The following is a 57,671-nucleotide window of genomic DNA, read 5'->3' on the forward strand; positions in this document are numbered from 1 at the left end:
TACGCCATTATCGTACGATTTTTTGATGGCATTTAGCACATCATCTGTTTTTTCGCCAACTGCATTAACCATCACATCGTAAGCCTGTTTTACGCGCTCCCAACGGTTATCTCTATCCATTGCATAATAACGGCCAATTAAAGTGGCAATTTTGGTGTTTGTGTTTTCAATGTGTCGCTGTAAATCGCTAATAAATCCAAACCCCGAATTAGGATCGGTGTCTCTTCCATCTAAAAAACCGTGGATGAAAACACGTGCTACATTTGCTTCTTGCGCGGCATCACATAAAGCCTTTAAATGCTCGATATGTGCATGTACGCCACCGTTAGAAACTAAGCCAATAAAATGAACAGCCTTGTTATTTTTCTTTGCATAATCGAATGCATCTGTTAGCACTGGTAAATGATGCAGTTCGTGATCTGCAATAGATTTATTTATTCGTCCTAGCTCTTGGTAAACCACTCTACCGGCGCCTAAATTCATGTGGCCTACTTCTGAGTTGCCCATTTGGCCGGCAGGTAATCCAACAGCTTCACCAGAAGCTTCTAATTTCGAGTTTGGATATTTTTCTATCAGTGAATCGAAAAAGGGTGTGTTTGCAGCAAAGGCCGCGTCAGAATTATCATGTTTTCCATAACCCCATCCATCAAGAATAATTAGCGCAACTTTTTTATCTTTTATCATTATTTTGTATCGATATTATTTGTACTTTTTTTAAAACATTTTTATAACAAATGTTGTTTTCCTTTTTTTTAACAACACAAATATAAATTTTTAAAGCGTATTGAAATAACTATTACTTATTTTGATATGCTAATGGCATAATTTTAGCTATTGTTGGGTATATCCTATACCAAATGATTCGTAGCTTATTTATTTTTTTAGTCGCATTTATTCCAATATCTCATTTGAGTGCTCCTCAGACTGATATAGTGGACGATTTATCTACTTTTTTCAAGGCAGGAGATTCTAAAAATATAGCTAAAAACTTTTCAACAACGATTGAGTTAGTGATCGGTGATGAGGAAGATGTATATTCTAAGCTACAGGGAGAACAGATACTTAAAGATTTTTTTGCAAAGTTTCCCCCTACAAAATCAACCATTTCTCATAAAATAAATACTAATCCAAATTACCGTTTTGGCGTAATTATCCTAAATACGGCTAAGGATGTTTTTCGCGTTTCTGTAACGATGAAGAAGATTAATAATTCTTTTTTAATTACCGAGTTGAGGATAGAGCAGGTGAAAAATTAAGTTTGAAAATCAAAATATTTTTCTAAATTGACATGCCTAGAATATTTCTTATTTTTGCACCTTAATTATTTGTTTTGGATAAAAAAATTGTACACGATTTTATAAAAAATGCCTTATCAGAAGATGTTGGCGACGGAGACCACACCTCATTATCGACTATACCGAAAAACGCACAGGGAAAAGCCAAGTTAATTATTAAAGAAGATGGTATTTTAGCTGGTGTAGAATTGGGCGTTGAAATTTTTAAAATTTTAGATCCCAGTTTGAAAGTTGATGTGCTTTTGCAAGATGCATCAGTAGTAAAAGTTGGCGATATTGCTTTAACAGTTTCTGGAAGCACCCATTCTATCCTTTTAGCCGAACGCTTAGTGCTTAATTGCATGCAACGAATGAGCGGTATAGCCACAAAGACACACCACATTGTGGAAATGTTGAAAGATACCAAAGCCAAACTTTTAGATACGAGAAAAACAACTCCAGGCTTACGCTATTTAGAAAAATGGGCGGTTAGGATTGGTGGCGGTGTAAATCATAGAATTGGTTTATACGATATGATTTTAATTAAAGATAATCATGTAGATTATGCCGGAGGCATTTCGAATGCGATTAATGCAGCTAAGAAATACCTTTCGGATCAAAATAAATCGCTACAAATTGAAGTAGAAGTTAGAAATCTGGATGAACTTAATCAAGTAATTTCTACAGGAAGTGTAGATCGGATTATGCTCGATAATTTTGATTTTGAAACACTTAGAAAAGCAGTTAGCCTTATTGATGGTAGATATATTACAGAAGCATCTGGTGGAATAACAGAAGAAAATGTAGTAGAATATGCTGATTGTGGCGTGGATTTTATTTCGATGGGTGCACTAACGCACTCCGTAAAAAGCTTAGATATGAGTTTAAAAGCATTTTAAGTAACATGCTTGTAAAATTAAAGGCTTATTTTTTGTAATATTGTAGGCTATGATTACGGTTTATTCACTCGGTGCGGTTATACTTGCATATCTTTTTGGTTCAATTCCTACGGCGGTTTGGCTAGGCCAAGCATTTTATGGCGTTGATGTTCGTGAATACGGGAGTGGCAATGCTGGCGCAACCAATACTTTTAGGGTATTAGGAAAAAAAGCGGGTATTGCGGTAATGTCTATCGATATTGCTAAAGGTTACACCGCCACAAAGTTGGCTTACTTAATAGGCATGTCGGTTACTGGTCCCATCCATTCTGCACAATTTGTAAATTACGAGCTGGCATTGGGCGTAACTGCGGTTATGGGTCATTTGTTCCCGATTTTTGCTGGTTTTAGGGGCGGTAAAGGTGTGGCTACGCTTTTTGGGATGATTTTAGCAGTTCACTTCCAGGCAGCTATGCTTTGTGTACTTGTTTTTGTGGTTGTATTGTTAATTACTAAATACGTGTCTTTAAGCTCGATTTGTGCGGGTTTTACTTTTCCATTAAGTATAGTTTTTCTCTTTCAAGTAAGCATAAAATCAGAAGTTTTATATGGAATGGTGGTGTGCGTATTAATTTTAGTTACGCATCAAAAAAACCTCGAAAGGTTATTAAAAGGCAAAGAATCTAAAGTTTATCTGTTTAAAAGGAAAACAATTTCACCGAATTAAACTTTATTAATTGTGAAAATCTTTTATGATCTCATTTTTTTACTAAATTAAATTGATATGAAAAAAATATTAGCGTTAGCATTTGTTAGTTCATTATTGCTATTCAACTCTTGTTCAACTGTGCCTTTAACAGGTAGAAGTAGATTAAACTTAGTGAGTAACGATCAAGTTTTGCCGATGGCTTTCCAAGCATATAGCGAGTTTTTGACTGAGAATAAATCGACAGTATTGCCTGCTTCTAATGCACAGGCATTAAGAGTTAAAACCGTTGGTAGCAAATTAATTACTGCCGTAAAGCAATATATGAATGCGAACAATTATGGCGATTTGATAAAAGATTACAAGTGGGAAGTTAACGTGGTACAAAATAAAGAACAAAACGCTTGGTGTATGCCGGGTGGAAAAATTGTTGTTTACACCGGTATTTTAGCAGTTACGAAAGATGATGCTGGTTTGGCTACCGTAATGGGCCATGAGATTGCACACGCCATTGCTGGGCACTCTGCAGAACAAATGTCGCAAGAAATGTTGTCTCAAGGTATAGGCGCGGTTGGTGGAGTTGCTTTATCAAAAAACCCACAAGCGCAAGGCATTTTTAATACACTATATGGTGTAGGTGCTCCGGTTGCTATGTTGAAATATTCTCGCGATAAAGAATTAGAAGCCGATAGATTGGGTTTGATTTTTATGGCGATGGCTGGCTACAATCCACAAAGTGCTGTTAATTTTTGGCAGAGAATGTCAGCATCCTCTCAAGGCAATCAAAAACCGCCTGAGTTTTTAAGCACGCACCCAAGCGATGCATCACGTATTGCCCAAATTCAAAGGTATTTACCAGAAGCACAACAGTTTTACAAAAAATAATTTTTTTAGTTATGAGTGTTGAGATATGAGTGATGAGTCCTGTTAAAGGCATCATTTTTACTGAGTGTTGAGATATGAGGCATGAGTGATGCTAAAGGCATCACTTTTTTTTGATAATCAAAACAAAATTTTTAGTGGTTCGTTTTCTCATAACTCATAACTCATAACTCATAACTCATAACTCATAACTCATAACTATCCCAAACTCATAACTCAAATTTCACTTTCCAATACGCTCAAAATTGCGCTTGCCTTAAGCAAACACTCCTCATATTCTTTCTCAGCATCGCTATGGTAGGTAATTGCGCCACCAACCTGAAAAGATAGATAGTTATTTTGCTTATTATAAAGAATACTTCTAATCACTACGTTAAAATCGAAATCTCCATTGGGATTAATGCAACCGAATGAACCAGAGTAAATACCACGTTTTGTCACTTCAAATTCTTCAATCAGTTCCATGGCTTTTATTTTGGGCGCACCTGTCATAGATCCCATTGGGAACGTATTCTTAATTGCATCAATGAAATGAATCTCGGGATTTAGGTCGCAACTTATGGTTGATATCAATTGATGGACTTGTGGAAATGAGTAAACTCCAAACAGCTCATCAACTTTTACAGACCCTTTTAAAGCCGATTTTGTTAAATCGTGGCGAACCAGGTCAACGATCATCACATTCTCCGTTTGCTCTTTAAGATCATTTTTTAATGCATATTTTATTTTATGATCTTGTATAGGGTCAATATTTCGTCGTGCAGTTCCTTTTATGGGTTGAGAAATTAATTTATTTCCACGCTTACATAAAAACCGCTCCGGCGTAGCCGATAAAATATATTGATCGTTCAACTTAAAATAGCCACCAAAAGGAGTAGGGGAAAGCATGTTTAAAGCCTCGAAAGTTTCAATAGGATTTATAAATGCATTCTCGGCAAAAAACTCTTGACAAAAATTTATTTCGTAAATATCGCCACGGATGATGTGTTTTTTTAAATGCTCAACTTTATCTAAATATTGATCTTTTGTTAATCGAGGTTTTATATCCAAGCCACTTTTCGCTTTTCGTTTGTCGTTTTTTCCGATCTTGCTGGCAGGCAGTACTGCTCCATTCTTAGCAGGAAGAAAGGCTCGATCGATGTCGTTTATTTCATCTAACACATCTTTATCTCCAACCAGCACCTCTATTTTCCCGTCTTTAACGGCAATTAAATATGCTGGAATAAAAAAATACAAATCTGGAAAATTCAATTTATCCAAGTTATCGGAATGAAGATCTTCAATTTCATTTTTAAGATCGTAGCTAAAAAAACCGAATAACCATTGCTTATTTTCTTTTTGAAAAGTTTTTAGTTTCTCGAAAGCGTCACCATAATTTGATTTCAGTTCAGCGTTAACGCCAGTTGCAACAATAAAATCGTAAGCCGAATATTGATCTTTGTAGTGATTGGAATCTAAAAAGCAACAAACATCGAACTGATTAGCCCAATGCAATAATTTTTGTTTAAAAATGGAAGGTTGATCTGAGTTTTTCAATTATAGCAAAGTTAATCAAACTCAGTGTAATCCAAGACTAGAAAATTTCGATTTTAGGCCAGTAATTAAATAAAAAAATCCGTAAAATGTCCTAAAGCATTTGCCGAATACGGTAAGGATAAGGCTTTTTTTAAACAAACTTTAGGCGCTAGGATTTTTAGAAAATATTACTATTTCTTATTAGTTCTTTTACCTGATTTTTAAAATCAGCTACATTTAATTGTAGATATTTATTCCCTTTAACTAAAATGGTTATTCCAAATTTTTTAGTTACTTTAAGATTACCGTCATTTCCATCAATTCCATCAGCACCATTTTCGCCATTTTTTCCACCGATACCGCCCTGTCCGCCAGCACCACCTTTCCCTCCAGTTCCACCTGAACCACCATTTCCTCCATTGCCACCTTGCCCTCCAATACCCGCAGTGCCACCTTTGCCACCAAGACCGCCTTTACCACCAAGACCGCCTTTACCACCGTTCTCCCCAGAAATCCCATCTTTTCCATCTGCACCATTAATACCATCTTGCCCATTACCTGCAGTTTTATGATGAAGGCTAATTGTATCAGGCTGAAAATTTTTGCAGATAAAAACAGTTTTATCATTTCGCTTAATGTTTTCGTTCAAAGAATTAAATGTATTCTTTAACTTCAAAATTTTAGTTGCATTATTCGAGAATACTTTAATGGCCGATTTCGAATGTAATTTGGCATTTTCATTCGAAATAATTGAATCACAAATAATAATTACTGCATATTTATTTCCTTTTGGGTTAACGATTTCAATATCATCATTTACGACTAAAATTTTCGTTCTAATGATTGAAAAGGTTTGTCTCTCATGTCCACTTTGCCCCCAAATTGTTTTTTCTACCTCGTATTTGTTATTTAAGATTGAAGAAACCAACTCATTCTTGGTTGTCTGGCCTTGGGCGTGAAAATTTAAGAGTATAAATAAGAAAACGATAATTTTTTGCATTTAATTTGGAGTTTATTTTTGAAATTTTGCTTATGAACGAAAAGTACAATTGATAATTCTGCTCTTACTAAACTTATAATAATAAAAAAAGTAGTTATAATTTTTATTTAATATTGATATTGAGTTAGTTGCTATTTTGTTTGTTGATTTAAGCCACAAATTATCATTAATGTAACCTATGACATTTTCGATCGCAATAATTGAGCCGTTCTTGTTATCGTGTAATTGAAAATCAACTTTAGTTTAGAAATATTTTAATATTTAGGTTGAGGCTTTGGTTCGTAATTTAAACAAATGCTTCAATTGATTTTTGAATCCAGTAGGTTTATGCTGATCAAGTAGAGAAAAATTTTAATAATTAAGCAACAAATCAAATTAATTTTGTTTCTCATTTAGAAATTCTTTGCGAAGAATAGCATTTTTTTTGCTTAACAAGCATTTATTCATGTGTTTAATCTTGTTTGATTTTCGGTATTTCTAGTTAGAAGTCAGATGAGTTATTTTAGCAAGTGGATTACGCTATTGTATCTGGACGGACTGGAAGAAACCCGAACGTAAACGGAAAAACCTGATACGTTTAGGAGTGGATGCCGACCACGCCTATGCATGGAGTAGAACCAGAAAGGGAGGTTGGCGCATAGCGCAGAGCCCAATTTTGACAACTACGATAACAATCAAACGGTTAAAGCAGAAAAGCTACATTCCAATGCTAGAGATTTACACAAAACTCAACCCATCAGTTTACGAACCGCCGTATACGAGACCCGTACGTACGGTGGTGTGAGAGGCGCACTCTGTCAGGTTTCTGGCAGAGCCGTCTACTCGATTAGCGGTAGTTTTTATTTGTAAATTATTAATCGGCTTTTGTCAAATTTACAATAATGTCCATTTTTCCATATTTCAAAGTAACTTTTCAGAAAGTCCTGTTCAGGTTTATCTACAAAACTTGGATATTGTAAATAGTATGATAAATAATAATCACAATTTATTGAATAATACGCTTCACTTAATACACTATTTAACTTTTCCTCGTTTTCGTTTTCTATTCCCCAATCTGAAATAGCATCATATATATACGAATTTAGATAATCGTCTTCTAATTCGATTTCTTTTTCAACGACATTTATTTCATTTACATTATTTAGTAATTCTTCCAATTCATTATCGTCAATGAATTTTGCGAATAATTTTAAATTTTCGATATGCTGATGTCCTAATTCTTCTAATAATGCAATATTTTCACTAGCATTTGGGCAAAAATAGCCTGGTGAAACACCTTCTTCAAATTGTTTTAAAGTCTTTTCTTTCGTAACTTCATAAACATCTAAAATTCTTTTTAATAATTGTTCGCTATTTTCTAAAGGCTGAAATACTTTTTCAACATTTTTACCCTCGGGCATAAAACATTGAAAATACGCATAAAAAAGTTCAGAAAAATCTTCTTCTCCGATTTCAATATCTAAATCTTCTACTAAACTTGCTAAATATTCTGAATATTTCTTTTTGTCCATTTGTTATCTTAATTATTTCATTTTAAGTTCGTTCCGTAAAATTACCGCTAACGTTTTGAAAATTTGTTCAGAAATGGTATTGCTTGCAGAACCAATGTCGCACCGCACTGAACTAAATAATTAACGAAAAACCTGAGTTGAACCACCGTCAGCCATTTTTGAACAAATTTGCTGTTAGCGGTAGGTGTTGTTTGTCAGCTACTTAAAGTATGCTCACAATAACGTGATGTTTTTTCGTTACGGCTTTTTTATAAAATTCTAGAATTTCAGTTAATGTTTGTTTGAATTCTCCAATTAATTGTTCCTTGCTGTCCTGCTCAATTCCCTTTGGATATACTTTGTTTTTTTTCAACATTTTGGGGTCGAAATTACTTGCAAGTTTGTCAAACTCAATTTTTTCAATTGCAGTTATTATTTCTGTCAATTCTTCATTTTCTGTGCAGGTAATAAAGTCAGCATCATCATCGTCAATGTTGAAGTTGTGTATACCAACAATAGCCTCGCTTAATTTGTCGCCCTCAATAGGTTCAGATGCAGAAACTCCTGTCAAAAAGCAATGAAGTGCATCCCAAACTTTGTCAATGTCCATACATTCAAACTTTCCGCTTTCTTCTATTTCAAAAAGTTTGTTAGTCAAGTCTTCGTTATTTAAGTCCATAAGAGAATTTAAAGTCTCTTCATCAACCATAAGATATTCAGCAATCATTCCCATAATTAATATTTATTTTATAAAGTTGTTGTTCGTGTATGAAGGCCGGTCTGTACACTTAACGCTAACTTATATATATGTGCAATGAATCCGCACAAATGCAGCTTTATTAGTATGTATATGTGCAACTTCATAGCTTATAATATTTTTTTGAAGTTAATTATTTTATTTTCAAATCAACACAATAATTTCTGGCAAATAAACACTTATTCCTTACCCAAAACAAAAAAAAGCAACCCAAATAAATGGATTGCTTTTATGATAATGTTAAAGATCTCTCCCTGCCTACCGGCAGGCAGGCACAAGGTCGAGATGACGATTAATACAACGCTAAAGTTTGTGCTCTATCTGGTCCAACGGAAAGAAATTTAATCTTCACTTCCAATTCTTTTTCTAAAAACGCGATGTAATCATTCAGTTTAGCAGGAATTTGATCAACAGACGTAATTTTTGTCACATCTGTATTCCATCCATCAATTGCTTTTAATACGGGTTTAGGTTCAATAGAAATAATATCGTACGGCATGTAATCAATCGTTTCCCCATCAAATTCGTAATGCGTACAAGCGTAGATGGTTTCGAAAGTATCCAAAACATCTGCTTTCATCATAATTAATTCGGTTACACCGTTTAGCATAATCGCATATTTTAATGCAGGCAAATCAATCCATCCACAACGGCGTGCACGGCCTGTAGTTGCTCCAAACTCGTGCCCTAAAGCGCGTAAGTTTTCGCCAACTTCATCATCTAATTCAGTGGGGAAGGGTCCGCCACCAACACGTGTACAATATGCTTTAAAAATACCATAAACGGCGCCAATTTTATTAGGTGCAATACCTAAACCTGTGCAAGCACCTGCAGTTGTAGTATTACTCGAGGTTACAAAGGGATACGAACCAAAATCAACGTCTAACAGCGTACCTTGCGCACCTTCTGCTAAAACATTTTTTCCTTCTTTCAAAAATCCATTCACATAATGCTCGCTATCTACATGAGGGATTGTTTTTAAAAATTCTATCGCTTCAAAAAAAGATGCTTCTTTTTCTGCCAGTTCATACTCGAAATCGTAATGAGAAAGAATTTCGGTATGTTTTTCTACTAATTTGGCGTAGCGTTCTTTAAAATCGGGTAGGGTGGTGTCGCCAACACGTAAACCATTACGTCCGGTTTTATCCATATAAGTTGGTCCGATACCTTTTAAGGTAGAGCCAATTTTATTTTTTCCCATGCGGGCTTCGTTAGCTGCATCTAATAACTGGTGCGTAGGTAAAATTAAATGTGCTTTACGGGCGATTACTAATTTACCATCGGCTACTGGATCGTGACCGGCTTTTTTTAGATTATCGAGCTCTCTTTTTAAGATAATAGGATCAATTACGACACCATTACCAATAAGGTTCATGGTTTTCTCGTTAAATATTCCTGATGGAATAGTGTTTAAAACGAATTTTTTTCCATCGAACTCTAGCGTATGTCCGGCGTTTGGGCCACCCTGAAAGCGGGCAATAAGATCATATTTCGGACTTAGCACATCAACGATTTTTCCCTTTCCTTCATCGCCCCATTGTAGGCCAAGAAGTACATCTACTTGCGTCATTATTTAAAATTTAAGCTGGTTTTATTTAAGAATTAGTTCTTTTGAATTTTGGTTGTCGAATTTTCGCTCACTTTTCTGGCCATGCTACAATCGGAGCAGAAACCGTAAAGATTTAATGAGTGGTGTTTAACATCGAATTTTAATAAATCGCCAACCATGGTTTGGATTTGGTGGATTCTAGGATCGCAAAATTCGACAACTTTACTGCATTCGATGCAAATTACATGATCGTGTTGACGATAACCATAAGATTTTTCGAACTGCGCCATATTTTTTCCAAACTGATGTTTGGTTACTAAATCACAGGATACCAAAAGTTCTAAAGTGTTGTAAACCGTTGCACGGCTGACACGATATTTTTGATTTTTCATGTGTATATAAAGCGTTTCCACATCAAAATGGTCATTTCTAGAATAGATTTCCTCTAAAATAGCGAAACGTTCAGGCGTTTTTCTAAGGTTTTTATTTTCTAAATAAGCCTCAAAAATTTTACGAACGAGCTCATTTGTTTTCTGTTCAGACATAGTTTTTTAACTCCTTTCAAATGTAGGTAATTTGTTTGATTGTTAAAGTGTTTGATTGTTGAAAAGTTGTAAATAGTCGGGAAGACTGAAAAGTCCGAAAGTCAGAGGTCTGAAGTCGGAAGACCGAAGATTTGAGTTTCATACAGCAAAATTCCAAGGGGTTGGGTGAAAAAAAGTTGGCCACGCCATAAAATTCAAGAAAAAACTGAATAAGTGATGTCACACTGAGCTCCAGCCTGTAAGGCAGGTGTATAAGGGTATTTGTCTGGTTAACGATAATGAAGGATTATCGGACTTCCGTCTATTTTATTTTTACGCCCAAACTTCGGTCTTCCCGCCTTTTCGGTCTTTTTTCTACGCTTAAACTTACTTACTCAGTCATCGGCTTTCCGCCTATTTTATTTTTACGCTCAAACTTCCGTCTTCCCGACTTTTCCGTCTTTCGGACTTTTTTTTACGCTTAAACTTCCGTCATCGGCTTTCCGTCTATTTTATTTTTACGCCCAAACTTCGGTCTTCCCGACTTTTCCGTCTTTCGGACTTTTTTCTACGCTTAAACTTACTTACTCAGTCATCGGCTTTCCGTCTATTTTATTTTCACGCTTAAACTTCGGTCTTCCTGACTTTTCTGTCTTTCGGACTTTTTTTAAACTTCCGACTTCCTACGCATCAAACCTAGTTACAGCAGTAACACCTTTTACTTGCAATAAATTTTTAATTAAGTTTTCTAAATGTTCGGTATCGTTAACGAAAATCATAATCGAACCATCAAAAATACCTTCATCTGTGTCCACGGTTATAGATCGCATATTTACTTTAAAATCGTTAGAAATTACTTTGGTTATGTTGTTAATCAAGCCAACATCATCAATGCCTATAATATGTAGGCCCGTTAAGAAAGTGAGTTCTTTTTGTCCGTTCCACTTCGCTTTAACTACTCTATAGCCGTAATTCGCCATTAATTGCGTTGCATTAGGGCAATTTGTACGGTGAATTTTGATGCCTTCGCTCACGGTTACGAAACCAAAAACATCATCGCCAGGAATAGGATTACAGCAAGCTGCCAAAGTATAATCGATGCGTTGCATATCTTCACCAATCAATAAAATATCGGTGTCGGCACCTTTCATTTTATTTTTCACCATATCAACCGTTAGGTTTTCTGGTCTTTCTGGCCCTTTAGTATCTACATCTTTTTCACTGGTAACGTATTCTTTAATATCTTTAAGTTCAATTTTGCCCTGCGCTACCTGTATAAAAAGTTCTTGTGTAGATTGAAGTTTAAAAAAGTAACTAATTTTTTGAATGTTTTCTGTATTGTAGGTGATTTTTAGCGACTTCATTTTGCGCTCTAAAATCTCTTTGCCATTATCGGCAATTTTGCGTTTTTCTTCTTTTAAAGATGATTTTATTTTAGATTTGGCTTTGGCCGTCACCACTACATTTAGCCAATCTTCTTTTGGCGTTTGCTTGCTCGAGGTAATAATTTCTACCTGATCGCCGTTTTGCAACTTATAAGATATTGGTACAAGCTTGTGATTAACTTTTGCGCCAATACAAGTTGCACCAACGCCGGTATGAATTTCAAAGGCAAAATCTAAAGCGGTAGCACCTAACGGAAGTTGAATTAAAGCACCTTTTGGCGTAAAAATAAAAATCTCATCCGAAAAAAGATTCATCTTAAAATCGTCCAAAAAATCTAGCGCGTTGGCTTCAGGATTACTGAGCATTTCCCTCACTTTCATAATCCATTGGTCGAGCCCGTTATCGTTGCTCGATTCTTTGTATTTCCAATGCGCAGCAAAACCTTTTTCAGCAATTTCATTCATGCGTTGCGTACGAATTTGTACTTCTACCCATTGTCCGCGGGGTCCCATTACCGTGGTGTGCAAACTCTCATAGCCATTACCTTTTGGCGATGAAACCCAGTCGCGCAACCTGTCGGGATTAGGGCGATAAAGATCGGTAACGATAGAATATGCTTTCCAACAATCGGCTTTTTCATTTTCTGGCGCACTATCTAATATTATTCTAATGGCAAAAAGATCATATACTTCTTCAAAAGGAATGTTTTTATTTTTCATTTTATTCCAAATTGAATGTATGGATTTCGGTCGGCCATACACATTTGAAACTAATGATTGTTCTTGAAGGATCTCATCAATCGGCTCGACGAATTTTTTAACAAATAATGCACGTTCAGCCTTTTTTTCGTTTAGTTTTTTTGCGATAAACTTGTAAGTATCTGGTTCTAAATACTTCATTGATAAATCTTCCAGTTCGGATTTAATGGCATATAAACCCAATCTATGTGCAAGTGGCGCATATAAATAAATGGTTTCGGATGCTATTTTAAGTTGCTTATGGCGAGGCATAAAATCCATGGTGCGCATATTATGCAAGCGATCGGCAAGTTTTATTAAAATCACCCTAACATCATCCGCAAGGGTAAGTAGCATTTTCCTAAAATTTTCTGCTTGCAAGGAACTATTGGTATCAAAAACACCCGAAATTTTGGTTAAGCCATCAATTATTTTTGCGGTTTTTTTACCAAATTCTCTTTCAATATCTTCCAAACTGATGTCGGTATCTTCCACAACATCGTGTAGTAAAGCGCAAACAATTGATGTAGTGCCTAAACCTATCTCTTCTGCAGAAATTTGAGCCACCGCAATTGGATGATAAATATAAGGCTCGCCAGATTTTCGCCGCATATCTTTATGGCTCTCCAAGGCCATATCAAAAGCTTTTCTGATTTCTTTTTTATCGCCTTTTTGCAACGTAGATTTGCTGGCGCGCAACAATGCCCTATATCTTTTTAAAATTTCTCTTTTCTCAGCCTCTAAATCAATTACTAACTCTGTTTTCATTTGTTTTTTTTGCGTAAAAAATGCTGTGTTTTATTTGAATTAAACCTTATATTAGATGCAATATTTAAGTAATATAGAAATAACAGCTAACTTTGTTCGACTATAAAATTATGAAAATTAAAGTGTTTTTTATGCTGTGCATTGTAATGATTTTTAGCATTTCGCTAAAAGCACAGGGTTTTACACCTCCAGTTTTCCCTAAAAAAGGTTTATCGGATACGATTAGAGTTGGTGCAACCAATGATAACGGTGTGATGATTCCTTGGATGCAGTTGCAAGATGTTAGCGTAGTTGCTGAGCGTATTTTTAAAACGCCAGAAGCCAAATTGGCTTTTAATAGGTTGAGGTATAATGTGTTAAAAGTGATGCCTTATGCGCTTTTTGCTAAGCGACGTTATGAGCAGCTAGAGGAAGATTTGCAAAAAGTCTCTGAAAAAAAACAACAAAAAGAATTGGTTAAAACATGCGATAGGGAAATTAAAGATATGTTTAATCGAGAAATTAAAGATTTAACAATTACGCAAGGTCAAATTTTAACAAAGTTGATTGACCGAGAGGTTGGTAAAACAACTTACGATCTTGTGAAGCAAACAAAAGGCGGTTTTACGGCGTTTTCTTACCAACTTATTGCCCGCGTAGTTGGCCATAATTTAAAAAGCACTTATGATCCTGTAGAAGATCGCGATATTGAATCCATTATTCGTTCTTCGGGGTTTTACCAATAAATAATGAACCAAAACCTACCAAATATCTATTCATTTCAGGTGAAAAAGGTAAATGGCGAAGATCAACCTTTGTCGGCCTACAGAAATAAAGTTTTATTGATAGTAAATATTGCTTCAGGATGTGGTTTTGCGCCTCAGCTTAAGGAGTTACAGCAACTTAGAGATGAATTTGGCGATGATGGTTTTGAAATTTTAGGTTTCCCAAGCAACGATTTTGGTAAACAAGAACCTTTGGAAGGTGCCGAAATTAATTCGTTCTGTGAAATTAATCACGGCGTACAATTTCCTGTATTTGATAAAATTAGGGTTCGAGGTGCGTACGCTCATCCACTTTATCAATTTTTAAGTGATAAAAAGCAAAATCACGTTTTAACATCTCACCCCAGGTGGAACTTTCATAAATTCTTGGTTAACCAAGATGGAGCGGTTGAAGATTACTTTTTTTCTTTTACAAAACCCTTAAGTTCTAAAATTAAAAAGAAAATTCAGCGCTTGCTCAATTCAAATTCGAAAAAATGAAATTAGATATTTTAGTTATTGCAGTTCATCCTGATGATGCTGAACTTGGTTGTTCGGGAACAATTTTAAAACACATTGCTTTAGGTAAAAAAGTTGGCATTGTTGATTTAACCAGGGGCGAACTTGGTACACGCGGCACAGCCGAAACGAGAGATAGTGAAGCTGCCGATTCTGCTAAAATTTTAGGGTTGCACACACGCGAAAATTTAGGAATGAGAGATGGTTTTTTCTTAAATGATGAGGCGCATCGATTGGAAATCATTAAAACGATCCGTAAGTATCAACCAGAAATTATTTTAAGTAATGCGCTTGAAGATCGTCATCCAGATCATGGTAGAGCAGGAGATTTAGTTTATGATGCTGTTTTTTTATCGGGGTTACCGAAAATAGAAACGAAATTTGAAGGGCAAACGCAAAACGCACACAGACCTCGATTGTTATTGCAGTATATACAAGATAGATATTTAAGGCCAGATGTTATTGTAGATATTTCTGATTTTATGGATGGTAAAATCGAATCTATCAAAGCCTTTAAAACGCAGTTCCATAATCCGGATGTTGATGGATTGGACACCTATATATCCTCTCCAGAATTTTTTGAAAGTGTAATCGGCAGAGCGAGAGAATTTGGCAAAAGTATTGGCGCAACATTTGGCGAAGGTTTTACCTCAAGAAAGTTATTGGGCGTTGATAATCTTTTTGATTTACGTTAATTTTAGTTACGAACCAAAGAGCTTAATTAAGAGCACATTTTTTTTCTGGCTGGTTTTTAATTTTACCTTCGAGTTGTTGCAGTACTTTTTTTGGTTAGTTGTGTGTATGCTCATTGTTTAGAGTTTGATACGCCAACAAAATAAGCATTTGTTTGTTGTATTTAAAACCAAATATTATGGGCAACATCTTTTCTTCTCTCAAAAACGCATACCGTCTTTTTAAACACGTAGATTTTGATAAGCTTGATGCGTTATCAAAAAAAGTTGATTTACCTAAAATGGTTGAAACCATTTCAAATCTTGATGACAAACAGATTCAAGGTATGATGAAAATGATGGGTGCAACGGAAAAGGAGCGACCACTACCAGAAATTGAAGGCGATTTTTATCACTTAGGCGACGAAGCTTTAAAAGATGAAGATCGCGAATTGCAATTGAAAGTGAGGGCTTTCTTGGAAAAAGAAGTAGAGCCGATTGTTAATCATTATTGGAATAAGGCAGAATTCCCTTTTGAAATTATTCCGAAATTAGCCGAGCTAAATATCTGTGGTTTAACCTATAAAGGCTATGGTTGTCCGGGTAAATCTAATTTAATGGAGGGTATTTTGGCTATGGAAATGGCGCGGATAGATACTTCCATCTCTACATTTTTTGGCGTGCAAAGCGGGTTGGTAATGGGTTCTATTTATATTTGTGGCTCGGAAGAGCAGAAGCACCATTGGTTACCTTTATTACAACAATTTAAAATTATTGGCGCCTTTGGGTTAACCGAGCCAGAAGTGGGTTCGGCTGCAGCAGGCGGTTTAACTACAACTTGTAAAAAGGTTGGCGATAAGTGGGTGCTAAACGGACAAAAAAAGTGGATTGGCAACGCAACTTTTGCAGATATTTTAATTATTTGGGCCAGAGATGAAGATAGCAATGAGGTAAAAGGTTTTATCGTTAAGAAAGATAATCCTGGCTTTACGGTAGAGAAGATGGAAAACAAAATGGCTTTGCGTATTGTTCAAAACGGGATTATTACATTAACAAATTGCGAAGTAGCAGAGGCTGATCGCTTACAAAATGCAAATTCGTTTAAAGATACTGCGAAAGTTTTACGAATGACTAGAGCAGGTGTTGCTTGGCAGGCTGTTGGCTGTGCGCGAGGTGCGTACGAAAACGCATTGGATTACACCCGCAAACGCAAACAGTTTGGAAAGCCGATTGCTTCTTTTCAACTAATTCAGAATCATTTGGTAGAAATGTTATCTAACTTAACGGCCATGCAAACGCTGTGTTTTAGGCTTTCACAGCTCCAGGATCAAGGTTTACTTAAAGATGAGCATGCATCTTTAGCAAAAGTATTTTGTTCTTTACGCACCAGAGATGTAGTGAGTAAAGCGAGAGAAGTAATGGGTGGAAATGGAATTCTGCTCGAATATAATGTTGCTCGTTTTGTTGCAGATGCGGAGGCAATATATTCTTATGAAGGCACTAAAGAGATAAACACTTTAATTGTAGGCAGGGCGATAACGGGTTTTTCGGCTTTTGTTTAATATTTGTTTTATTGGGGAACGAAAAACGGTAATAAACGGCGCGTAAGGTAATGCCTTAAATTTAGTGTGGGCTTAAGCATTTCCGATGTTTACACATTTTGGTTTTGTTTTAACGATTAACCTAGGTGCATAAACCTGATTGGCAGTGAAATCCTATTTGTTTTTTCTACAAAAAGATTGAACAGAAAGCAGGACTACAGAAGCTATGAAATGCCGAACCGTTCGTTTTCTAATTAAAATTTTATTTAAGCGGGTGTTTATTAAATGCGACCAAGCTCATGGCGCTTTTTTCATACAATGCAATGCAATTTTTATTGAGTTGCGGATCAAAATTTACTTCTCCGGGTTGTAATGTTTTGGGAACGCTTGTGTGCTCCATAAAAAAATAAACTTTGGTATTGCCGTATTTTGTATGCGGCATTAAATTGCCATAATCGCTCATTTCGCTCCAAATACTGTCTTTTACCGTAACTACATAAATTCTTTGTATTGGCCCTGTATTGTTATCGTTTCTATACTTCGTAATTTCTTTAAAACCGGCTTTCATTTGGTCAATACCCGTTTGGTTGAAGGTACTTTTTACAATAAAGAAAAGTATAACTAAAACGATTGCACCGGTAATATAGCTTAAAAGTTTATTTTTCATTAATTACAAAGTTGGCAATATTTTCTCCATTACGGTTAAGCAACAGTTAATTTGACTTTAAAACGTATATAAAGGCTCGGTGGAAATCTAATTTTCTTCTAGGTGAAAGATGTTTCGTTTATTAAAGTTTTGTCTAACTTGAGTAAAATTTTTTTTTTGATTAACCTATAATTAAATTAGAAGGGATTTGTAATCAAAAACAACTATTTTATCCATTTCACGCTAAATCTTTGTGCAGTTATCCATATTGAGCTTACCAAATTTGCATTTATATTGTACGTTTAAAAAGACAAAAATAAAATTATTTGTATAATTACTATTTTATTCAACTATATTCGCAAAAATAATACAATTCATAATTATATAAATGTCTTATCTTCAATATTATTCTTCATATTTCATTTCGGAGTTTTCGACCTACCCATTTATAATTCAACTTACAGCACTTTTAGTATTAACGATGCTTAGTATTTTGCTAATCTCTATGGTTCGGTTAATATTCATCAATCGTAAAATCTTTAAGTTTAGTAAGGCAAAGCAGAAGGTTTCCAAATTATTGTACAGTAAAATAGAGAATTTAATCTTTGGCGATGAAAATTTAACTGCTGAAAATTTTAATTTAATTTTTGCAGGTGATTTAAACGAAATTAAAACGCCGCAACGAAAGAAAGCGTTAACTGAGATATTATTGGAGATGCTTTATGCTAAAAAAACTAACAAAGTTTTAAACACTGATAATTATCTACTGGTTTTAAATATTTTTGGAATCATTGCTTTTTGGGAGAAATTGGTTGTTTCAAATAATGCAACAAACCGAAAAACATCAATGAGAATTTTAGATGACTTGCAGATTGGTTTGTCAGGTTCATCAATACAGCGCTCTGTTTATCAAAAAAATGATGACTTGCGTAAGCTCGCCAGAGCAACATCTATGGAGTATGACAGCAATGACCCTTTTAAGTTTCTTGAAGATAGTTTCGATAGCAATTTTAATTCATTAGATGAAATTAGGGTTCATTATTTTTTATCTAATAAGTCAAAGGAAGAAAAGTTACCTCAATTAATTCGATGGGTTAAAAGCTCAACCAATGCTAAATTTCGGGCTTTCATAATTAAAGAGATTGGGTATTTTAACCAAATGGAAAGTGCTCCATTATTAGTAGAGCTTTTGGATGATGAAAAAAATCAAAAAGTTTTATGTTCTATAATAGAGGCATTAGGCAAATTAAATTATACTCAGGCAGAAGAGAAGTTAATTTCTTTATACGAAGTTGGATCCAAACCAATACAAAGAAGTGCAATTAAAGCTTTTAGTGAATTTAAAACGATTAATTCTTTAAATGTTTTAGAGAAAAGTTATTTTAAAACACACGATAATGATATGAAGTTATTATTGGCTTATGCGATATCCGAATTTGGAATATCTGGTAAATCGTCATTAAAAAAGCTTTCTAAAACATCAACGGATTTTGATAAAAAGATTTTCGATCAAGTAAATTATCAATTTTAGTTAATCTTTTTTTAAAATACTTTCTCCATTTTAATGAGTTACTTTGTTACGTTTTACCAGTATGCCATATATTTTTATGCTACTGCAATAACCATAATCTACTTCACGTTAGCTATTTTCGCTTATTTTAATATCCTTAAAAATAAGTTAAAATACACTGAAAAAGAAGAACGTATTTTTTTAAAATATCCAGAAACTGCGCCTGGAATTTCTGTTGTTGCGCCTGCTTTTAATGAAGAGGTTATCATAATTGATAGTGTTAATACCTTATTGGGCTTAAATTATCCTAATTTTGAAATTGTTATTGTTAACGATGGAAGTAAGGACAGTACGCTCCAATTATTAATTGATAATTTTCAGCTTGAAGAAGTTCCGTTTGCTTATATGGAAAAAGTGCCTTGCAAGCCTGTTAAAAGAATTTTGAAATCCACTAATAGCGAATTTTCTAAACTAACCGTAGTTGATAAAATTAATGGTGGCACCAAAGCCGATGCAATGAATGCTGGTGTTAATGTAGCCAAATTTGATTATTTTATTAATACAGATGTAGATTGTATTCTGTCTCCAGATACACTTAGTAAAATAATCCTTCCTGTATTAGATTCAGACATACAAGTTATTGGTGTTGGTGCAACAATGCGTATGGCAAATGGTTGCGATATAGATCATGGGTTTATATCTCGCGTTAGCCCACCGAAACAAATTATTCCTACATTTCAGGAAACAGAATATTTACGCTCTTACTTAGTTGCTAAAATGGGTTGGGCTTCTTTTAATGCTGTACCAAATATTTCGGGCGGATTTGGCTTATTTGACAAATCTGTTGTAATTGCAGCTGGTGGATTTGATTCGCTTTCGCATGCAGAAGATATGGATATGACTTTGAGAATGATCGCTTATATGCGAGATAATGATAAGCCTTATCGTATTCTTCAGATTCCACATACGCTATGTTGGACAGAAGGGCCACCAAACCTTAAAGTACTTTCTCGGCAGCGTACAAGATGGGGAAGGGGATTAATGCAGATATTTTTTGTACACCATAAATTTTTGTTCAATAAAAAATATGGTCGAATGGGGTGGGTTATAATGCCTTACACTTTGTTTTTTGAGTTGTTGGCGCCCATTATAGAAACCATCGGAACATTCTTTACCATCTATCTTTTATGGTCTGGAGAAATTAACTTTAATACATTTTGGTTAATGTTATCGTACGTTTATCTTATAGGAGTGAGTATATCTATTTTAACAATAACTTTTGATATAACCATCAAAAAGCTCTACAGAAATTTTAGAGAATATTTAAGGTTGCTGTTGTTTTCATCTGTTGAAGCATTTTTTTATCATCCTTTTACGGTTTTCTTTACCCTTAGAGGTTATTTTCAGTTTTTTACAAGAAAAGAATTTAAGTGGGGCGCAATGACCAGACAGGGTTTTTCAAAAAAACCACAATCTGGTATTATTGTAGAAAAAGTTGCTTAAAACAAGAGATAGATTTTAACATTATGGAATTTGATATTATAGTATTGAGCAAGAATTTTAACTTAAAAAAGAGTTTAATTTTATTCTTTTTATGTTGCAACGTATTTTTTATAAATGAAACGGCAGCGCAAACGAAAGTAGAGTTTAACGACAAATCAAGCTTGGTGAAATCAATTAATGACAAATATCAAAGTGGAAATTGGGAAGGTGGAAAGGTCATTAATGATGAGGCACTAACAAAATATCCAAAAGATTCTGATCTTAGAATGTTACTTGGTAAATATTATGTTAATGGTAAAAACTATGATAAAGCGAGGTTTGAATTAAATAAGGCTATTGAATATAATAATGCAAACGTAGATGCTAAGCAACTTTTAGTTGGCGTTGAAACCGAAACAAAAAGATACTCTAGCGCCATTTGTTATGTAAACGAATTGTTAGAGGTAAATCCATACTGGAAAGGACTGTGGAGGAAAAAAATTGACTTATACCGTTTGCAAGGTAATAATATTGAAGCCAACCGTTTACTTAAGCGCATTTCTCAAATATTCCCTAACGATAAGAAAATAGAAAAAGATATTGCGTATGAGACTTCGCAGAATGCTTTGAAAAAAAGCAAAGAGGGTAAAATTGATGAAGCTATAAAACTGAATAGTGAGTTGGTAAATGATGATGCTGGTAACTCAGAAAATTACGTTTCATTAATAGATAATTACATCAAAGCAGGTGATTATAACCAAGCTTTAGTTACGGCAAATAGAGGATTAAATAAGTTTCCAGGTAGTGGGTTAATTGTACAGAAAAAAATAAGCTTACTAGAGCAACAAAAGAAGTATGATGAGCTTTTACCATTTATTCAAAGTCAAATAAAAAAAGGTAATAACCAATCTTTAAGGAAACAATATTCTTATTTTTTGTTGGAAGCTGCGAGATATAGTAAAGAAAAAGATCCTGCTACGCTTTATGGAAAGATCTTAGATTCAAGTCCTGGTAATAATGAGGCTTTTAATTATGTGTTTAATCAAACAATGGGTGCGCAACAATATGATCAAGCATTATACTTACTCAATAAATATCGTAAGGTTAGAGGAAATTCTAAAAATAGTTCACTAAACGAACTTCGAATATATAGGAGAATGGATGATGAGGTAATGGTGGCAAAATTATCGAAACAACTTTTTGCGCAATATCCTAACGATGAAGATATAAAAGAACAATATGTTTCGGTTATTTTGCAAGAGGCAAAGACTAAAATGGATCGGGGAACATATTTAGAAGCTATTCCCTTGTGGAAAGAAATTATTGCTAATGGTAAAGAAGATATGTATAGCGTTGGCCAAATGGGGCTTTTTAATGCGTATTATAATTCCGATCAATTTATAGATGCGCTTAATGTTTTAAACGAAATTATATCTAACGATCCAAGAAATGTAAGTCTATTTTTGAAAAGATCTGATCTATATTTTAAGCAAAAGAGATATGATATTGCATTAGAATCTTACGAAAAGATATTTGCCATTGCAGAATCTTCCAAAAAAAATTACTACTTAACCGGATATGGAGATTTGATGGGTAAGATAATTAAAGACCTTATTGGTCAATATAAATACCCTGAAGCACTTGTATATGTAGAAAAGTGGATAGCACAAGATCCTGAAAATAAAGATGCACTGATGTATGCTATTAACTTTTCTAGCAAAACGAATGATTTAACGAGTATGGAGAAATTTGCGAAGCTTGCAAATCAGGTTTATCCTAACGATGTCGTTTTTAAAGTAAAACTTGCCGAAGCGATGCAAAAAACTAATCAAGATTTTAGTCCATATTGGCTATCTCTAAAGCAGGAAATTGAAATAAACCCATATAATGATGAGCTATCTAAAGCATTTGTAGGCGTATCTACAACCTATGGCGAACAATTGGTTAAGAATCGAAAATTAGATGAGGCATTAGTTGTGTATAATGAAGCAATTATTCATGATCAAAAAAATAAAGAATTAAAATACTTAAAGGGTGTTGTTTTTGAGAAGATAAAACAAAACGATTCTGCATATTATTATCAATCATTTTACGAACCATCTTTGTTGGAGGTGAAAGATTTTAAGCAACATTTATATACACTCAGCCAAAAAAGCTCGAAGAATGAAATAGGCATTTATCATCTTCGGGCTCGTTATGGAGATGATTATAGAATAACCTCTGTTTCAACAATTGAGTACACACGTAAAGGAATTAACAATATTTACGTTGGTCGGATAAATTATGCAGGTAGAGATACCGGGCGTGGTTTACAGGCTCAAGCAGAATGGAGTAGAGTTTTCTCAGATGATTTCTCTGGTAAGGTTGATTTTGCTGTATCTGATCGATTTTTTCCTAAGATAAATGCCAATCTTTCGATTTATAAAAATATTTTTAAGAGTTATCAATTAGAAGCTGGTATTGGTTATAGAAAGCTTTACACTAGCGAAAAATTATCCAATTTTGTTTTAGGTGTAACGAAAGAATTAGAAAACTTTAGACTAAATGCACGTTATAATCAATTTCTGTTGGATGGAAAATTACTTTATAATTTGTCTGCTCAGGGAAGATATTTTATGGAGGGACCGAAAAATTACTTATTTGTTACTGGCAGCATAGGTTCATCACCTGATGTTGAGCTGATCGATAACCAGTTTTATAATTCTTTTTCAGCTGTAAATACTATGGTGGGTACAGGCTTTGGACATATTATTAGTAAAAATGTTTCAGCGGGCATTTTAGGAACGTGGTATAATTTTAATAGTGGCACTAACCTTGTTAATCCGAAGTTTCGTAATTTGTATAATTTATATTTCCAGCTAAATGTTTCGTTTTAAATTAGCTCTACTATGTATTTTGCTTTGCTCTTTAACAAGTTGTAAGGCTGAGTATAAAGGTGTTAAAGCTGATGGCTACATCATAACAAGTGAGGAAGATGGTGTGAGTCAAAAATGGCAAAATTATCTTTATAATCAACTTCAAAAAAGGGCTAATAATAAGGCGAAGGTTATTAAATCTACTGGCGTAAATCCAAAAATCCCAGCTGGTTTTAAGGAGGTTCATATAGAAATTGCAAAGGATTTAAAGAACGATTACTGTGTAGAAAATAACGCAGCAAAAATTAATCTGCGCATGCATGATGAAAAAACTGCGGTTTGGATGATTTATCAGCTAATTGAAACCATTGGGCAACAGGACCATAATTTTAGTTCTTTGGATCTACCGCCTTCAATAATTGAGTTCAGCGATCAATGCACCAACTTTGATTTTAGTTATAGAGATGTACACTTAGCGCCTAATTTGGATGTTGATTATGCAACTATAATTGGAACAAATACGGTTGACGATGACTGGGGGATTTGGGCGCATAACTTGCACAAGGTGGTTAAGTTGAATGAAGCGACCAGAGCCAAAATTAATGGCGTACCAACAGATGAGCAATATTGTTTTTCGTCGGATGATTTATATAATCAACTAAAGGCTTATATAAATGATAATTATGGAAGCGGTAATAAAAAGCCATTCCGTTTTATGATTGCGCCGAACGACAATGATTTAGTTTGTACATGCGAAAAATGCACCGAAGCTGGTAATGATAATCGAAATGCAACTCCGGCGGTAATTAATCTAATCAATAAGCTCTCTCTCGATTTTCCAAAACATTTCTTTTATACGCTGGCTTATCGTACTACACAGAAACCGCCAGATACCGAACTTTTAGATAATTCTGGCGTGTTTATCAGTACAATTGATGTACCTAAAGGAATTGAGATAACGGGTAATAAAAAATTTGCAGTGCTAAAAGGTATTGTTTTAGATTGGAAGAAGAAAACAAATAACCTGTATTTATGGGATTATATCTCAAATTTTGATGATTATTTAACACCACTTCCCATTTTAACTGGATTTAAAAAACAATTTCCAGATTTTAAAAAGATTGGTATTAAGGGCTTGTTTTTAAATGGGAGCGGTTACGATTATTCGCCTTTTGACGATGTAAAAACTTACTGCGCTGCTGCAATAATGATGAATGGGGGTTTGAATGCTGATTCGCTTAGTGCGCGTTTTTTCGAAAAAATGTATCCTGTTTCGCATAAATTGCTAACTAAATATTATTCGGGTTTAGAGCAGAAAATTAACGAAACAGGTAAAGCTTATGCGCTTTATGGGAGTTTTAAATCGGCAACAAGAAACTATTTATCTACCGAAAGTTTTATCACTTTCTATAATGCGCTAACAAAAATTGTAGGGTCAACATCTGGCGAAGAAAATGAAAAGTTACAAAAATTGTTAACTGCATTGAGTTTTACAAGGTTGCAAGTGGCTTATTCTTTGGGTTATAGCTCTGGTGGTGCTTTCGTAATTGATCAAGACCAAGTTAAACTCAATGCGGATATTGATGTTTATTTGAACCAACTTAGAAATTTTAATAAGTATAAAGACTTAGGGAATTTTAAAGAAAATGATGGAAAGCTTGGCGACTATATATTAGGGTGGCAAAATTTAGCTAAATATCCTGCAAAAAGAAATTTATTGGTGCAAGGAAAACTCCAATTCTTGTCAATACCAGATGAAGATTATACGGATTTAAGTACATTAAATGATGGGGTTAGCGGCTTTAGTTCAAGCTATCATTACGGCTGGATGTTGGTAAGTCAAGATGATTTACACCTGAAAATTTTATCAAATAACCTTTCTGAGGTAAGAAAGTTGAGCATTCGTTTTTTGAACGAACCGCATTCGGGTATTTATGCACCCACAATGGTGCAAATTATTGTAGCTGGCAAAATAGTTAAAAGTTTGAGTCCGAAACTAGATCCGAATGATGGAAAAATTTATCAGGTTAAAGAAAATTTAACTTTTGAAAAGGGTACAAAAGATTTTGAGATCAAAATCATCAGAAATGCCAAAGGAAAAAGAACTTTAGCTTGTGATGAAATACTATTAACAAAATAAAAATGAAACGTTACATATTGGTTTTTTTATTTGTTTTGCCAATGCTCAACGCTTGTGTTGATTTACGCAAAGAAAAAACAACAGTCGAGGTAATCGACAATAATCGGCATTATTATCCTATTCAAATGGGACAAAAGTTGGAAATTCTTTTCCACGTTAAAAATACGGGTAAACATCCGCTAATTATATCGGATATTATAACTTCTTGTGGATGCTTGGTCCTTTCTAAATCTAATATTAATAATATCCCTTCGGGTGATGAAGCAGTATTGAGTCTTACCTATAACAGTGCTAAAAACGTTGGTTATGTGAAGCATTATATTACCCTATACGGAAATTTTCTTACAGATGTAAAGCAGGAATTAATTTTTGATGTAAACGTTGTGCCAGATGCCCTTTATACCAAGGATTACGAAGAGCTGTATAAAGAAGAAAAAGAAAAATATGGTGATGTTAAAAGTTTAGTCGATGGGAACGCAAATAATCAAGGTTATTACATGGGAGACCACTAATAATTGCGAGGTGTTTTAAAAAAAATTAATTCGCAATTTCGATGTATCGGTTATTCAGATGGCTTTTAGCTAATCTATCGAAATTAAATTTCTAGATTTTAATTATAATTTTTAGAAATTTAGCCATTAAACACGTAAGTTAATTGAGCCAATAAACATGCTATTTCATTAATTATCAGCTAAAAATTATTTAAAAATTAAGGCATTAGGAGCACTACTTAATGTTTTTAATGCCTCAATTTTTATTACAACTTAAATATGATTATTTACTAAGAAATTAACCTTTATTTCCAAACAACTATTATAAATTTGGCAATATTTTTTCCATTGCTGTCAAACCTTCATCTATATGTTTTTGCTCAATACATAACGCAGGGCGGAAACGGATTGTATGGCTTCCGCAACCTAAAAACATAACATTTTGTTCTAAACCCTTTTTAACAAATTCATTCCTCATTTCGGTATTGGGAAAATCAAAAGCGCATAGTAAACCTTTGCCACGCACATTGCTAATTTTGCCATGTTTTTGTGCAAATTTTTCGAGGTTCGACTTTAAATAATTTCCAACTTCCATTGCGTTGTTGCAAAGATCATCTTCTTTTAAAATTTGAAGAATTTGTGTAGAACGCACCATGTCAACTAAATTTCCACCCCAAGTGGAGTTAATCCTACTCGGTATGTTAAATACATTGGTTTCAATTTGATTTACTTTATCGCCAACCAAAATGCCACAAACTTGCATTTTCTTTCCAAAAGCAATAATGTCCGGACGAGCTTTTTCGCTAAAATGTTGGTGACACCAGAACTTGCCCGTTAAGCCGACACCGGTTTGCACTTCATCATAAATTAAAAATGCATCGTTTTCATCAGCCAAAGTTTTAAGCTGAATTAAGAACTCTTCGCGTAAATGATTGTCACCGCCTTCTGATTGTATTGGCTCGATGATAATGGCACAAATATCATCTTTATGATCTGCAAAAGCCTGCTTCACTTGGGCGATAGATAACTCTTCAGTTTGTATGGCGTGATTTAAATTTTCGCCATTTAACGGGAACTTTACTTGTGGTACACTTACTCTAGGCCAATCAAACTTGGCAAACCACTTTGTTTTATCAGGTAAAGTATTTGTTAAACTTAAAGTATAGCCGGTTCTACCGTGAAAAGCCTTTTCGAAATGCAACACTTTAAAACCTTTTTCTTCTTTATATCCTTTAGCAAAGTTTTTTTGCACTTTCCAATCCATTGCTACTTTAATGGCATTTTCTACAGCTAAACCACCACCTGCTATAAAAAAAGCGTGTGGCAAATAGGAGGGAATACCAATTTCCGAAAATCTTTTCACAAACTCTGCGTATTGCTGCGTGTACACATCAGAATTTGATGGATTGGCAATGGCTGCCGCTAATAGATTCTTTTTAAAGTTCTCATCGTTAATCATTTTTGGGTGATTATAGCCGAGCGGAACGGATGCGAAACAGGTGAAGAAATCGAGTAAAGTACGGTTGTATTTAGAATCGTAAATGTATGCGCCATGGCTTTTTTCCATGTCATACGTAAGATCGAAGCCATCAGCCAAAATGTGCTTACTTAAAATTTCATTTACTTGATCGGGTGCTACCGTTAATTGATACATATACTTGGATTTGGTTTCTCCAAATGTAGTAAAAAGCCCCTAATTTGCAAATTTAGGCACTTTTTGAAGATTATTTAAAAAATAGGTTTAAACAGTTTAAAGTATGTTTTTGGTTAAAATCGTTAGTTTTGAGCATAAAATGTTGAAAACTTTTTATGCTTACAGAGTAGTTTGAGGTGGTAAACTTAGCTGTAAACACCGAAAAAATGTAAAAAATGCGTTTAAATAAAATGGGGTCGTAGGTTTAAATCGCCTAAAATTTATCCATCATTCCAAACATACCAAGCAAGCCACCAGTATGAATGGCCAAAATTTTATCGTTGTTATTAATAATCTGTTTTTCCGCTAAATCTTTAATGGCGAAAAACATTTTGGCCGTATAAACAGGATCGATAAGCATGCCGGTTTTGGCCGTAAAGTCTTTTATAAAAGTGATGAGTTCTGGAGTGGTTTTTGCATAACCACCAAAGTGGTAATCGGTATGTAATATCAATTGATTAGAAATACTGCTATACTTTTTTATTTCCTCGGCAATGAAATCGCCACCCTTTAAAACGGGTATAATATGAAGTTTAGTTTTTAAATTATTCTTATAAATGCCATTTAATAACCCCGATGCAGTTGTGCCAGTACCTGCAGCGCAAAATATATGGTCGTAAGTTGTGTCAAGTTCGTCAATAATTTCTTCACAACCCAATGTTGCTTCCAAACATGCACCACCTTCATCAATAAAATAGGCATTTTTATCTGTTTCGAAATGGGTATCGAATAAATGAATTTTATTTTTGTATGCTTCTCTATCTACAAAAATTAAATCCATGCCATATAATTTGCAAAGCAAAAGCATTTGATTTGTTACTTCTTCACCGCGAACGAAGGCCGTAGCTTTTAGGTTTTTCCTGCTTGCCAACGCTGCCGTTGCAACTAAATGATTAGAATAAGCACCACCAAAAGTAACTAAATGTGTTCGGTTTTGATTTTGTGCTTCTTTAAGAATGTATTTTAATTTACGCCACTTGTTTCCAGAAATATATGGATCAATTAAATCATCTCTTTTAACAAATAACCGTTCAAAAGGAGGTAATTCAATTTTCTGTATTGGACTATTTAAATGTTCGAACACTTTTTAGTAATCCTAATTTAAATGACGTATTGATTAAGATGATTACTTAAAATATATTTGCCGCACTAAATAAGGGAAAAAATTAATAATGATTTTGATGTTTTGAGTGAGATTTTTCATTTTCGAGCGAGTTAATGTTGATTTTTCTTCTTCCAGAAACAACGGAAGCAATAAAAAGTTTTATATTATTTTAAAAAATTTAATTCAACCGTAAAATAAATTTATAACATGTTATAAAAGAAGCATTTAAAATTAGGTTGTAAAGATAAATTGTCTTAATTAATTAAGCGCAAAGATAATTACTTTTATTTAAAAAGCAGGCATAACGAGAAAAATGATGTTAAAAGTTTATTTTTGCCAAATGGAAAATGAGGTAGAAGTAAACGAAACCGAGGATCAAGAATTATATGAGCATTTAAAGATTGTAGTTGACAAAGGTCAATCGCTTTTGCGCATCGATAAATTTTTGATGATTCGGATTGAGAATGCTTCGCGTAACCGCATCCAAAATGCAATAGATGCTGGGAACGTTCTGGTTAATAAAAAGCAGATAAAAGCCAGCTACAAAGTTAAGCCTTTTGATGAAATTTCCATCGTTTTGCCGCATCCGCCACACGATAATGAGGTATATCCAGAAGATATTCCGATAGAGATTATTTACGAAGACAATGATTTAATGTTAGTGAATAAAGCTGCTGGCATGGTGGTGCATCCTGGTTTTAATAATTACACTGGCACGCTCGTAAATGCTTTGGCTTTTCACCACGATAATTTACCACAACTTGCAGGCAACGAAGGCAGGCCCGGTTTGGTACATAGAATTGATAAAGATACATCGGGTTTATTGTTAGTGAGTAAAAACGAGAAATCGATTACGCATTTGGCCAGGCAGTTTTTCGATCATAGCATTACCCGAAAGTATGTAGCTTTGGTTTGGGGCGATTTAGAAAATGAAGGCACAATTAGTGGCTATATTGGTAGAAGCGCTAAAGACCGTAGAATTATGGATGTGTATGAGGAGGAAGATAAGGGTAAATGGTCGGTAACACATTATACGGTTTTAGAACGTTTTGGCTACGTTACCTTAATAAGTTGTCAGCTAGAAACCGGCCGAACTCATCAGATTAGAGCGCACATGCAACATATCGGTCATCCATTATTTAACGATGCCTCGTACGGTGGTGATCGAATTTTAAAAGGAACTACCTTTAATAAATATAAACAGTTTGTAGAAAATTGCTTTGCATTATTGCCTCGCCAAGCGCTCCATGCCCAAAGTTTAGGGTTTGTACACCCCACAAGTGGCGCATTTATGCACTTTGAATCGCCATTGCCAGAAGATTTTGAAGCTGCTTTAAACAAATGGAAAAATTACGTTGCAACCACCTAAAATATGCCGTCACAATTTCTTTTGTTCAATGATGAATTTCATCCCGCTGATGAGCCCATTTTAACAGCTACTAACCGTGGCTTTAAGTTTGGAGATGGTATTTTTGAAAGTATGCGGATGATTAACAATAAACTCCAATTTGCCGATCTACATGCCGATCGGTTGATGGATGGTATGAAAGCGCTCAAAATGGATGGTTACGCTTTGATGGATGATTACTTTATCCGTCAAAAAACGACAGATTTAGCTAGAAAAAATAAATGGAATGGAAATGTACGTTTTCGTTTAGCAGTTTTTCGTGGTGGTTCTGGAACTTATACGCCCGAAAGTAGTAAAGCAGGGTATGTTTTGGAGGGTATCTCATTAAAATCGAATAAGTACGATTTGAACACCAAAGGATTAATTATTGATGTGTTTGATGAATTACCAAAGCCGATTAATAGGTTATCGAATTTTAAAACTTCCAATGCTTTGCTGTACGTTATGGCGGGAATTTTCAAAGTTCAAAACGGTTTGGATGAAGCTATGATTTTAAATCAGAACGGTTTTTTATGCGAAAGCATTAGTGCCAATGTTTTTGTAGTGTACAATAAACAAATTTATACACCATCATTAAGCGAGGGATGTGTTGGCGGTGTAATGAGAACTGCCGTAATGCGATTGGCCAAAGCGCACAATATTCCGTTAATTGAAGCACAAATAAATCCAGAAATATTGAAAGAAGCCGACGAAGTTTTTATTACCAATGCCACACAAGGGATACAGTGGGTTATGGGCTATGGGAGGAAACGCTATTTTAACGAATTTTCTAAATTCTTATCAGAAAAATTAAATACTTTTTAAAAAGTTTGTGTCTTCTAAATTTCAATTTGCACGCCAGCGTTGTACCACTTAAAACTCAAATTTAAATCTTAATCCACCATTGGTGAGGTTCAAATTTTCTGAAGAAAAATCTTTCATCGGTACATTTAAAAAAGGTTCAATTGCAATATTTTTCTTCGATGATATTTTTTGCTTATAACCTAGAGAGAAGTTGTAAAACCCCAAATATTTATCGTTAATAACCTCATTTTCTGTTTGTTTTTCAGATACTTGATTCGTTTGTACCAACATTTTCTGCTCTGCAATGCCAAGCGTACTTACCACGCTTGTGTTTTTAGTTTCGGTTACTATGTAATTATTTTGTTGGTCATTTTTTATGGTGGCAAATGCCGAAATACCCAATCCTGTATAAAATTTATCGCTAATGCTGTATTTTAACGCTAAGGGAATATTTATACCTTTTAAATTGGCGTCAATCGATTCTAAATTTTTTGTATTGGTAGGCAAAGCACTGGCTCTAGCCATGTTCATTGGGGCGCTTGGCGAATTTGGCAAGCCACCTTTGGTACTTAAAGCAGAGTAGGCAATGCCCGAGCTTAAAGATAGTTTTTTAGCAATAGAATAGGATAGCGAGAAACCATAATTCATATTCAACTTGTTATCGTTACCCATTGATGGTGCAACGTAAATATCTTGTTGCCACTTATTAACAGTTTTATTTTTTCCTGCCTTAACTAAATTATTTTTACTATCTGTCGCCAGCAATTTTTCAAATGTAGCGCTAGCGGTTGGTTTAGCTACATTGTCATTCGGAACAGGTACTGCCGTTTTTTCTTCAGCTAATTTATTATTAGGAGCGTTAGAAGCAATTATATCACGCTGTTCTAACTCACTTGTCAAATCAGCACTTTGTTTTTCTATGGCAACGGCGGGGTTAGCCATTAAGGTATTTTTAAAATTTAATTTAGCTTTATTTTGAATCGAAATACTTGTTAATCTTTTTTTAGTTGGAATTGGGTTATTCGATGCTACGTTTAGTTTTTCTAAAATTATTTCTGTTGTGCCCTTTTTTACTTTCGGTTGCGTATTACTTGATTTAACTTTTACAATCATATTATTTGTACCATTTGGCGTTTTGTGCTCATTACCAACATATAACAAAGTGCCAAGTATTAAAACAATAACAGCGGCTGCCCATAGTGGCCAGTATATAAATTTCGGCTTTATGGCATTTTGCGCACTAAATTGCTCCCACGCACCAGGTTTATAAGCCTCTTCGTGTGCAAGCAGGCTGTCCTTAATCTCGTCAATTAATTCTTTATCCATTTTTTTTGTGTGAACTAACTAAGGTTTTTAAATATAAATCTCGGAGCTTACTTTTAGCCCTTGTTAAATAAACTCGACTAGCACTTTCGGAGATATTGATCATTTTAGAAATTTCTTCATGCGAAAATCCTTCAATTTCATATAGGTTGAAAACCAATCTATGTATTTCAGGTAAATCATTCAATAGTCGTAAAATATCTTGTACATGTAAATCAGAAGCTAACGAAACCTCGTAAACCGGGAGGTCGCTTTCCAATAAATCATTAACATAATATTGGTCTTTGAAAGTTCTGATTTTATCTATCGCAGTGCGAGATGAAATTTTCGCCATCCATCCTTTAAACGCTTTCTGCACATCAGTAGATTGAGCGGGAATGTGAAAGTCTTTTATACCTTTAAAAATTTTAATAAAGCAATCATTTACAACTTCTTCGCGGTCATAATTGTTGTTTATATATCGCAAAATAATTCCCATAACATAGCCATAAAATGATTTATACATCATTTCTTTACAGCTGTTGTCGTTCCGTTTACAGCCTGCTATAATTTCGTCAATGGTGGGTATCTTTTTTATCAACCTTCAACAAATCTGATGATATTAATTTAATGATGAATATTTTGTACACTATAAACGAAAATAACACCATCCAGTTGTGTGTGTTTTAGGATGATGTTAATTTTCATTTCGATAGGTGTATTATTTGTGTGTCAGAATACTCAATCCAAATTTCGTGCTGTCCGTTGTGCTTTTTAAACCCTTTGCCCAAAGCGTGTAAATTTTCCCTGCCTCAATTTTTGTAGCTGGTAAAGTGGCGGTTACATTTGTGCCTTCTTTAATTTCGAAAGTATAACTAGCTGATGGATCGATTGAAATAAAAGGAGAAACATCTTTAAAAGCTTTGCCGTTAAATAAAGTAGTGCTTTGTCCCATTATATCCAAATCTAAAGCAGGTGCATCCGGACTTAAATTAATAAAACGAATTTTTGCTTTACCCGTTTCTGGCGCTTTTAAATCATCTTGAACCAACAAAATTTCTGGCTTAGGTAAAACACCAATAATAAATGCAGAATAAAACGTACCCTCCGCCAAGTTTACAGGTAGCGTTGCAAGATATTTTACCGAATCTTTTTTGGCGATTCCGATTAATCGACCGCCAGGAAATGCGCCGAAATAGCCCAAATCGTTAGTGTAAGTAAAAATTTTATTGGTTACTTTTTGGTTATCTACAATTAAATCTAAAGCGCCAGTGCCTGGCGATGCGTGCACAAAACCTAATCCGGCTATGGTAATTTCTTTATAATCGTTCTCTTTTTTACAAGCCGACATCAATAAAACTGATGCAAATAGGGTAAATAATAATTTTGAAGTTGTACTTAATGTTTTCAAATTAGTTTTCATTTTAATGTTTTTTAAATCAATTTAAGGATAAAATTTTGTTAACAGCCATTAATGCTATATACAACTAAACGTATTGAAGTACAGAAACGCTACACCTAATTTTAAAAAAAAAGCCACATGTAAATTTACATGCGGCTTTAAAATATAAATTATGTTTTTTTACGAATACATTTCTTCGCGAAGTTTTGCAACATCCGCGCTGTTAATGTATTCATCGTAAGTCATTAATTTATCAATTGTACCTTTTGGCGTAATCTCGATAATTCTATTTGCAACCGTTTCAGTTAGTTGATGATCTCTTGAAGTAAACAATATTGCACCTTTAAAATCTTTCATTCCGTTGTTTAATGCTTCAATAGATTCTAAATCCAAGTGATTGGTAGGTTCATCGAACATTAGTAAGTTTGCTTGTTGCAACATCATCCTAGAGAACATACAGCGCATTTTTTCTCCACCCGAAAGCACTTTTACATTTTTCAAAACTTCTTCGCCAGAGAATAGCATGCGACCTAAAAAGCTACGCACAAATTGCTCATCGGCATCGGTGCCAGAATATTCGCGCAACCAATCTACCAAGTTCTCATCTTTATTGCTAAAATATTCAGCGTTATCGTTCGGAATATCGGCAGTACTAATGGTTACACCCCATTTAAATTCGCCTTTATCTGCAGTTGTTCTACCAGTTAACACATCGTAAAAAGCTGCGGTAGCTAAACTATTTTGAGATAGAACAGCAATTTTATCGCCTTTATTTACCATGAAAGTTATTTTATCGAATAAAACACCATCATTGCCAGATTTAGCTAGTGCATCAACCTGTAAAATTTGATCGCCAGCTTCTCTACCAGTATTATTGAAAATAATTGCAGGATATTTACGGCTAGACGCTTTAATTTCGGAAATATCAATTTTATCTAAAGCCTTTTTACGCGAAGTTGCTTGCTTAGATTTTGATGCATTTGCGCTAAACCTGCGGATAAATTCTTGTAATTCTTTTACTTTTTCTTCTGTCTTTTTATTTTGATCGCTGCGTTGTTTTAATGCCAACTGACTAGATTCGTACCAGAAAGTATAGTTACCCGAATAGGTACTCATTTTGGCAAAGTCGATATCCACAATATGTGTACAAACTGCATCTAAAAAGTGTCTATCGTGAGAAACCACCAATACAATATTTTGATAATCAGCTAAGAAGTTTTCTAACCAAGCGATGGTTTCAATGTCCAAATCGTTGGTAGGCTCATCTAATAACAAAATATCAGGATTACCAAATAAAGCCTGCGCTAAAAGCACACGTACTTTTTGGGTGTTATCAAGCTCTTTTAATAATTTATAGTGATTTTCTTCAGTTATGCCCAGGTTGCTTAACATGGTTGCAGCATTGCTTTCCATATTCCAGCCATCTTTTTCAGCAAAGATATTTTCCAATTCGCCAGCACGTTCGCCATCTTTTTCGGTAAAATCTTCTTTCATGTAAATGGCGTCTTTTTCTTTCATGATGGCATAAAGTTCTTTATGGCCCATCATTACAGTTTCCAATACCGAATTATCATCAAATTCGTGGTGGTTTTGCTTTAAAACCGCCATTCTTTCGCCAGGTGTAAAAGCTACGCTACCCGAAGTTTGACTAACTTCTCCAGATAAAATTTTTAGAAAAGTAGATTTACCTGCGCCGTTAGCTCCAATTACACCATAGCAATTGCCTTGGTTAAATTTTAAGTTAACGTCTTCAAATAATGTGCGTTTGCCGTAGCGTAATGATAAATTAGAAACTGAAATCATGCTTGAAAATTAATAAGGCGCAAAGATACGGAAAAAGGTTGAGGGTAAAAAGAAGGGATTTTGTAAGGTTTTCGTAATGATGCGCCGTCATGTCGAGCGAGCGTAGCGACGAGATATCTCTAAGTTTATATGCGCTGCATTAACGTTGGTTTCTGCAATTAAACTAACAGATTTCTCCTCGTGAAAAACTCGTTCGCATGCGTGCCTCAGGCATGAAATGACGGTTTGGATATTCGTCATGTCGAGCGGGTGTAGGGCGAGATATCTCTAAGTTTATAAGCGCTGCATTAACGTTGGTTCCTGCAATTAAACTAACAGATTTCTCCTCGTGAAAAACTCGTTCGCATGCGTGCCTCAGGCATGAAATGACGGGTTTGGATATTCGTCATATCGAGTGCGCGTAGCGACGAGATATCTCTAAGTTTATATGCACTGCATTAACGTTGGTTCCTGCAATTAAACTAACAGATTTCTCCTCGTGAAAAACTCGTTCGCATGCGTGCCTCAGGCATGAAATGACGGTTTGGTTATGCGTCATATCGAGTGCGCGTAGCGACGAGATATCTCTACGTTTATATGCACTGCATTAACGTTGGTTCCTGCAATTAGACTAACAGATTTCTCCTCCTGAAAAACTCGTTCGCATGCGTGCCTCAGGCATGAAATGACGGTTTGGTTATGCGTCATATCGAGCGAGCGTAGCGACGAGATATCTGTTTGTTCTTTTGCACTGACCCCATTTAACTACAGTTTTTCAATTATGAGATTTCTCCTCATTAAAAAAAATTATTCGCCTGCATACCTCGGGAGCGAGGTGACGGATAGAAAAATTTTTCTAATTTTATATTATCATGCAATTCATAATCGACTCCATAAAAACCACAATCAGTAAAAGCAAAGTAGAAAAACTGGCTTCTATTGCTTGTGATGAAACTTTTTCTGTAAAATATTTAATCGATTTAAGTTTTCATGATGATAAACAAATCGGTTTCCGTGCTGCGTGGATTTTAGAGAACGTTTATTCCAATCATAATGAAAGGTTTTTACATTACACTAATTATTTTTTAGAGAAATTTCCACTTCAAAAAAATCTATCCGCCTTAAGGCATTATGTTAAAATCTTAGCATTTATTACAAAGAAGAATGCATCACCAGAAATTAAAAACATCATTAATAACTATAACACAGATGAAATTGTTGAAGTAGTTTTTGCATGGTTAATTGATGAAAAAGTGCCAATTGCAGTAAAATCATTCTGTTTAAATATATTAGCCAATCTTAATATTAAACACGATTGGATAAAAGAAGAGTTGCTGCAAACGATGGATTTTTTGGTGGATAAAGAGCGCATTGGTTTTTTTTCGAAAGTGAAGATGATTCGGAGGCAGCTAAAATAGTATCAAGTATTTAGTATTAAGTCAAAAGGGCATAAAAACAGCAAATCTTCTACATTTCTTACCTTTAGTCTTTCAGCTTTTAGCTATTTTTACAGCATGAGTACCAATTACGAAATTGTATCGAAAGTTATAAAGGAGCGTCGAAGTATTTTTCCGGCGAGTTATCTTAAAAAGGAGATTCCTGTTGAAGTAATTAATCAGATTTTGGACAGTGCAAATTATGCACCTACACATAAATTAACGCAACCTTGGCGTTTTACGGTGATTAGAAAAGCAGGTTTGCCAAAGTTAGGTGTTAAGATGGGCCAACTTTATAAAGATTTAGTATCACCAGAAAATTTTATTCAAAAAAAGTACAATAGTTTTGCAGAGAAGACAAGTCAGGCCGATTGTATTATCGCTATTAATATTGCTGTAAGTGGAAAAATCCCCGAATGGGAGGAATTGGCAGCCGTTGCCTGTGCGGTGCAGAATATGGCCATTACCGCAGAGAGTTTAAAAGTTGGAGCCTATTGGAGTACGCATGCATTAATTAATAATTTGGGTAGTTTTTTAGGCTTAAAAGAGAATGAAAAATGTATAGGCTTGTTTTATATGGGCTACCATAATGAAACACCTTCAAAACCAAATCGAACACCTATCGAAGAAAAAATAACGTGGATTGAGGATTAGTAAACTAGTATCTGTTTTCGTTATCACTTATTTTATGTTAACTCGTTAGTGCTTTAGATTTATCTTATTTATCAAACATCTTTCTCATGTCTCAAATCTCACTGATCAAATCTCAACTATATCAGCTTTGCCTTACTTTTATTCAAAATAGGATAGAAAATATAGAATATTCACTTTTACAAGCACGGCAAGCATCAAACGATGATACCAAAAGTAGCGCTGGCGATAAATACGAAACCACCCGCGAAATGATGCAGCAGGAGATGGATCGAAATAGTAAACTGCTTTATGAAGCCGGACAGCAGAAAATTGCTTTACAGCAAGTGGAAAATGTAGAAGAAGCCAAAATTGTAAAAAATGGAAGCTTAGTTTTAACGAATGAGGGAAATTTTTACATTAGTATTAGTGCTGGAGAATTAAATGTTGAGGGGAAGAAATACTTTGCTGTTTCGCAGGCATCGCCAATTGGCAAGCTTTTTATTGGTAAAAAGATAAAAGATGAGTTGGGTTTTAATGGTAAAAAGTATTTAATCGATAAAATTTTGTAGAAAGGGTTGGCGTTTGCTATCGTATCTAAGACGTAATTAATTTTATAAAACCATTATAAATGATGTTTTATTGTTCTAGCCGGACAGGCTTTTTTCTTTTTGACAGCAAAAAGAAACAAAAACTACCGGCTGAAAATTTTTGTATTAAAGTTAGTGGTTTGGCTCGGAAAGTGGATTCCCAAAAATTTGTTAGGCTGGGTCTAAGCTGAACGGGGATTTATTAATTAGGCTTAGCCAGACGGAAATACCAATTTAATACTGATTAATAATTAATTACAAATACCTTCAATGGTAAAGTAGGCTAAGGATAAATAACTTGTTATTTTTCTCCTTAACTTTATGAAATTGCACCAAGGTTCTATGTGTTAAAGAGCAATTTAAACAAAAATATTAAAAATGATTTCCTTTAAAGCTGAGATAGAAAAATTTGGGCAAGCTGGAGAAAAAACCGGTTGGAGCTATGTTTTTATTCCTTCTGCTCTGGCTAATCAACTAAAAAAAGACTGCAAAAAAAGTTTTAGAGTTAAAGGGAAAATAGATGCTTTAGAAGTAGCTGGGCTTGCAACTACGCCAATGGGTAATGGCGATTTTATATTGGCTTTAAAAACTGAATTGCGTAAAAAGTTGAGAAAAGAAGCGGGTGGAAGTTTACTGCTTTTTTTAGAGGAAGACATAAACTTTAAAATAGAAATGCCCGACGATTTGGAGATTTGCTTGCGCGAGGAATCACATTTAATGCAAAATTTCATTGGGCAACCAAAGTCCTACCAAAATTACTATATCAATTGGATTAATCAGGCAAAAACGGAAACTACCCGAACAAAAAGAATTGTAATGACTGTTATTGCAATGGATAAAAAGCAAGATTTTGGAACAATGATGAGGGAAAGTAAAGAGAAATTGTAGGTCAACTTACCACTTATAACCTACTACTTTCTATTATAATTCCGAAACCAACTATTAACCTTCATCTGTATTACGCCAACAAAAGCTTCTCTAAAAATACTGGTACTCATTTTTGATGCGCCTTCCGTTCTATCGGTAAAAATAATAGGAACTTCTACCACATTAAAACCGTACTTAATGGCAGTAAATTTCATTTCGATTTGGAAAGCATAACCTACAAATTTAATTTTATCCATAGCGATGGTTTCCAAAACAATGCGCTTGTAACACTTAAAGCCTGCAGTAGCATCTTGGATGTTAATTCGAGTAATTAGGCGCACATACATTGAGGCAAAATACGACATCAAAACTCTGCCCATTGGCCAATTTACAACATTTACACCCTTTACATATCTAGAACCAATGGCAACATCTGCGCCATTAAGGCAAGCCGTTCGCAAACGAATTAAATCTTCAGGATTGTGCGAAAAATCGGCATCCATTTCGAAAATGTAAGCGTAGCTTTTTTGTAATGCCCATTTAAAACCGTGGATGTAAGCAGTGCCTAAACCTTGCTTTCCCGCCCGTTCCTCAATAAATAACTTTTCGGCAAATGCTAACTGTAAATTTTTTACAATTTGAGCGGTGCCATCCGGAGAACCATCATCAATAATTAAAACATGAAAAGGTTGTGCCAACGAAAATACCTTACGGATAATCTTTTCGATGTTCTCCTTTTCATTGTAGGTTGGTATAATGACTAAACTGTCTGACACGCTAATTTTATTAAGTTATTCAAGTTTTGGCAATCTGCTTTCCGCTTTTCCCAAAGAGATGACTTTAGACTTGCTTTATGCCTTCCGCTTTAGGATGGCGAAATTAAATATTTAATTTGAAATTAAACCTGCATCAATACAATTGATCAGGGTTAAAATATGTTACCTAACTTCCTGCATTAATTTTTTAACTAAAGGCGAAATTACAATAAGTATTACACCAGCAATAATTGCATAAATGGCAAGCTGTTTATAACCATCGGTGTAGGTAATTAATTTTTGCGGAAGCGAATCTGCCTCTGCACCTTTTGATAAACCTGCGCCCAAAATACCTGCCACGTACTGACCATAAGCACTGCCTAAAAACCACATACCCATCATTACGCCTTGCAGTTTTCTTGGCGATAATTTAGTCATAATGGATAATCCGATAGGAGACAGGCAAAGTTCGCCGAAAGTAACTACTAAATAAGCAACGGTAAATACATCAAGCGAAGCAATACCTTGAATGTTTGCAAAAAAGCGAGTGGCGTAAAAAATATAATATCCACCGCCTAAAAACAAAAATCCCAATCCAAATTTAATAATCGTGTTTGGTTCTATTTTCTTTTTTGCCAAAGCAATCCATACTATGCTAAATACAAACGCGAAAATTATAACAAATAACGAATTTGCCGAATTGTTAACGCCATTGGGGTCGAGATGAATAGCACCCAATAAACTATCATTTAAATTTCTGGCAGCAAACAAACTCAATGAGCCACCACTTTGCTCGTAAATACCAAAAAATATGATCGAGAAAAAGATAAATATTAATGCCGCACAAAGTTTTTTACGCTCTGCCCAATTATATTTCATCATTTCGTAAAAAACATAAATTAATGCTGCCGGCCCTACAATAAGCATAAACCAGTTGGTATATTCTGTTTTTTTAACCATAATCATAATTACGGGAATGATGGCCAACGAACCAAGATAAACGCCATAAGTGCCCAACAGGCTCGATTGCTTTTTCTGGGTAATAACTGCGGGTTCTGTTTTAGAATTTGCACCAATGCCTTCAAAAATAACTTCCTCAAATTCTTCTCCATTTGGTGGTAAACCAATTGGCCCCATTTGTTTTTGAGTAAAAAGAAAAGTGATCAAACTTATGGTCATTACCACGGCAGCCAAGCCGAAGGCTACGTTCCACGTTAGATTGGCTGGAATATATTCGTTAAAAATTTGACCTTTACCAATTGCAATACAAGCATAACCGCCAAGTAATGCGCCGACATTTATACCAGCATAAAAAACCGAAAAGCCAGAATCGCGCCTTACATCATTTTTATGGTACAAGCTACCAACCATTGTAGAAATGTTGGGTTTAAAAAATCCCGTACCAATGATGGTAAAACTGATTCCTAAAAAGAAAAATTGATGCGGATCATACGCTAAGATTAAACTACCGGTAATCATCAATAATCCACCCCAAAAAAGCGATTTTCTAAATCCTAAAATTTTATCGGCAAATAACCCACCAATAAAAGTAAAAGCATAAACAAAAGCTTGGGTAGCACCATACTGCAGTTGTGCTACATCATCTTTCATAAAAAGTTGCGTTACCATAAAATAGGTAAGCATTCCCCGCATGCCGTAAAAGCAAAAGCGCTCCCACATTTCGGAAAAAAATAGTGCCCATAACTGTTTCGGATATTTACCCTTAAAATTTTGAATTTCGCTTAATGAAATAGTTTTTTCCATCTTTAAATTTTTGTTGAATTTAAAAAGCCTTTGAAGTTTTTCAAAGGCTTTTTACGAATATTTTATTTTACGCCGTGCATTAATCTTTTGATTAATGGATTAAGCAACATAATGAATAAACCCAAACCAATTGGGATAATTGTGAATATTAAGAAAAAAGTACTCATAGAATATTGCTCGGTAATTTTATCAATCATACCACCAGTTGTACCTGCAATTTTATTACCAATGGCAACTGCTAAGTACCAAATACCAAACATAATTGCAATCATCCGGCCGGGTACTAATTTAGATAGGTACGATAAGCCTACTGGCGAGATAAAAAGTTCGCCCATGGTGTGGAAGAAATATGCTAAAATTAGCCAAATCATACTTACCGAAGCAATTTTTGCACCAGAAGGGATTGAGCTAGAACCATAAGCAAGTGCAGCAAAGCCGATGCCCAATAAAATCATTCCGAAGGCATTTTTCATCGTTGCCGATGGATTGTACTTACTTTCCCAAAGTTTGGAAACAATTGGAGCAAAAGAGATAATAAAAAGTGAATTTAATATACCGAACCAAGTTGCAGGCACTTCGGCTTTAACATCAGTATATTGATTTTTTAACATGTAAATTACGATGCCCCAAATCAATATAAAACCGAATGCCAATATAATGTTACCCAAAGCGTATTTGGCAAAAGTTTGTTGGAAAAGCTTAATTAATACAAATGAAATGATTAATAATGGTACAACGGTGATTAAGGTGTTGGCGACGTTAAACATTATTTTTGCATCTCCATCCAACAATCTTGCGGTATAGTCTTTTGCAAAAATCGTCATTGATCCACCTGCTTGCTCAAACGCAGCCCAAAAGAATATAGTGATAAATGCTAAGATAATTACAACAATCATTTTATCTCTAAGGATTGAAGAGTATTGGGTAATCCTTTTTACTAAGACGAAAATGAATAGAATTAAGGCACTTATTATGGCAAAATTACTGCCTGAGATATTGTAAACATTAAAATTAAATAAATTGATTGAGGTGATTTTTGAAAGCGGATCGTTAATAACCCAAACCAAACCAACAACAGAAATAATTGCGATAATTACCAAATCTAAAGTAGAAAAAGGATTACGTTTTGCGTCAGACGGATGTTCATCTTCATCAACTGCGTTGATATCGTTAACAGGTTTTAAACCAATATCGCCAAAAATACCTTTTGTAAAATAAAATTGAAGCATGCCTACAAACATAAATATTCCTGCTAAGCCAAATCCGTAGCTCCAACCCCAATTTGGGTTTTCGCCGATATAACCACACAATAGCATGCCTAAAAATGCGCCAGAGTTAACCCCCATGTAGAATATGGTGTAGGCACCATCTTTTTTCTCAGGATGTTTTTTATACATTTGAGATAAGATAGAAGTCATATTCGGTTTAAAGAAACCGTTGCCAATTACCAATAAACCTAAGCCCAAATACATAAAAATTGGGTTAAATTCGAAAGCCATAGAAAGGTGACCTAACGTCATTAATAGTGCGCCAACAATAACAGCCCAGCGGTAACCAATAATTTTATCGGCAATATAGCCACCTAAAATTGGTGTTAAATAAGCTAAAGATGTATAAGAACCATATATTGCTAAAGCTTGTTCTCTTGGCCAGCCCCAACCCGGGTTGCCACCCATTATGGCAGAAGTAAGGAATAATACAAGCAAAGCCCGCATGCCGTAATATGAAAATCTCTCCCACATTTCTGTAAAGAACAAAACAAATAAGCCAGCCGGGTGGCCCATTACTTTGCTTTTAAAGAAATCGTTATTGGTTTCGGTTGTTGTTGTAAGCATAAAACAATCTTTTGTTTAGGTTTATGAATTCAGAATTTGTGTGCTGTTCAGTTAGTTTTTAAAGGGTGCAATATAGGGAGTGAATGGCAAACTCACAAATATTTGCAATAAACACCTTAATGGCTTTGATTTTAAGTTGTTTAAAATTTCTTTTCGGGTTTTAATTTCTTTTTTGGATCTGCATAAAGTTCGTCATTTCCATTAATTTCGTTTTTTAAATCCACGTTTTCTTGATGTTTTAATCGGCCTCCAATAATTTTAAAGCCATCAAAACTTAAATCCGACCCATAATATTCGAACTTGCCAACCATGCTTTCTTCAAAAGGCACAAGGTGATCGTAAACAATCATACCTGCTTTTTTATCAGATTTAAGCATCATGGCGTTTTGTTTGTTGTACTCAAATATTACCCGATTGGTATCTTTAAATAATTTTCCATCAAATACCGGCGCACCAAAAACAACTTTATCTTTATCGAAGGCTAAAATTTCAATCACTTTTTTTGTAGTGCTTGCGTTGTTGCCCTTCCAGCCCAACAATACGTAATAGGGGAGCTTTCCGGGTGCAGTAACTGGAATAATTTCGTAATAACGGGCACCGAACCATTTTTGATTATCGGTGATTTGATTTGCATTAATAATGTTTTCGGTTTGATCAATTAGGGGATAAAGTTTTAATGCACCTCCATTTGTATTCATTTGAATGGTGCCATAAAAGCGGTAAGTGCCATCATCCAACGGTAAATACCATGATAAAATGCGAAATGATTGATCGCCAGAATTGATAACAGATACGGTTTTAAGTGAATCGAACGGGTAATTGTAAGCATTGTTCAGTTTTAGCGCTTCGATTAGGGTTTTTACAAAGCGCGCATTTTCGGCAAGTTTTTTCTCTTTACCAATGGCATTTAAAGTTAAATTGGAAATTTTGATCAAGCTATCTTGCAACGCATTTAATTTGTTTTGCTGCGCATGAGCAGCAATGGTAAAAAACGTAACTAAAACACATAATAACAACTTGATATTTTTCATATTTAATCTAATCTCTAATCCCTAAACTTTTAACCGCTAACCCGCTAAAACCTTTCCACCACCAAAGCACTGGCACCGCCACCACCATTGCAAATTCCAGCAACGCCAATTTTTCCGTTGTTTTGTTTTAAAACTGATAATAAAGTCACCACAATTCTGGCACCCGAAGCACCAAGTGGATGACCTAAAGCCACTGCGCCACCGTTCATATTTACTTTTGATCCATCGAGTTTTAGTAACTGATTATTCGCAATTGCAACTACAGAAAAAGCTTCGTTAATTTCAAAATAATCTACATCATTTATATTGATATTGGCTTTATGTAGCGCCAAAGGGATTGCTTTAGCCGGTGCAGTTGTAAACCATTCTGGCGCTTGTTGTGCATCGGCGAAGCCTAAAATTTTGGCTAATGGTTTTATTCCTAATTGTTTTGCTTTTTCGGCACTCATTAAAACTAAAGCAGCTGCACCATCATTTAATGTGGATGCATTTGCGGCCGTAACAGTTCCATCTTTTTTAAACACTGTTTTTAAAGCTGGTATTTTATCAAATTTTACCGCATTTGGTTCTTCATCGCTATCAATTTTTGATATTTCTCCTTTCCTGTCTTTTACTTCGATAGGAATTATTTCTTCAACAAATTTTCCGTCAGTTTGTGCAGCCTGTGCTTTTTGGTAAGATTTAATGGCAAATTGATCCTGCGTTTCTCTCGAAATATCGCATTCAGTTGCGCAAAGTTCTGCTGCCGAACCCATGTGGTAATCGTTGTAAACATCCCACAAGCCATCTTTTACTAATCCATCAGTTAACTGGCCGTGCCCTAATCTATACCCATTTCTGGCTTTATCTAAATAGTAAGGTACGTTACTCATGCTTTCCATTCCACCGGCTACAATTATATCATTATCGCCATTGGCGATACTTTGTGCAGCCAGCATAATGGCTTTAGTGCCCGAAGCGCACACTTTGTTTACCGTAGTTGCGGGCAAATCTGGCAAACCAGCGTATTTGCTTGCTTGGGTTGCTGGCGCCTGACCTAAATTGGCCGATAAAACATTGCCCATAATAACTTCTTGAATCTGATCGGCCTTTAAGCCTGCTTTTTCTATAGCGCCTTTAATTGCAAAGCCACCTAATTGTGTTGCAGAAAATTGAGCCAACGAACCTCCAAAGCTTCCAATAGGGGTTCTAACAGCTGATACAATAACAACTTCTCTCATGAATTAAATTTTTTACGAATTTTGGTTAGGCCGCTAATTTAGTATTTTTAAAACTTCATAAACGTAATAAAATGTATTTTAGCTTAATATTTAAAATCTTTTATATCAAAATACCAATGCCATACCGAAGATTTAAAATAGTATGCGTAGATTCAATAAAATTAGATATTAAAGAAAAATGCTAATTTTGACAACCACCTAAATCCATAGTTTTGGCTAAAATTAAAAAAGATTCTCACAAAATATTATATCGTAAATATTCATCAAACTTAAAGTACGTGATGATGGTATTTGCTGTTTTCATTATTACCTTGTTTTTGCCTAAACAGCCCCGGTTTCGCTACGAGTTCGAAAAAGGTAAGCAGTGGATGAATAAAGACCTGATTTCGCCTTTTCCGTTTGCTATTTTAAAAACTACGCCGCAAGTTAAGGGAGATAAAAAAGATGCTTTGAGGAATGTGTTGCCCATTTACCAATTGGATAGCGAAGTGAGTACAAGCGCACTTGGTAAGTATGAAAATGAATTTGATATTAAATGGAAATCCGCCCAATTGGATGAAAAAGATAAAATTGCTTTTAAAAAGGAAGGATATAAAATTCTGCAAAATATATATGCAAAGGGCATTATTGGATTAAATATTAAACACCAAGGAACATCAAAAAACTACGATTTTTCGTTAATCATTAACAATAAAACTGAGCAGAAGAATACACAAGATGTTTTTACTGCCGAAAACGCTTTAAATTATTTCAAGGAGCATTTTAAATCGAACAACCAGGTAATTGTTGATTTGGTTGTAAATTTAGCCGAGGATCACATTATCCCGAACATTGTTTTTGATGAGCGCTTAACCCAAGTAGTTCAGGAAAATACCGTAAATAATGTATCTACCACAAAAGGTATGGTGCAAAAGGGCGAATTAATTATTGCAAAAGGCGAATTTGTAGATGATGATATTTATCAAAAGTTAGAATCTTATAAAGCGACTTATGATGAACAGACGAAGACGATTGGAAGCCGTTCGTTGGTTTATTTAGGGCAAGTAATTTTGGTAGGTTTTATACTTGCTATTTTGATGGCCTTTCTATTACTCTTCCGTAAGGATATATTTAATGATAATAGGCAACTTTCATTAATTTTAATGGTTACCTCCGGCATGTTGCTGGCATTAACCTGGGCTTTAAAAATGAATTTAGTGAATTTATACTACATTCCTTTTTGTGTGGTGCCTATTATTATTAGAATTTTGTTTGATACCCGTTTGGCGCTTTACATGCACATGCTGGTAATTTTAATTGCAGGTTTCTTTGTGCCCAACAGTTTCGAGTTTGTATTTTATCAGGTTACGGCCGGCATGGTTGCTATTTTTAGTATCAAAAACTTTGTAAAAAGAGAACGTTTTTTAGTTTCTGCATTGTATATTTTGTTGTCTTATTTGGTAACTTTTGTTGGTATTGCGCTTTTGCGTGAGGGATCATTTTCGGCAATTGATTGGTTAAATTTTGTACCCTTTGTATTTAGCGTATTACTTTCTTTATTGGCATATCCGTTAATTTACGTTTTCGAACGTATTTTCGGTATAACCTCTGATGTAGCGCTTATAGAATTGACCAATACCAACAATAAGTTGCTTAGAGAGCTAGGTTACAAAGCGCCAGGCACTTTTCAGCACTCTATGCAGGTTGCCAATTTAGCCGAGGCTGCAATTTTTAAAATTGGTGGCAACTCTGTTTTGGTTAGGGCAGGCGCTTTGTATCATGACATTGGTAAAATGGAAAATCCGCAATATTTTATTGAAAACCAAAATACGGCACAAAGTCCGCACGATAAATTACCTTATGAGCAGAGTGCGCAAATTATTATTCAGCACGTACATAAAGGGATTGAAATTTTAAGAAAAAATCAGATGCCCGAAACCATTATCGATTTTATTAGAACGCATCATGGAAATACACGGGTTGATTATTTTTATCAATCTTTTTTGAAAAATTCTCCTGAAAAATTTGTGGATGAAAACATTTTCCGCTACCCCGGACCAATTCCTTTTAGTAAAGAAACTGGGGTGTTAATGTTGGCAGATTCTGTCGAAGCGGCGTCGAGAAGTTTGAAAAATCCCGATGCGCAGAACATAAATGACCTCGTTGAAAGGATAATTAGTTACAAATTAGAGCAAAATCAACTAGATAATTGCGATTTAACGTTAAAAGATATTGAGACTATCAAATTGATATTCAAGACGATGCTAATGAGTATCTATCATGTTCGGATAGATTATCAACAAGTTTGATAATTTTTTTTTGTGGAATAGGTTGTTTTGCTATATTTGCACACCGAAAAAGATGTCGGACGATATCGTTTGAGGTTTACGGAGAGGTGCCTGAGTGGCCGAAAGGAACAGTTTGCTAAACTGTCGTACTGGTAACGGTACCGCGGGTTCGAATCCCGCCCTCTCCGCAAAATAAAAATGCAAAAATTGATAATTTTATCATTTTAAAATTGTTACTTTGCATTCCCTTCGAAAAAGGGTTAATAAAAAGAAGATACCAAGTTCGGGATGTAGCGTAGCCCGGTATCGCGCCTGCTTTGGGAGCAGGAGGTCGTAGGTTCGAATCCTGCCATCCCGACAACTTCCAGTTCATCTGGATGCAGAAGCCTCTAAATATCACTATTTAGGGGCTTTTTAGCTTTTAAGTAGGCTATCATAATCCTTTTCAATCCATCTGTAGTGAGAACTAAAGGGATCAAGTAAAAAAGCTGTGGACTTGGGGATAAAGTTCGGATATTGGTGTTGGCTCAAAAGTGATGTAGCGTAGCCCGGTATCGCGCCTGCTTTGGGAGCAGGAGGTCGTAGGTTCTCCCGAAACTTCGGGACTGCCATCCCGACAACTTCCAGTTCATCTGGATTTTAGCTTTTAAGTAGGCTATCATAATCCTTTTCAATCCAAGATCGAATAAAGTTGCCACAACATTAGCAGTTCAAGATTATAGTCAATTGAAAAAAGATTATGGGCGTGAGCAAGCAGAAGTTATTCTAAACATCGTTGGAAACATAATAGCTGGTCAAGTTACTGGCGACACCGCAAAGCATTTGTCCGAGCGGTTTGGTAAAATCCAACAACAACGCCAAAGTGTTTCGATTAATAGTTCTGATACTTCTATCAGTAGATCAACTCAATTAGACTTTGCTATTCCCGCATCTAAAATATCTACTTTATCTTCTGGAGAATTTGTGGGTATGGTTGCCGATGATCCTCACGCTAAAATTGAGTTGAAAGTTTTCATAATGAAATTTTAAATGATCAAAATGCTATAAAAAGAGAAGAGCTTGAATATAAAATGATGCCTAAAATCCGAACCACCGATTCGGAAATGGTACAAATGAATTATTATCAAATTAAACAAGACATACAAAAATTAATTGGGATCAAGCAAAAAAGCTGTGGACTTGGGGATAAAGTTCGGATATTCGTGTTGGCTCAAAAGTTATGTAGTGTAGCCCGTTATCGCGTCTCGCGTTTTCGGCGGGAAGGTTGTAGGTTCTCCCGAAACTTCGAATGCTGCCATCCCGACAACTTCCAGTTCAGCTGGATTTGCTTTTAAGTAGTCTATTTTATTTTGTAGTAAATTGCAGTTCCTTTTTCCATCATCTCAAAACAAAAAGTTATTTTTTCTTCGAAAGGAAATCCAACACACTCGTTGCATGTTCATCGCCCTTTAGCATTCCTTTAAATTTGAATACCACTTTGCCTTCTTTATCTACTAAAAAAGTTTCCCTACCGGTTACAAACATTACATTTTTAACGCCAAACATTTTTAAAACTTTGTTATCCGGATCACTTAATAGGGTAAAAGGGAGTTTGTGGTTTTTTTGAAATGCTAAGTGACTCTCAACACTGCCAGAGTTTATACCAATCACCATCGCATCTGCGTTTTTAAATTGCTCGAAGCTATCTCTAAAAGCGCATGCTTCTTTCGTGCAAACACTGCTTTCATCCTTCGGATAAAAATAGATAACCAACTTCTTTTTACCAATGTAATCTGCAATGGTAAAGTTTTTCCCGTTTTGATCTTTCAACACAAATTTGGGAACTTTACTGCCCAATACAATTGGTATATTGGTTTGCCTATTTTCTTGGGCGTTTACATGGCTATTGCAAATTAGAGCTAGGGCAAAGCAAAATGACGACTTTAGTATTTTCATGCTGGGTTTCTTTTTAGTGATTAACCTATTTACGAAATTTTGTGAACGATGGATGATAGAAGCAGCGCAAACGGATTTGTATATTTTGGCTAAAGCCGACAAAAATTAATTAATATCCGTCGGTTGAAACTGATGGCAGAAATAATATTAATAGCAGGATGCCTAAAAACAATAAATTAACAAATTGTAAAAGAAATAAATTTGGCAATGTCGCTGTGTTCAGTTTTTTCGATGATTATTTTAAGGGTATTTTAAAACTTTAGAAGCACTAATGTGGGCGCTTTTCTCGCCTAAAATTTGGATGCCAGTTTTTGCCCGCCGACGGGCATGACGATGGTCGGGATATTATTCTGCCTAAATAATTTCTAAATTGATTTTGAGAAAGCCTCTTAGTAAATCTAATAGCACTTGGATTCAGCCAATAGATTATATCAAAGATGAAAATTGGCTTTAACTAAAAAGCAAACCAATTATTTGTTTTGAATCTAATCAATTTGTTATCGAAATTTGTTTTTGGTAGGCTCTAAATGCTGCATTGTAATTGAACATTGGATCATCGTTGAGCGAAATTTCTTTGAAAAAACTATTTACCTTAAGTAGGCTAAGTTTATAATCTGCCAGCTTTATGGCATTTATTCCTAACATTTGAGCAACCTCATCGCCCAGGAGATGGTTCATTAATCCCGTAATTTCTGCAGTATCTATTTTTGGACCAGCCGTTTTTTTAATGTGCTCGATCAAACTTGCGGTAAGTTCCTTGCCATGGGTAGAAGGTTTGAATTGATCTGATTTAATCGCACTTTCTAACAAAACTGCTTGTTTTAAATCGTTGGGTAAAAGTGCTTGTTCAACGCCCATACTGTTTCCAATAACGTTCCAAAGGTGCATAAAGCTTAGTTTTTCCTTTTGATTTAAAATGTAGCCCAGCTTTCTCAGTCCTTTAATTACGATAAAGGAGAAAGATAAATTTGTGCCCGCCATATCTTCTTGGTTGATGGGAACTCCGTATTCACCGGTTTTCCAAGCGGTATTTAAATAGGTATAATGCCTCACTGCGGCATGCATTAACCTAACCTTTAATAGTGCAACAAAACCATTGCCCTGTTTCGTAAATGCAACAGGCGACATAATTGCCCACACAAAATCGGCGGTTTCTTTAAGTCTTTTTGGTGCATCGTTACGCATCCGGGCAGATAGATAAAGCACCATTGCGCCGTTTGCAGCGGTATAGCAATAGGGTAGTGAAAGTAGCCCAAGCAAATTCATAATTTCCGCCGCGTGGTTTCCAAAAAATGCTGCGCCTTGTTTCATCTGTTTTTCATCTACCCAATTGGGTAAACTTACAATAGAAGCAACAAGTGTCTGTTTTTCGGGGCTTACATTTTGTAAATCCTGGTTTGTACTTAGGCCATTCATCCAATCAAAAAGTTCTTTTTTTCTTTCTACATCGGCAAAGGCGTACGCAATAAGTGCATCAGCTAAAGGATCGCCAATATTTCTTTTTTCATTCAGAAACGACTTCGAAAAAGTGAATGTATCCATAAGTTTAAATCATTAATGATATGCCAACAAATTGTCGGCTTATGATGGTAATGCAATTTATCGATTATTTATGTTTGATGCAAAAAGGTGCAATAAACTTGTTGAAAAATGATAGAAATATTAGAAAATAAATGCGCAAATTTTGTCTTTTAATGATGGGCTGGTTATCAAAGTTTTACTGACCATATCGCAATCAATCAATTTTTTAATCTCCACGATTTAGGCAGCTTGCTAGCGCTCCCGATTGGAATGGCATCCTTTATTTGGCTTTTCTGCCAAAGAAAGATATAATGAAAAGCGGGAAAAAGCGCCCAAAAAATGAATAAGAATACGGTTAGATTAGCTACGAGCTAGAATACAAACAACGTTTTCAACCAAATCAAAATACTATACAATTTCAGTATTTTCGTTAAGTTTACATTTGCTAAAGGCGTTGCTGAGTGCAGTTTGTTTAAACCTTCAAATATTATAAAATGAAAAAATATATCATTCTTCTGCTGGTGGCATTTTGCTCATCCGAAATTTCCTTTGCGCAAGAAGAATCGCCTTTAGCTACTTTTAATAGTTTAAAAAACCAAGTTAAATTGCAAGGGGAGGCGTTGTTGAAAGACGGCTTTAAAGCTGGAGATGGATATGGCGAAGTATGGATTAGAGATTTTAACACTTTTATGGAGTTATCTTGTAAGGTGAACGACAAAGACGTTATCAAAAAACACCTGATTACGTTTTTCCAATTGCAGCAGCCTGACGGCGAAATTGTAGATGGGTATGTTCCAAGGCCGAAAGAAGGTGCATCTGATTATTATAAATATCAAACACCTTTGGCGCCAACGTATGTTGGGCATAAAAATACAGTAGAAACTGATCAGGAAAGTTCGTTGGTACAGGCGGTTTCAAAATATATTAGAAATACTGGAGATACCTCTATTTTAAAGGATACAGTGGGCGGAATAACGGTATTAAAACGACTTGAAAACGCCATGCAGTTTTTGCTGCAGCAAAGGTTTAGCGAAAAATATGGCTTGCTTTGGGGTGCAACAACTGCCGATTGGGGCGACGTGCAACCAGAACACAGCTGGGGCGTAGAGGTAAATGAAAATACGCATAAAGCGATTGACATTTACGACAATGCCATGTTTGTAATTGCCTTAAATAATTTTTTAGATTTTGCTGGTTTAACCAAACAAGATGTAAAAAAATGGGCCGCAGTGAAAAGTAAGCTTAAGCAGCATATTCGAAAATATCTTTGGGATAAAACCAAGCAGAAATTTGTGCCACATATTTACTTAGATGGATCGCCATTTCCAGCTTCTTTTGATGAATCTGTAATTTACTATCATGGCGGTACGGCTGTTGCCATCGAAGCAGGTTTACTAAGCAAAGCGGAGGTTTTGGCTTCGTATTATAAAATGCAAGATGATGTGAACAAAGCGCATGCATCCACAATTGGGTTAACATTATACCCAACTTACCCAGCAGGTTTTTTTGAGAACAAGGGTATGGGCCCATATTCTTATCAAAACGGTGGCGACTGGACTTGGTTCGGCGCCCGTATGGTTACACAGTTGGCAGATTATGGATTTGCGAAAGAAGCTTTGGTAGCTTTACAGCCGATGTTGCAGCGTGTGGTTAAAAATAAAGGTTTTTTTGAGTGGTACACTCCAGATAATCAGCCAAAAGGTTCTTCAAGTTTCCGTGGCTCTGCAGGCGTATTGTTTACTGCAATTACTAATTTAGAAAATAAGTTGAAGAACTAGCAAGATCGTAGCAAATTAATACGTTAGTGATAAATAATGGTTGTAAATAACATTAAATTTTGTTTAATACACAGCATGGTGCCCTGCGTTAAAGATTGAAGGTGTTTTTTTCGTCTTTATTTTTTATGCAATGTTAGTTAAACTAAAATTTATTGCCACTACTTTGATAACTGAACGGTTCCTTTATAGCATCGGGCCCGGTGAGTTTCAAATCATCAAAAACGCAATCATGTGCATCGTCTAAAACAACTGCGTTGCGAAAATCTTTTTTGGTACTGGCTATGCGAACATTTTTAAAACTAATATTTTTCGAGTGTCGGATGTAAATAGCCCAAGATGGAAGTTCGCCAAACATATCATATTCTGGATAGACTTTTGGATTCTCGGGCACTTTTGTAAGTGTTTTAGCAGACATTTTATATGTTGCAGCATTTGCTCCACCGAGCGTTGCTACAGAAATATGTGTTAAACTTATATTAGAAACAAATTGGCCAGGCAAACCTGCAATAAGGATGGCCGGAGCGGATCCATTTTCCCGACCTTGCTTAATGCCTACCTTAATCGACACGTTACTTATTTTCACATCTTTTATTTCGCTAGGGCGATTACCACCTCTTGCACCCAAACGGATAAAAATTCCATTTCCAACACCTGTGGCAGTCATGTTATTTATTTCAATATTTTGTATAGTAGAACCATCTACCGATTCTAATGAGACGGCGGCACGGTAACTATCATATACTTTATTGTTAATTATTTTTATATTCCGAAATGTACCATGGGTTGCGGTTCCAATTTTAAAACCACTAGCTCCGTTGTGCATTTCATTATTTTCGATGAGGATGTTTGCGTTACTTTTTGTTGAATCTAAAGATTTAAGGCAGATACAATCATCGTTAGCAGTGAAGCTAGAATTTTTAACCGTAAAATTTTCACAATCTACAATGTCAATGCCGTCATTATTGTGAAATGCTTTGCTGTTTACGTTAATGCCATTAACCATTACATTTTTGCATTGGTTATAACACTCTACCCAACAGGCCGAATTTTTTAGAGCAATACCTTGCACCGTTACAGCTCTGCAACCAAATAAACTGATAATCATAGGCCTATTGTCTTCACCGGGTTTTTTTGCATTTGGATCTTTAATTAGTCCTTGATTAATCATGGCAGTTATATTAGCGACAAGCGGTGCGCCTTGGCCATCAATTGTACCTTTTCCGGTAATACCAACATTATTTTGATTTAAACCTAATAGGAGTGCTAAACAACTTTGTCTGCCATTATCAAAGGGTGTATTTTGCCTGTCGTAGTCGAGCGGATTTGTTGAGCCAAGCAGTATCGACCCATCGTTTAACTGGACTGTAACAGCAGATTTTAAGTGAATGCAACCCGTAAGATAGGTGCCTGAAGAAAAAACCAATCTCCCGCCGCCATGATTGCTAATGTAATCGATGCCAGTTTGGATGGCTTTAGTGTTTAATACATCAGCGCTATTTTTAACACCGAAGAAGGCTGCGGGATAATCTTTTGCGCATACAGAAGTGTAGTTGAAAATAATTAAGGCAATTGTAATTGAAAATAAAGTACGTTTCATGATTATGAATAGTTTTGCAATACTGCACCGTTGTTCAAACGTACGTATAAAAACTTAGTGATCCGTTCTTTGAAAAGCAACAATTAATTTCAGTTAGCTGGTAAATGTAGCACAGGAAGACAGTTTTTATTTTTTTAGCTAAAGATGTAGAAATTATCTCGAAAATTAAATGGCTGTAAATCTTGCAGCTATGTTGCTGATGCCGTAAAAACTACATTTCTTATAATTTTATTTTGCAAGGATGCTAAATTTGATTTATCTTCGCAACACCAAAAAACAAAGAGGTAAATATTTCGATATAACCTAAACTGTTTTTTCGGGATGTAGCGTAGCCCGGTATCGCGCCTGCTTTGGGAGCAGGAGGTCGTAGGTTCGAATCCTGCCATCCCGACGTAAAGCCTGAGAACACGTGTTCTCAGGCTTTTTTGTTATCAGCAACTCCAAGGATGCTGGAAAAGGGGACCATGGATCAAGCAAAAAAGTTGGGCAAGAAAATTAAAGCTCGAGGTTAATCATAGCCAAAATATTTAAAAGTAAGATAGCGCATAGTTCAAAATAATCGACAATTCAAAGTCTATCACTTATTTATAATTTTTGTGGTTGAAAGACGCTTTGTAATATTTTAGATTCTCAACAGTTTTCTCTTTAATATTTCCGTAATTTTCCATCCTTAAATATTCTTCATTTATAAAATTACTCCAATAGAATTACCAATGAAAATCAAATACTTTTTAATCGCCTGCTTTTCAATTACTGCATTTTCTCATTTTAGTGTAAGTGCTCAGGTTAACGGATCAAATCCAGATGACGGTTACCAGAAATTACCACAACTATCACAAGGATTACATGGGTATATTTCTATGAATATGCCTCAGCAAAAAGAAGGTTTTGGTTACGGTGTGAGCTTTTATGTTAATGCATGGCCGCTGTTAGAGAAACCGCTTTCTAATTTCCAAATTGGGTTACCAGGAACTTGGGTTGTGCCTGATAATAGAGGATTTGAAGATCCACTTTGCCCGATTGGTACCTACGGCAGAGACAATTGGCCACAAAGAGGACCTTCGTATAGAGATGTTTTCCAGACAATTGAAGGTAGCTTGGGTTTTTGGGGCAGTACACAGTTCGGCTCTACCACCGCAAAATATAGAATGAACGGTACTGCAAATTGCTACAGTGGCGAAATATCTTCTCCGGGTTGGGGCTTTGGTCAAACAAAACCTTTAGCTAAAGATGCAATGGGCATGGCGCAGTTAAGTAACCATTTAATTATTCCGCCAGATGGGATTACGTTTGTAAAAGGCACATCGGGCGAATTGATGGGAAATGCGTGGATGGCTTTACCAATTGTTGTTGCGCAACCTAAAAAAGATGGAAAAGCCGCTTCGGGTGATGAAAGTTGGACTTGCTTTTTAAATGCCTCTAATTTTAAGGGGCCAATCGCATTTTATATTCCTGGTATTTGGAGTAAAATTGCCGATAATTATCCTACGGCTGAAGGCAGAACGTTAGATACGAGAGAGGGTGTAGTTGGGGCTGGTGCAATTGAAATTAATTCGGTGCCACGTTTTGAGGCAACTGATAAAAATGGTGTGGTGTACAGTAAAATTCCTCGATTACAATTTCCGGTAGATAAGGACGGCATTACAACCCTTATGCAGGATGCAACATTGTATTCTAAAAATGCAATTTTCGGTCCACTACAAAGTTTTTTTAATGATGGTGGTGTAATTCCAAATCGTTTTCCTGTTGATGCATCGTTTGTGCCACAATGCTCAACGGATAAAACTACCTATGATCAAGGGCCAAATTCTACACCAATTCAAGGCATTGATTCTTATTTTCAAGAAACAATGTTGGGTAAATCATCTTACGGTTTAAAATGGAAGAAAGAAGTAAAAAACGGCTTGGCATTTTTTCCTGAATATTTTAAAGAGGAAGGCAATAAAATGGTTGCCATAACGGCTTCAGAAGTTCCGGATGATATCAACTTAAAGACTCAAAATTTCAATCCGGCGAGAACAGGTAGAACTTACAAATCTTTATCAAACGAAGGGAATGTTTACCAAACACCAGGTCCAAAATCTCAAACTTTTAAAGCAACACTTACGGATGGATCGATCGTTACTTATCAGTGGTATAAATTTATAGATCAACCCGCATTGCAATCGTTAAATTTAAGCAGTGCTGATAAAGAGACCATCCAAAAAAGAGTTGAGAAGATTCATGCAAGCTGGACATCTGATAAAACCTATATGGCGGCGCCAACCAAGGGCAAACTGGTTACTTTAGATAAAGCAATTATTGTAAAACCACCAAAGGGGATGGAAGTTGGTTATGTGCCAATTGTGATTCAGCAAGAAGCGGGGAAATAAATAGCATTGGTCTGTACCTAACCGAAATTAGTAGCGTTTTAAGAGTGCATTGAATCGTATAACAGTTGTTTTGTTAATTGTATGAGTTTTGGTGCCATTAAATTGAATTATATTGCAGTAATAATTTAGAAAACTATTCGATAATGAAATTTTTGACAACGATATTTTTTGTAATTTTTTGTTCGAATGTACGTGCACAAAATGTGGAAAGAAATGCCTACACTGCGCCCAATCAAACTGAAAGGGTAATTGGTGCGATCAAACTGATCCAAAATATTCGTTACGGCAAAGTACCTGCAATTGTAAAAGATTCAATTTCTGATCGATTATTAGATTTGTATTTGCCTGAACAAGCGCAGGGCGAAAAGCAATTGCCTCTGTTTGTATTTATCCACGGAGGAGGTTTCGCAGGTGGCGATAAAGGTTTAACAGATTTATGCTCCAAAATAGCTTCTGGTGGTTTTATTGTGGCCTCTATTAATTATACTTTGCTGTTAAAATACAAGAAAGTGAAAGACGCGTCGTGTTCGGCTA

Annotated in this window: 46 protein-coding genes, 3 tRNA genes and 1 pseudogene (2 of these 50 running past the window's edge); 27 read left to right on the forward strand and 23 right to left on the reverse strand. The window is 35.2% G+C overall.

All coding sequences use genetic code 11. From position 1 onward, the window contains the following. Positions 1–684 carry the start of a 2,3-bisphosphoglycerate-independent phosphoglycerate mutase gene (gpmI, locus tag EZJ43_RS08715; protein WP_243718067.1) on the reverse strand. 840 nt of this gene lie to the left of the window's left edge, so the window shows 684 of its 1,524 coding nt (coding positions 1–684); it begins with the start codon at positions 682–684; its stop codon lies beyond the left edge, outside the window. A gap of 173 nt (positions 685–857) precedes the next feature. Between gpmI and EZJ43_RS08720 the strand changes: the two genes are divergently transcribed. From EZJ43_RS08720 to EZJ43_RS08735, 4 genes are all read left to right on the forward strand, one after another. After that, the gene (locus EZJ43_RS08720; RefSeq protein ID WP_133262315.1) at positions 858–1,256 is read left to right on the forward strand and encodes a DUF4783 domain-containing protein; all 399 of its coding nucleotides are present in this window, start codon (positions 858–860) and stop codon (positions 1,254–1,256) included. 74 nt (positions 1,257–1,330) lie between these two features. Beyond that, on the forward strand, positions 1,331–2,173 hold the full coding sequence (nadC, locus tag EZJ43_RS08725; RefSeq protein WP_133262316.1) for a carboxylating nicotinate-nucleotide diphosphorylase: 843 nt from the start codon (positions 1,331–1,333) through the stop codon (positions 2,171–2,173). A gap of 49 nt (positions 2,174–2,222) precedes the next feature. Beyond that, positions 2,223–2,879: a glycerol-3-phosphate 1-O-acyltransferase PlsY gene (gene plsY / locus EZJ43_RS08730; RefSeq protein ID WP_133262317.1), complete on the forward strand. Its 657-nt coding sequence runs from the start codon at positions 2,223–2,225 to the stop codon at positions 2,877–2,879. A 57-nt stretch (positions 2,880–2,936) separates the two neighbouring features. Beyond that, the gene (locus EZJ43_RS08735) at positions 2,937–3,743 is read left to right on the forward strand and encodes a M48 family metallopeptidase (RefSeq protein WP_133262318.1); all 807 of its coding nucleotides are present in this window, start codon (positions 2,937–2,939) and stop codon (positions 3,741–3,743) included. A 213-nt stretch (positions 3,744–3,956) separates the two neighbouring features. On the opposite strand, the gene EZJ43_RS08740 is transcribed toward EZJ43_RS08735, so the two are convergent. The 7 genes from EZJ43_RS08740 to EZJ43_RS08775 all read right to left on the reverse strand — a co-directional run bounded on the left by EZJ43_RS08740 (position 3,957) and on the right by EZJ43_RS08775 (position 13,466). Next, positions 3,957–5,276: an anthranilate synthase component I family protein gene (locus EZJ43_RS08740; protein ID WP_133262319.1), complete on the reverse strand. Its 1,320-nt coding sequence runs from the start codon at positions 5,274–5,276 to the stop codon at positions 3,957–3,959. A gap of 157 nt (positions 5,277–5,433) precedes the next feature. Then, positions 5,434–6,255 carry a hypothetical protein gene (locus EZJ43_RS17340; RefSeq protein ID WP_207924598.1) on the reverse strand — a complete coding sequence of 274 codons (822 nt, stop codon included), beginning with the start codon at positions 6,253–6,255 and terminating at the stop codon, positions 5,434–5,436. An 839-nt stretch (positions 6,256–7,094) separates the two neighbouring features. Continuing rightward, a complete protein-coding gene (locus tag EZJ43_RS17345) occupies positions 7,095–7,766 on the reverse strand; it encodes a hypothetical protein (protein ID WP_207924599.1) in 672 nt (223 codons plus the stop codon). A 202-nt stretch (positions 7,767–7,968) separates the two neighbouring features. Continuing rightward, positions 7,969–8,478, reverse strand: coding sequence for a YfbM family protein (locus EZJ43_RS08760; protein WP_133262320.1), 510 nt, complete (start codon positions 8,476–8,478; stop codon positions 7,969–7,971). Positions 8,479–8,794: 316 nt separating this feature from the next. Next, positions 8,795–10,072, reverse strand: a complete 1,278-nt coding sequence (locus tag EZJ43_RS08765; RefSeq protein ID WP_133262321.1) for an adenylosuccinate synthase — start codon at positions 10,070–10,072, stop codon at positions 8,795–8,797. Positions 10,073–10,104: 32 nt separating this feature from the next. Then, positions 10,105–10,596, reverse strand: a complete 492-nt coding sequence (locus tag EZJ43_RS08770) for a Fur family transcriptional regulator (RefSeq protein WP_133262322.1) — start codon at positions 10,594–10,596, stop codon at positions 10,105–10,107. A 662-nt stretch (positions 10,597–11,258) separates the two neighbouring features. Then, positions 11,259–13,466: a RelA/SpoT family protein gene (locus EZJ43_RS08775; protein ID WP_133262323.1), complete on the reverse strand. Its 2,208-nt coding sequence runs from the start codon at positions 13,464–13,466 to the stop codon at positions 11,259–11,261. Positions 13,467–13,576: 110 nt separating this feature from the next. Here EZJ43_RS08775 and EZJ43_RS08780 point away from each other — a divergent pair, with 110 nt between their 5' ends. The 4 genes from EZJ43_RS08780 (at position 13,577) to EZJ43_RS08795 (ending at position 16,961) form a co-directional block, all read left to right on the forward strand. Continuing rightward, on the forward strand, positions 13,577–14,191 hold the full coding sequence (locus tag EZJ43_RS08780; protein ID WP_133262324.1) for a DUF4294 domain-containing protein: 615 nt from the start codon (positions 13,577–13,579) through the stop codon (positions 14,189–14,191). Between the two features lie 3 nt (positions 14,192–14,194). Continuing rightward, positions 14,195–14,710, forward strand: coding sequence for a glutathione peroxidase (locus EZJ43_RS08785; RefSeq protein WP_133262325.1), 516 nt, complete (start codon positions 14,195–14,197; stop codon positions 14,708–14,710). Then, entirely contained in the window at positions 14,707–15,423 is a 717-nt protein-coding gene (gene bshB1 / locus EZJ43_RS08790; RefSeq protein ID WP_133262326.1) for a bacillithiol biosynthesis deacetylase BshB1, read from the forward strand. The genes EZJ43_RS08785 and bshB1 overlap by 4 nt, the downstream gene beginning before the upstream one ends. Before the next feature lie 176 nt (positions 15,424–15,599). Then, on the forward strand, positions 15,600–16,961 hold the full coding sequence (locus EZJ43_RS08795; RefSeq protein ID WP_133262327.1) for an acyl-CoA dehydrogenase family protein: 1,362 nt from the start codon (positions 15,600–15,602) through the stop codon (positions 16,959–16,961). 241 nt (positions 16,962–17,202) lie between these two features. On the opposite strand, the gene EZJ43_RS08800 is transcribed toward EZJ43_RS08795, so the two are convergent. Continuing rightward, positions 17,203–17,607, reverse strand: a complete 405-nt coding sequence (locus EZJ43_RS08800) for a hypothetical protein (protein WP_133262328.1) — start codon at positions 17,605–17,607, stop codon at positions 17,203–17,205. Positions 17,608–17,974: 367 nt separating this feature from the next. On the opposite strand from EZJ43_RS08800, the gene EZJ43_RS08805 reads away from it, so the two are divergent. From EZJ43_RS08805 to EZJ43_RS08825, 5 genes are read left to right on the forward strand one after another with little or no spacing between them, the layout of a single operon-like run. Continuing rightward, positions 17,975–19,117, forward strand: coding sequence for a HEAT repeat domain-containing protein (locus tag EZJ43_RS08805; protein WP_133262329.1), 1,143 nt, complete (start codon positions 17,975–17,977; stop codon positions 19,115–19,117). A gap of 33 nt (positions 19,118–19,150) precedes the next feature. Beyond that, the gene (locus EZJ43_RS08810; RefSeq protein WP_133262330.1) at positions 19,151–20,599 is read left to right on the forward strand and encodes a glycosyltransferase family 2 protein; all 1,449 of its coding nucleotides are present in this window, start codon (positions 19,151–19,153) and stop codon (positions 20,597–20,599) included. Positions 20,600–20,622: 23 nt separating this feature from the next. Beyond that, positions 20,623–23,454: a tetratricopeptide repeat protein gene (locus EZJ43_RS08815; protein ID WP_133262331.1), complete on the forward strand. Its 2,832-nt coding sequence runs from the start codon at positions 20,623–20,625 to the stop codon at positions 23,452–23,454. Then, entirely contained in the window at positions 23,441–25,573 is a 2,133-nt protein-coding gene (locus EZJ43_RS08820; RefSeq protein WP_133262332.1) for a DUF4838 domain-containing protein, read from the forward strand. The genes EZJ43_RS08815 and EZJ43_RS08820 overlap by 14 nt, the downstream gene beginning before the upstream one ends. A 2-nt stretch (positions 25,574–25,575) precedes the next feature. After that, positions 25,576–26,085: a DUF1573 domain-containing protein gene (locus EZJ43_RS08825; protein WP_133262333.1), complete on the forward strand. Its 510-nt coding sequence runs from the start codon at positions 25,576–25,578 to the stop codon at positions 26,083–26,085. Positions 26,086–26,386: 301 nt separating this feature from the next. On the opposite strand, the gene lat is transcribed toward EZJ43_RS08825, so the two are convergent. Both lat and EZJ43_RS08835 read right to left on the reverse strand, forming a co-directional pair. Further along, positions 26,387–27,718: an L-lysine 6-transaminase gene (gene lat, locus EZJ43_RS08830; protein ID WP_133262334.1), complete on the reverse strand. Its 1,332-nt coding sequence runs from the start codon at positions 27,716–27,718 to the stop codon at positions 26,387–26,389. Between the two features lie 253 nt (positions 27,719–27,971). After that, entirely contained in the window at positions 27,972–28,841 is an 870-nt protein-coding gene (locus EZJ43_RS08835; protein ID WP_133262335.1) for a 1-aminocyclopropane-1-carboxylate deaminase/D-cysteine desulfhydrase, read from the reverse strand. A 361-nt stretch (positions 28,842–29,202) separates the two neighbouring features. On the opposite strand from EZJ43_RS08835, the gene EZJ43_RS08840 reads away from it, so the two are divergent. Together EZJ43_RS08840 and EZJ43_RS08845 are read left to right on the forward strand one after the other, a co-directional pair. Continuing rightward, the gene (locus EZJ43_RS08840; RefSeq protein WP_133262336.1) at positions 29,203–30,231 is read left to right on the forward strand and encodes an RluA family pseudouridine synthase; all 1,029 of its coding nucleotides are present in this window, start codon (positions 29,203–29,205) and stop codon (positions 30,229–30,231) included. A 3-nt stretch (positions 30,232–30,234) separates the two neighbouring features. Then, positions 30,235–31,074 (forward strand): aminotransferase class IV, encoded by an 840-nt coding sequence (locus tag EZJ43_RS08845; protein WP_133262337.1) that lies wholly within the window; start codon positions 30,235–30,237, stop codon positions 31,072–31,074. Positions 31,075–31,122: 48 nt separating this feature from the next. Here EZJ43_RS08845 and EZJ43_RS08850 read toward each other — a convergent pair whose 3' ends face one another. The 4 genes from EZJ43_RS08850 to EZJ43_RS08865 all read right to left on the reverse strand — a co-directional run bounded on the left by EZJ43_RS08850 (position 31,123) and on the right by EZJ43_RS08865 (position 35,560). Continuing rightward, positions 31,123–32,379 (reverse strand): hypothetical protein, encoded by a 1,257-nt coding sequence (locus EZJ43_RS08850; RefSeq protein ID WP_133262338.1) that lies wholly within the window; start codon positions 32,377–32,379, stop codon positions 31,123–31,125. Continuing rightward, positions 32,372–32,956, reverse strand: a complete 585-nt coding sequence (locus EZJ43_RS08855) for an RNA polymerase sigma factor (protein WP_133262339.1) — start codon at positions 32,954–32,956, stop codon at positions 32,372–32,374. Before EZJ43_RS08855 ends, EZJ43_RS08850 begins: the two co-directional genes overlap by 8 nt. Positions 32,957–33,076: 120 nt before the next feature. After that, entirely contained in the window at positions 33,077–33,778 is a 702-nt protein-coding gene (locus tag EZJ43_RS08860; RefSeq protein WP_133262340.1) for a DUF4397 domain-containing protein, read from the reverse strand. Between the two features lie 159 nt (positions 33,779–33,937). Further along, positions 33,938–35,560 carry an ABC-F family ATP-binding cassette domain-containing protein gene (locus tag EZJ43_RS08865; protein WP_133262341.1) on the reverse strand — a complete coding sequence of 541 codons (1,623 nt, stop codon included), beginning with the start codon at positions 35,558–35,560 and terminating at the stop codon, positions 33,938–33,940. Between the two features lie 851 nt (positions 35,561–36,411). Between EZJ43_RS08865 and EZJ43_RS08870 the strand changes: the two genes are divergently transcribed. The 4 genes from EZJ43_RS08870 to EZJ43_RS08885 all read left to right on the forward strand — a co-directional run bounded on the left by EZJ43_RS08870 (position 36,412) and on the right by EZJ43_RS08885 (position 39,083). Then, entirely contained in the window at positions 36,412–36,957 is a 546-nt protein-coding gene (locus EZJ43_RS08870) for a hypothetical protein (RefSeq protein WP_133262342.1), read from the forward strand. Between the two features lie 96 nt (positions 36,958–37,053). Continuing rightward, positions 37,054–37,629, forward strand: coding sequence for a nitroreductase family protein (locus tag EZJ43_RS08875; RefSeq protein ID WP_133262343.1), 576 nt, complete (start codon positions 37,054–37,056; stop codon positions 37,627–37,629). Between the two features lie 86 nt (positions 37,630–37,715). Further along, positions 37,716–38,177 (forward strand): 3-oxoacyl-ACP synthase, encoded by a 462-nt coding sequence (locus EZJ43_RS08880; protein ID WP_243718068.1) that lies wholly within the window; start codon positions 37,716–37,718, stop codon positions 38,175–38,177. A gap of 396 nt (positions 38,178–38,573) precedes the next feature. Further along, positions 38,574–39,083, forward strand: coding sequence for a YdeI/OmpD-associated family protein (locus tag EZJ43_RS08885; protein WP_133262344.1), 510 nt, complete (start codon positions 38,574–38,576; stop codon positions 39,081–39,083). Between the two features lie 23 nt (positions 39,084–39,106). On the opposite strand, the gene EZJ43_RS08890 is transcribed toward EZJ43_RS08885, so the two are convergent. The 5 genes from EZJ43_RS08890 to EZJ43_RS08910 form a co-directional block, all read right to left on the reverse strand. Further along, positions 39,107–39,838, reverse strand: a complete 732-nt coding sequence (locus EZJ43_RS08890) for a polyprenol monophosphomannose synthase (RefSeq protein WP_133262345.1) — start codon at positions 39,836–39,838, stop codon at positions 39,107–39,109. A 162-nt stretch (positions 39,839–40,000) separates the two neighbouring features. After that, complete coding sequence (locus EZJ43_RS08895) at positions 40,001–41,581, reverse strand: peptide MFS transporter (RefSeq protein ID WP_133262346.1); 1,581 nt, start codon at positions 41,579–41,581, stop codon at positions 40,001–40,003. Between the two features lie 62 nt (positions 41,582–41,643). Beyond that, complete coding sequence (locus tag EZJ43_RS08900; protein WP_133262347.1) at positions 41,644–43,416, reverse strand: peptide MFS transporter; 1,773 nt, start codon at positions 43,414–43,416, stop codon at positions 41,644–41,646. Between the two features lie 140 nt (positions 43,417–43,556). Continuing rightward, a complete protein-coding gene (locus EZJ43_RS08905; protein WP_133262348.1) occupies positions 43,557–44,447 on the reverse strand; it encodes a hypothetical protein in 891 nt (296 codons plus the stop codon). Positions 44,448–44,491: 44 nt separating this feature from the next. Continuing rightward, entirely contained in the window at positions 44,492–45,667 is a 1,176-nt protein-coding gene (locus EZJ43_RS08910) for an acetyl-CoA C-acyltransferase (protein ID WP_133262349.1), read from the reverse strand. A 212-nt stretch (positions 45,668–45,879) separates the two neighbouring features. Between EZJ43_RS08910 and EZJ43_RS08915 the strand changes: the two genes are divergently transcribed. The 4 genes and pseudogenes from EZJ43_RS08915 to EZJ43_RS08935 form a co-directional block, all read left to right on the forward strand. Then, positions 45,880–47,955: an HD family phosphohydrolase gene (locus tag EZJ43_RS08915; RefSeq protein ID WP_394343223.1), complete on the forward strand. Its 2,076-nt coding sequence runs from the start codon at positions 45,880–45,882 to the stop codon at positions 47,953–47,955. A gap of 80 nt (positions 47,956–48,035) precedes the next feature. Then, positions 48,036–48,122: transfer RNA gene (locus EZJ43_RS08920), tRNA-Ser, on the forward strand. Between the two features lie 96 nt (positions 48,123–48,218). Then, a tRNA-Pro gene (locus EZJ43_RS08925) sits at positions 48,219–48,292 on the forward strand. 317 nt (positions 48,293–48,609) lie between these two features. Further along, positions 48,610–49,268: pseudogene (locus EZJ43_RS08935) on the forward strand (TraM recognition domain-containing protein); the annotation flags it as partial. A gap of 61 nt (positions 49,269–49,329) precedes the next feature. Here the strand turns inward: EZJ43_RS08935 and EZJ43_RS08940 are convergent. Further along, positions 49,330–49,869 carry a peroxiredoxin gene (locus EZJ43_RS08940; protein ID WP_133262350.1) on the reverse strand — a complete coding sequence of 180 codons (540 nt, stop codon included), beginning with the start codon at positions 49,867–49,869 and terminating at the stop codon, positions 49,330–49,332. A 489-nt stretch (positions 49,870–50,358) separates the two neighbouring features. Further along, a complete protein-coding gene (locus EZJ43_RS08945; protein WP_133262351.1) occupies positions 50,359–51,411 on the reverse strand; it encodes an oxygenase MpaB family protein in 1,053 nt (350 codons plus the stop codon). A 473-nt stretch (positions 51,412–51,884) separates the two neighbouring features. On the opposite strand from EZJ43_RS08945, the gene EZJ43_RS08950 reads away from it, so the two are divergent. After that, positions 51,885–53,168, forward strand: a complete 1,284-nt coding sequence (locus EZJ43_RS08950; RefSeq protein ID WP_133262352.1) for a GH36-type glycosyl hydrolase domain-containing protein — start codon at positions 51,885–51,887, stop codon at positions 53,166–53,168. A gap of 142 nt (positions 53,169–53,310) precedes the next feature. Here the strand turns inward: EZJ43_RS08950 and EZJ43_RS08955 are convergent, their stop codons facing one another. Continuing rightward, positions 53,311–54,765, reverse strand: a complete 1,455-nt coding sequence (locus EZJ43_RS08955) for a glycoside hydrolase family 28 protein (protein WP_133262353.1) — start codon at positions 54,763–54,765, stop codon at positions 53,311–53,313. A 317-nt stretch (positions 54,766–55,082) separates the two neighbouring features. Here EZJ43_RS08955 and EZJ43_RS08960 point away from each other — a divergent pair. From EZJ43_RS08960 to EZJ43_RS08970, 3 genes are all read left to right on the forward strand, one after another. After that, positions 55,083–55,156, forward strand: a tRNA-Pro gene (locus tag EZJ43_RS08960). 322 nt (positions 55,157–55,478) lie between these two features. Further along, positions 55,479–57,137: a hypothetical protein gene (locus tag EZJ43_RS08965; RefSeq protein ID WP_133262354.1), complete on the forward strand. Its 1,659-nt coding sequence runs from the start codon at positions 55,479–55,481 to the stop codon at positions 57,135–57,137. A gap of 143 nt (positions 57,138–57,280) precedes the next feature. Continuing rightward, positions 57,281–57,671, forward strand: partial view of an alpha/beta hydrolase gene (locus EZJ43_RS08970; RefSeq protein ID WP_133262355.1) — the beginning only. 485 nt of this gene lie beyond the right edge of the window; only the first 391 of its 876 coding nucleotides appear in the window; the start codon lies at positions 57,281–57,283; the stop codon falls past the right edge of the window.

The organism is Pedobacter changchengzhani (assembly GCF_004354365.1).
GTDB classification, from domain to species: Bacteria; Bacteroidota; Bacteroidia; order Sphingobacteriales; family Sphingobacteriaceae; genus Pedobacter; species Pedobacter changchengzhani.

Coding starts and splice junctions, on each gene's coding strand:
- EZJ43_RS08720 (WP_133262315.1), top strand. CDS start 858: ATGATTCGTAGCTTATTTATTTTTTTAGTCGCATTTATTCCAATATCT.
- plsY (WP_133262317.1), top strand. CDS start 2,223: ATGATTACGGTTTATTCACTCGGTGCGGTTATACTTGCATATCTTTTT.
- EZJ43_RS08735 (WP_133262318.1), top strand. CDS start 2,937: ATGAAAAAAATATTAGCGTTAGCATTTGTTAGTTCATTATTGCTATTC.
- EZJ43_RS17340 (WP_207924598.1), bottom strand. CDS start 6,255: ATGCAAAAAATTATCGTTTTCTTATTTATACTCTTAAATTTTCACGCC.
- EZJ43_RS17345 (WP_207924599.1), bottom strand. CDS start 7,766: ATGGACAAAAAGAAATATTCAGAATATTTAGCAAGTTTAGTAGAAGAT.
- EZJ43_RS08760 (WP_133262320.1), bottom strand. CDS start 8,478: ATGGGAATGATTGCTGAATATCTTATGGTTGATGAAGAGACTTTAAAT.
- EZJ43_RS08765 (WP_133262321.1), bottom strand. CDS start 10,072: ATGACGCAAGTAGATGTACTTCTTGGCCTACAATGGGGCGATGAAGGA.
- EZJ43_RS08770 (WP_133262322.1), bottom strand. CDS start 10,596: ATGTCTGAACAGAAAACAAATGAGCTCGTTCGTAAAATTTTTGAGGCT.
- EZJ43_RS08775 (WP_133262323.1), bottom strand. CDS start 13,466: ATGAAAACAGAGTTAGTAATTGATTTAGAGGCTGAGAAAAGAGAAATT.
- EZJ43_RS08780 (WP_133262324.1), top strand. CDS start 13,577: ATGAAAATTAAAGTGTTTTTTATGCTGTGCATTGTAATGATTTTTAGC.
- EZJ43_RS08785 (WP_133262325.1), top strand. CDS start 14,195: ATGAACCAAAACCTACCAAATATCTATTCATTTCAGGTGAAAAAGGTA.
- bshB1 (WP_133262326.1), top strand. CDS start 14,707: ATGAAATTAGATATTTTAGTTATTGCAGTTCATCCTGATGATGCTGAA.
- EZJ43_RS08795 (WP_133262327.1), top strand. CDS start 15,600: ATGGGCAACATCTTTTCTTCTCTCAAAAACGCATACCGTCTTTTTAAA.
- EZJ43_RS08800 (WP_133262328.1), bottom strand. CDS start 17,607: ATGAAAAATAAACTTTTAAGCTATATTACCGGTGCAATCGTTTTAGTT.
- EZJ43_RS08805 (WP_133262329.1), top strand. CDS start 17,975: ATGTCTTATCTTCAATATTATTCTTCATATTTCATTTCGGAGTTTTCG.
- EZJ43_RS08810 (WP_133262330.1), top strand. CDS start 19,151: ATGAGTTACTTTGTTACGTTTTACCAGTATGCCATATATTTTTATGCT.
- EZJ43_RS08815 (WP_133262331.1), top strand. CDS start 20,623: ATGGAATTTGATATTATAGTATTGAGCAAGAATTTTAACTTAAAAAAG.
- EZJ43_RS08820 (WP_133262332.1), top strand. CDS start 23,441: ATGTTTCGTTTTAAATTAGCTCTACTATGTATTTTGCTTTGCTCTTTA.
- EZJ43_RS08825 (WP_133262333.1), top strand. CDS start 25,576: ATGAAACGTTACATATTGGTTTTTTTATTTGTTTTGCCAATGCTCAAC.
- lat (WP_133262334.1), bottom strand. CDS start 27,718: ATGTATCAATTAACGGTAGCACCCGATCAAGTAAATGAAATTTTAAGT.
- EZJ43_RS08840 (WP_133262336.1), top strand. CDS start 29,203: ATGGAAAATGAGGTAGAAGTAAACGAAACCGAGGATCAAGAATTATAT.
- EZJ43_RS08845 (WP_133262337.1), top strand. CDS start 30,235: ATGCCGTCACAATTTCTTTTGTTCAATGATGAATTTCATCCCGCTGAT.
- EZJ43_RS08850 (WP_133262338.1), bottom strand. CDS start 32,379: ATGGATAAAGAATTAATTGACGAGATTAAGGACAGCCTGCTTGCACAC.
- EZJ43_RS08860 (WP_133262340.1), bottom strand. CDS start 33,778: ATGAAAACTAATTTGAAAACATTAAGTACAACTTCAAAATTATTATTT.
- EZJ43_RS08865 (WP_133262341.1), bottom strand. CDS start 35,560: ATGATTTCAGTTTCTAATTTATCATTACGCTACGGCAAACGCACATTA.
- EZJ43_RS08870 (WP_133262342.1), top strand. CDS start 36,412: ATGCAATTCATAATCGACTCCATAAAAACCACAATCAGTAAAAGCAAA.
- EZJ43_RS08875 (WP_133262343.1), top strand. CDS start 37,054: ATGAGTACCAATTACGAAATTGTATCGAAAGTTATAAAGGAGCGTCGA.
- EZJ43_RS08880 (WP_243718068.1), top strand. CDS start 37,716: ATGTCTCAAATCTCACTGATCAAATCTCAACTATATCAGCTTTGCCTT.
- EZJ43_RS08885 (WP_133262344.1), top strand. CDS start 38,574: ATGATTTCCTTTAAAGCTGAGATAGAAAAATTTGGGCAAGCTGGAGAA.
- EZJ43_RS08895 (WP_133262346.1), bottom strand. CDS start 41,581: ATGGAAAAAACTATTTCATTAAGCGAAATTCAAAATTTTAAGGGTAAA.
- EZJ43_RS08900 (WP_133262347.1), bottom strand. CDS start 43,416: ATGCTTACAACAACAACCGAAACCAATAACGATTTCTTTAAAAGCAAA.
- EZJ43_RS08905 (WP_133262348.1), bottom strand. CDS start 44,447: ATGAAAAATATCAAGTTGTTATTATGTGTTTTAGTTACGTTTTTTACC.
- EZJ43_RS08910 (WP_133262349.1), bottom strand. CDS start 45,667: ATGAGAGAAGTTGTTATTGTATCAGCTGTTAGAACCCCTATTGGAAGC.
- EZJ43_RS08940 (WP_133262350.1), bottom strand. CDS start 49,869: ATGAAAATACTAAAGTCGTCATTTTGCTTTGCCCTAGCTCTAATTTGC.
- EZJ43_RS08945 (WP_133262351.1), bottom strand. CDS start 51,411: ATGGATACATTCACTTTTTCGAAGTCGTTTCTGAATGAAAAAAGAAAT.
- EZJ43_RS08950 (WP_133262352.1), top strand. CDS start 51,885: ATGAAAAAATATATCATTCTTCTGCTGGTGGCATTTTGCTCATCCGAA.
- EZJ43_RS08955 (WP_133262353.1), bottom strand. CDS start 54,765: ATGAAACGTACTTTATTTTCAATTACAATTGCCTTAATTATTTTCAAC.
- EZJ43_RS08965 (WP_133262354.1), top strand. CDS start 55,479: ATGAAAATCAAATACTTTTTAATCGCCTGCTTTTCAATTACTGCATTT.